Source organism: Deinococcus sp. Leaf326 (genome assembly GCF_001424185.1).
Lineage (GTDB): Bacteria > Deinococcota > Deinococci > Deinococcales > Deinococcaceae > Deinococcus.
The window spans coordinates 113628-169887 of sequence record NZ_LMOM01000043.1; the positions used below are offsets into that span (position 1 = coordinate 113628).

At 69.1% G+C, this 56260-nt stretch carries 53 protein-coding genes and 1 pseudogene (2 of these 54 only partly in view); 26 read left to right on the forward strand and 28 right to left on the reverse strand.

What is annotated here, in order from left to right; translation table 11 throughout:
* Together bshB1 and ASF71_RS14095 are read left to right on the forward strand one after the other, a co-directional pair.
* A protein-coding gene (bshB1, locus tag ASF71_RS14090) for a bacillithiol biosynthesis deacetylase BshB1 (protein ID WP_056301363.1) crosses the window boundary here: on the forward strand, positions 1–313 show its end. The gene continues 410 nt to the left of window position 1, outside the view; the window shows 313 of its 723 coding nt (coding positions 411–723); the start codon falls outside the window, past its left edge; it ends in the stop codon at positions 311–313.
* A 75-nt stretch (positions 314–388) separates the two neighbouring features.
* Entirely contained in the window at positions 389–907 is a 519-nt protein-coding gene (locus ASF71_RS14095) for a DUF3105 domain-containing protein (protein ID WP_056301365.1), read from the forward strand.
* Positions 908–924: 17 nt separating this feature from the next.
* Here the strand turns inward: ASF71_RS14095 and ASF71_RS14100 are convergent, their stop codons facing one another.
* The 6 genes from ASF71_RS14100 to dnaA all read right to left on the reverse strand — a co-directional run bounded on the left by ASF71_RS14100 (position 925) and on the right by dnaA (position 9370).
* The gene (locus ASF71_RS14100; RefSeq protein ID WP_056301368.1) at positions 925–1884 is read right to left on the reverse strand and encodes an oxidoreductase; all 960 of its coding nucleotides are present in this window, start codon (positions 1882–1884) and stop codon (positions 925–927) included.
* Positions 1885–1944: 60 nt separating this feature from the next.
* The gene (locus tag ASF71_RS14105; RefSeq protein ID WP_056301370.1) at positions 1945–2880 is read right to left on the reverse strand and encodes a magnesium transporter CorA family protein; all 936 of its coding nucleotides are present in this window, start codon (positions 2878–2880) and stop codon (positions 1945–1947) included.
* A gap of 635 nt (positions 2881–3515) precedes the next feature.
* The gene (gene pyk / locus ASF71_RS14110) at positions 3516–4964 is read right to left on the reverse strand and encodes a pyruvate kinase (protein WP_056301373.1); all 1449 of its coding nucleotides are present in this window, start codon (positions 4962–4964) and stop codon (positions 3516–3518) included.
* 66 nt (positions 4965–5030) lie between these two features.
* On the reverse strand, positions 5031–6302 hold the full coding sequence (gene eno / locus ASF71_RS14115; RefSeq protein WP_056301375.1) for a phosphopyruvate hydratase: 1272 nt from the start codon (positions 6300–6302) through the stop codon (positions 5031–5033).
* Positions 6303–6483: 181 nt separating this feature from the next.
* A complete protein-coding gene (dnaN, locus tag ASF71_RS14120; protein ID WP_056301376.1) occupies positions 6484–7566 on the reverse strand; it encodes a DNA polymerase III subunit beta in 1083 nt (360 codons plus the stop codon).
* A gap of 421 nt (positions 7567–7987) precedes the next feature.
* Positions 7988–9370 (reverse strand): chromosomal replication initiator protein DnaA, encoded by a 1383-nt coding sequence (gene dnaA / locus ASF71_RS14125; RefSeq protein ID WP_056301690.1) that lies wholly within the window; start codon positions 9368–9370, stop codon positions 7988–7990.
* Between the two features lie 118 nt (positions 9371–9488).
* Between dnaA and ASF71_RS14130 the strand changes: the two genes are divergently transcribed.
* Together ASF71_RS14130 and ASF71_RS14135 are read left to right on the forward strand one after the other, a co-directional pair.
* Positions 9489–9776, forward strand: a complete 288-nt coding sequence (locus ASF71_RS14130; RefSeq protein ID WP_056301379.1) for a hypothetical protein — start codon at positions 9489–9491, stop codon at positions 9774–9776.
* 118 nt (positions 9777–9894) lie between these two features.
* Positions 9895–10167 carry a hypothetical protein gene (locus ASF71_RS14135; protein ID WP_056301381.1) on the forward strand — a complete coding sequence of 91 codons (273 nt, stop codon included), beginning with the start codon at positions 9895–9897 and terminating at the stop codon, positions 10165–10167.
* Between the two features lie 7 nt (positions 10168–10174).
* Here the strand turns inward: ASF71_RS14135 and dprA are convergent, their stop codons facing one another.
* From dprA to rny, 5 genes are all read right to left on the reverse strand, one after another.
* Positions 10175–11278 carry a DNA-processing protein DprA gene (gene dprA, locus ASF71_RS14140; RefSeq protein WP_056301384.1) on the reverse strand — a complete coding sequence of 368 codons (1104 nt, stop codon included), beginning with the start codon at positions 11276–11278 and terminating at the stop codon, positions 10175–10177.
* Positions 11275–12693 (reverse strand): HAMP domain-containing sensor histidine kinase, encoded by a 1419-nt coding sequence (locus ASF71_RS14145; protein ID WP_056301691.1) that lies wholly within the window; start codon positions 12691–12693, stop codon positions 11275–11277. The genes dprA and ASF71_RS14145 overlap by 4 nt, the downstream gene beginning before the upstream one ends.
* 70 nt (positions 12694–12763) lie before the next feature.
* The gene (locus ASF71_RS14150; RefSeq protein WP_056301390.1) at positions 12764–13423 is read right to left on the reverse strand and encodes a response regulator transcription factor; all 660 of its coding nucleotides are present in this window, start codon (positions 13421–13423) and stop codon (positions 12764–12766) included.
* Positions 13424–13510: 87 nt separating this feature from the next.
* Complete coding sequence (locus ASF71_RS14155; protein ID WP_056301693.1) at positions 13511–13963, reverse strand: hypothetical protein; 453 nt, start codon at positions 13961–13963, stop codon at positions 13511–13513.
* A gap of 185 nt (positions 13964–14148) precedes the next feature.
* Positions 14149–15867, reverse strand: coding sequence for a ribonuclease Y (gene rny, locus ASF71_RS14160; RefSeq protein WP_056301393.1), 1719 nt, complete (start codon positions 15865–15867; stop codon positions 14149–14151).
* Positions 15868–16166: 299 nt separating this feature from the next.
* Between rny and ASF71_RS14165 the strand changes: the two genes are divergently transcribed.
* A complete protein-coding gene (locus ASF71_RS14165; RefSeq protein WP_056301395.1) occupies positions 16167–17255 on the forward strand; it encodes a histidinol-phosphate transaminase in 1089 nt (362 codons plus the stop codon).
* Between the two features lie 76 nt (positions 17256–17331).
* The gene (locus ASF71_RS14170; protein ID WP_056301397.1) at positions 17332–17679 is read left to right on the forward strand and encodes a YkgJ family cysteine cluster protein; all 348 of its coding nucleotides are present in this window, start codon (positions 17332–17334) and stop codon (positions 17677–17679) included.
* Here ASF71_RS14170 and tyrS read toward each other — a convergent pair.
* On the reverse strand, positions 17676–18926 hold the full coding sequence (tyrS, locus tag ASF71_RS14175) for a tyrosine--tRNA ligase (protein ID WP_056301399.1): 1251 nt from the start codon (positions 18924–18926) through the stop codon (positions 17676–17678). The two genes, ASF71_RS14170 and tyrS, sit on opposite strands and share 4 nt — an antisense overlap.
* Positions 18927–19168: 242 nt before the next feature.
* On the opposite strand from tyrS, the gene ASF71_RS14180 reads away from it, so the two are divergent.
* From ASF71_RS14180 to ASF71_RS14190, 3 genes are read left to right on the forward strand one after another with little or no spacing between them, the layout of a single operon-like run.
* Positions 19169–19750, forward strand: coding sequence for an MOSC domain-containing protein (locus ASF71_RS14180; RefSeq protein ID WP_056301401.1), 582 nt, complete (start codon positions 19169–19171; stop codon positions 19748–19750).
* Positions 19747–20325, forward strand: a complete 579-nt coding sequence (locus ASF71_RS14185) for a YqhA family protein (protein ID WP_056301404.1) — start codon at positions 19747–19749, stop codon at positions 20323–20325. The genes ASF71_RS14180 and ASF71_RS14185 overlap by 4 nt, the downstream gene beginning before the upstream one ends.
* Positions 20322–21002: a tRNA (adenine(22)-N(1))-methyltransferase TrmK gene (locus tag ASF71_RS14190; protein ID WP_056301407.1), complete on the forward strand. Its 681-nt coding sequence runs from the start codon at positions 20322–20324 to the stop codon at positions 21000–21002. The genes ASF71_RS14185 and ASF71_RS14190 overlap by 4 nt, the downstream gene beginning before the upstream one ends.
* Before the next feature lie 37 nt (positions 21003–21039).
* Here the strand turns inward: ASF71_RS14190 and ASF71_RS14195 are convergent, their stop codons facing one another.
* Positions 21040–21243, reverse strand: coding sequence for a hypothetical protein (locus ASF71_RS14195; protein WP_056301410.1), 204 nt, complete (start codon positions 21241–21243; stop codon positions 21040–21042).
* Between the two features lie 16 nt (positions 21244–21259).
* Complete coding sequence (locus ASF71_RS14200; RefSeq protein ID WP_056301412.1) at positions 21260–22204, reverse strand: GNAT family N-acetyltransferase; 945 nt, start codon at positions 22202–22204, stop codon at positions 21260–21262.
* A 368-nt stretch (positions 22205–22572) separates the two neighbouring features.
* On the opposite strand from ASF71_RS14200, the gene tkt reads away from it, so the two are divergent.
* Both tkt and ASF71_RS14210 read left to right on the forward strand, forming a co-directional pair.
* Positions 22573–24549, forward strand: a complete 1977-nt coding sequence (gene tkt / locus ASF71_RS14205; RefSeq protein ID WP_056301414.1) for a transketolase — start codon at positions 22573–22575, stop codon at positions 24547–24549.
* Positions 24550–24668: 119 nt separating this feature from the next.
* Positions 24669–25313, forward strand: coding sequence for a hypothetical protein (locus tag ASF71_RS14210; RefSeq protein ID WP_056301418.1), 645 nt, complete (start codon positions 24669–24671; stop codon positions 25311–25313).
* A 71-nt stretch (positions 25314–25384) separates the two neighbouring features.
* On the opposite strand, the gene ASF71_RS14215 is transcribed toward ASF71_RS14210, so the two are convergent.
* Complete coding sequence (locus ASF71_RS14215) at positions 25385–26455, reverse strand: Lrp/AsnC family transcriptional regulator (RefSeq protein ID WP_056301420.1); 1071 nt, start codon at positions 26453–26455, stop codon at positions 25385–25387.
* Between the two features lie 100 nt (positions 26456–26555).
* On the opposite strand from ASF71_RS14215, the gene ASF71_RS14220 reads away from it, so the two are divergent.
* The 5 genes from ASF71_RS14220 (at position 26556) to ASF71_RS14240 (ending at position 30472) form a co-directional block, all read left to right on the forward strand.
* Positions 26556–26858: an Lrp/AsnC family transcriptional regulator gene (locus ASF71_RS14220; RefSeq protein ID WP_056301422.1), complete on the forward strand. Its 303-nt coding sequence runs from the start codon at positions 26556–26558 to the stop codon at positions 26856–26858.
* A gap of 283 nt (positions 26859–27141) precedes the next feature.
* Positions 27142–27573: a hypothetical protein gene (locus ASF71_RS14225; protein ID WP_056301424.1), complete on the forward strand. Its 432-nt coding sequence runs from the start codon at positions 27142–27144 to the stop codon at positions 27571–27573.
* Positions 27574–27706: 133 nt separating this feature from the next.
* Positions 27707–28435, forward strand: a complete 729-nt coding sequence (gmk, locus tag ASF71_RS14230; protein ID WP_056301695.1) for a guanylate kinase — start codon at positions 27707–27709, stop codon at positions 28433–28435.
* Between the two features lie 34 nt (positions 28436–28469).
* Positions 28470–28997, forward strand: a complete 528-nt coding sequence (locus ASF71_RS14235; RefSeq protein ID WP_056301426.1) for a macro domain-containing protein — start codon at positions 28470–28472, stop codon at positions 28995–28997.
* 308 nt (positions 28998–29305) lie between these two features.
* Entirely contained in the window at positions 29306–30472 is a 1167-nt protein-coding gene (locus ASF71_RS14240; protein ID WP_056301428.1) for a DUF418 domain-containing protein, read from the forward strand.
* A 45-nt stretch (positions 30473–30517) separates the two neighbouring features.
* Here the strand turns inward: ASF71_RS14240 and obgE are convergent, their stop codons facing one another.
* The 5 genes and pseudogenes from obgE to ASF71_RS14265 form a co-directional block, all read right to left on the reverse strand.
* A complete protein-coding gene (obgE, locus tag ASF71_RS14245) occupies positions 30518–31840 on the reverse strand; it encodes a GTPase ObgE (protein ID WP_056301430.1) in 1323 nt (440 codons plus the stop codon).
* A gap of 84 nt (positions 31841–31924) precedes the next feature.
* Positions 31925–32200 (reverse strand): 50S ribosomal protein L27, encoded by a 276-nt coding sequence (rpmA, locus tag ASF71_RS14250; RefSeq protein WP_056301432.1) that lies wholly within the window; start codon positions 32198–32200, stop codon positions 31925–31927.
* A gap of 17 nt (positions 32201–32217) precedes the next feature.
* The gene (gene rplU, locus ASF71_RS14255; RefSeq protein WP_056301434.1) at positions 32218–32520 is read right to left on the reverse strand and encodes a 50S ribosomal protein L21; all 303 of its coding nucleotides are present in this window, start codon (positions 32518–32520) and stop codon (positions 32218–32220) included.
* 362 nt (positions 32521–32882) lie between these two features.
* Complete coding sequence (locus ASF71_RS14260; protein WP_056301436.1) at positions 32883–33929, reverse strand: S9 family peptidase; 1047 nt, start codon at positions 33927–33929, stop codon at positions 32883–32885.
* A gap of 2 nt (positions 33930–33931) precedes the next feature.
* Positions 33932–34910: pseudogene (locus ASF71_RS14265) on the reverse strand (alpha/beta hydrolase family protein).
* Between the two features lie 246 nt (positions 34911–35156).
* Between ASF71_RS14265 and ASF71_RS14270 the strand changes: the two are divergent.
* The gene (locus ASF71_RS14270; RefSeq protein WP_056301439.1) at positions 35157–36467 is read left to right on the forward strand and encodes an Ig-like domain-containing protein; all 1311 of its coding nucleotides are present in this window, start codon (positions 35157–35159) and stop codon (positions 36465–36467) included.
* 19 nt (positions 36468–36486) lie between these two features.
* Complete coding sequence (locus tag ASF71_RS14275; RefSeq protein ID WP_056301441.1) at positions 36487–39195, forward strand: S8 family serine peptidase; 2709 nt, start codon at positions 36487–36489, stop codon at positions 39193–39195.
* A gap of 87 nt (positions 39196–39282) precedes the next feature.
* Here the strand turns inward: ASF71_RS14275 and ASF71_RS14280 are convergent, their stop codons facing one another.
* Positions 39283–40488 (reverse strand): metallophosphoesterase, encoded by a 1206-nt coding sequence (locus ASF71_RS14280; protein WP_056301443.1) that lies wholly within the window; start codon positions 40486–40488, stop codon positions 39283–39285.
* The gene (truA, locus tag ASF71_RS14285; protein ID WP_056301444.1) at positions 40481–41344 is read right to left on the reverse strand and encodes a tRNA pseudouridine(38-40) synthase TruA; all 864 of its coding nucleotides are present in this window, start codon (positions 41342–41344) and stop codon (positions 40481–40483) included. The genes ASF71_RS14280 and truA overlap by 8 nt, the downstream gene beginning before the upstream one ends.
* Before the next feature lie 100 nt (positions 41345–41444).
* On the opposite strand from truA, the gene ASF71_RS14290 reads away from it, so the two are divergent.
* Positions 41445–42323: a M23 family metallopeptidase gene (locus tag ASF71_RS14290; protein ID WP_082506039.1), complete on the forward strand. Its 879-nt coding sequence runs from the start codon at positions 41445–41447 to the stop codon at positions 42321–42323.
* Complete coding sequence (locus ASF71_RS14295) at positions 42310–42576, forward strand: hypothetical protein (protein ID WP_235514475.1); 267 nt, start codon at positions 42310–42312, stop codon at positions 42574–42576. Before ASF71_RS14290 ends, ASF71_RS14295 begins: the two co-directional genes overlap by 14 nt.
* A gap of 30 nt (positions 42577–42606) precedes the next feature.
* On the opposite strand, the gene surE is transcribed toward ASF71_RS14295, so the two are convergent.
* On the reverse strand, positions 42607–43380 hold the full coding sequence (surE, locus tag ASF71_RS14300; protein WP_056301701.1) for a 5'/3'-nucleotidase SurE: 774 nt from the start codon (positions 43378–43380) through the stop codon (positions 42607–42609).
* 261 nt (positions 43381–43641) lie between these two features.
* On the opposite strand from surE, the gene ASF71_RS14305 reads away from it, so the two are divergent.
* Positions 43642–45144 (forward strand): SulP family inorganic anion transporter, encoded by a 1503-nt coding sequence (locus ASF71_RS14305; RefSeq protein ID WP_056301447.1) that lies wholly within the window; start codon positions 43642–43644, stop codon positions 45142–45144.
* A 165-nt stretch (positions 45145–45309) separates the two neighbouring features.
* Here the strand turns inward: ASF71_RS14305 and ASF71_RS14310 are convergent, their stop codons facing one another.
* Positions 45310–47133, reverse strand: coding sequence for an alpha/beta hydrolase (locus ASF71_RS14310; RefSeq protein ID WP_235514476.1), 1824 nt, complete (start codon positions 47131–47133; stop codon positions 45310–45312).
* Between the two features lie 166 nt (positions 47134–47299).
* Entirely contained in the window at positions 47300–48499 is a 1200-nt protein-coding gene (locus ASF71_RS14315) for an MFS transporter (RefSeq protein WP_056301449.1), read from the reverse strand.
* Positions 48500–48588: 89 nt separating this feature from the next.
* Here ASF71_RS14315 and ASF71_RS14320 point away from each other — a divergent pair, with 89 nt between their 5' ends.
* Both ASF71_RS14320 and galE read left to right on the forward strand, forming a co-directional pair.
* The gene (locus ASF71_RS14320) at positions 48589–49662 is read left to right on the forward strand and encodes a substrate-binding domain-containing protein (protein WP_056301451.1); all 1074 of its coding nucleotides are present in this window, start codon (positions 48589–48591) and stop codon (positions 49660–49662) included.
* Positions 49663–49702: 40 nt separating this feature from the next.
* Entirely contained in the window at positions 49703–50695 is a 993-nt protein-coding gene (gene galE / locus ASF71_RS14325; RefSeq protein WP_056301453.1) for a UDP-glucose 4-epimerase GalE, read from the forward strand.
* A gap of 43 nt (positions 50696–50738) precedes the next feature.
* Here the strand turns inward: galE and ASF71_RS14330 are convergent, their stop codons facing one another.
* Both ASF71_RS14330 and ASF71_RS14335 read right to left on the reverse strand, forming a co-directional pair.
* Positions 50739–51356, reverse strand: a complete 618-nt coding sequence (locus tag ASF71_RS14330; protein WP_082506040.1) for a GNAT family N-acetyltransferase — start codon at positions 51354–51356, stop codon at positions 50739–50741.
* A 5-nt stretch (positions 51357–51361) separates the two neighbouring features.
* Positions 51362–51769 (reverse strand): ketosteroid isomerase-related protein, encoded by a 408-nt coding sequence (locus ASF71_RS14335; RefSeq protein ID WP_235514478.1) that lies wholly within the window; start codon positions 51767–51769, stop codon positions 51362–51364.
* Between the two features lie 342 nt (positions 51770–52111).
* Between ASF71_RS14335 and ASF71_RS14340 the strand changes: the two genes are divergently transcribed.
* From ASF71_RS14340 to ASF71_RS14350, 3 genes are all read left to right on the forward strand, one after another.
* Entirely contained in the window at positions 52112–53407 is a 1296-nt protein-coding gene (locus ASF71_RS14340) for a hypothetical protein (RefSeq protein WP_056301457.1), read from the forward strand.
* Positions 53408–53465: 58 nt separating this feature from the next.
* Complete coding sequence (gene mutY / locus ASF71_RS14345; protein WP_056301459.1) at positions 53466–54524, forward strand: A/G-specific adenine glycosylase; 1059 nt, start codon at positions 53466–53468, stop codon at positions 54522–54524.
* Between the two features lie 83 nt (positions 54525–54607).
* A complete protein-coding gene (locus tag ASF71_RS14350) occupies positions 54608–55438 on the forward strand; it encodes an isoprenyl transferase (protein ID WP_056301461.1) in 831 nt (276 codons plus the stop codon).
* Between the two features lie 39 nt (positions 55439–55477).
* Here the strand turns inward: ASF71_RS14350 and ASF71_RS14355 are convergent, their stop codons facing one another.
* Positions 55478–56260 carry the 3' portion of a hypothetical protein gene (locus ASF71_RS14355; protein WP_056301463.1) on the reverse strand. 189 nt of this gene lie beyond the right edge of the window, so only the last 783 of its 972 coding nucleotides appear in the window; its start codon lies beyond the right edge, outside the window; the stop codon is at positions 55478–55480.

The following is a 56260-nucleotide window of genomic DNA, read 5'->3' on the forward strand; positions in this document are numbered from 1 at the left end:
CCTCTCGGCGCTCGCCAAGGCCGAGGTTGCGGGCGAGCCGTGGCGGGTGGGGCGGGTGCTGCTGTATCAGGGCAACGCCGACATCCGCGCGAACGTGCTGGTGGACGTGGGCGCCGTGATGGAGCCGTGGGAGGCGGCCATCCGCGCCCACACCAGCCAGTTCTCGGGCGGTTACGTCTCGGAGACGGTCACGCCCGAGATCATCGAGCGCCGCCGGGGCCGCCTGACCTACTGGGGCACCCTGCTGCGCGTGCAGTATGCCGAGCCCTTCGAGGCGGAAGACCCGCTGCTTCTCGATCCGCTGGGGCTGTGAGACCGCCGCGCCGGGCCTGACCCCCTCCACAGAAGCTGGACGCCTCCCATAGCCCGATGCTCTAGGCTGGCCGCGATGAAGGGTCGTCCGCTGTTACCGCTGCTGTTCTTGCTGAGTGCCCTCACGGCCTGCGCCGAGCCGCCGCTGGAGGGCCTCCAGACCTTCAGCTACGCCGGCGGTGACGTGCGCAGCGGGTCGGTCACCTATTCCCAGAGCCCCCCGGCCGGCGGGCCCTACAACGCGCTGTGGCAGACCTGCGGGGTCTATACCGCGCCGGTATACGACGAGTACGCTGTCCACACGCTGGCGCGCGGCGCCGTGTGGCTGACCTACCGGCCCGGCCTGGACGCTGCCGAGGTTGCGGAACTGCGCGCCCTGCTCGCGGCCCCGGCGGGAGGCCAGGCGCCGCCCGCGCTCCTGAGCCCCCGCGAGAACCTGGGCGCGGCGATCGTGGCGACGGCCTGGAACGCCCAGATCAGCGCGCAGACGGCCAACGACCCGCGACTGAAGCGCTTCGTGCGCGACTACGCCGGCCGCGAGACGGCGCCCGAACACGGCGCGAGCTGCGCGCGGGGCTACGGCGGCACGCGCTGAGGCGGGCCGCGCCTCCCTCAGTCGAATCTCTCGCCCACCAGGTCTTCCGACAGTGCCCACAGCCTCTGCGCCCGCTCGGAGTCCAGCGCGTAGGGACGGTAGCCCTCCTGGGGCCGGGCCGCGTCGTAGGGCAGCCCCTCGCGCGCATCTTCGAGGTACAGGCCGCCTACACCGCGCAGTTCGTCGCCCACCGCCGCCCAGACGCTCGTGGCCGCGCCCTGCTCGGGGGTCTTGAACACGGGGTTGAGGTTCCCGGCCTCGTCCATCCAGCCCATACGGACCTGTTCCTCACGGGGCAGGAACTTCTGGAGACCGGTCATGATGCCGCCCGGGTGCACCGCGTTGGCGTATAGACCCTGCGCTCCGAAGCGCTCCGTGAACCCCACCGCGAACAGCGCGTTGGCCGTCTTGGACTGCCCGTAGGCCAGCCACTTGTCGTAGGGCCGCCGCGCGAACTGCGGGTCGGTGAGGTCCACGTCCGACAACCGGTGCCCGGCCGACGAGAGCGCCACCACGCGGGCGGCGGGCGCGGCGCGCAGGGCCCCGAGCAGGCGGCCTGTCAGCACGAAGTGGCCCAGGTGGTTCGTCCCGAACTGCGTCTCGAAGCCGTCTTCGGTGTGCCCGAACGGGGTCGCCATGACGCCCGCGTTGTTCACGAGAAGGTCCAGGCGGCTGTGCCGGGCCAGAAAGGTCTCGGCAGCGGCGCGCACCGACCCGAGCGACGACAGGTCCAGCGCCAGCACCTCGGGGGCTGCCTGGCCGGTGCTGGCCGCCAGTTCGCGGGCCAGCGCCTCACCCCTGGTCACGTCGCGCACGCCCAGCACCACCGAGGCCCCGGCCGAAAGCAGAGCGCGGGCCGTCTCTACGCCCAGCCCCGAGGTCGCGCCCGTGACAAGGGCGACCTGGCCGCTCAGGTCATGGCCGCGCACGACCTCCAGCGCGGTCGAACGGGCACCGAAAGGGGACGTGATGGGCATGGGAAACCTCCTGTGGAGAAAAGGGGCGAGGGGCCGGGCGCGCGGGAATGGCCCACCGGGTCAGAACACGCGCCAGCGGTAGAACAGGAACGCCAGGACGGCGGCCAGCGCCGAGGCGATGCCCAGCACCAGCCAGAAGCCCTCGGGGTTGCCCTCGAAGGGAAGCGGGACGTTCATGCCGAAAATGCTGGTGACCAGCGTCGGAATCGCCACGAGGATGGTCGTGATGGTAAGCACCTTCACGACCTGGTTGACGTTGTTGGAAATCACGCTGGCGAAGGCGCCCGCCATGCTGGTCAGGATGTTGCTGGCGATGGACGCCATTTCGATGGCCTGGAGGTTCTCGATGAGCACGTCGTCAAGCAGGTCGCTGTCTTCCTCGTACATCTCGAAGATGCGGTCGCGCTTGACCCGTTCCATCATGGCCTCGTTGGCCTTGAGGCCGGTCATGAAATACACCAGACTCTTTTCGAGTTTCAGGAGGTCGAGAAGCTCGCGGTTCTGCTGCGAGTTCTCCAGCTTGTCCTCGATGACGTCCACCCGCTTGTTGATCTGACGCACGTCAATCAGGAAGCGCTGAGCATTGCGCAGGAACAGCTGCAGCGTCAGGCGGTTTTTCTTGACGGTGCTCACGCGGCGGACCAGCCCGCTGAGCACGTCCTTGACCACTGGATTTTCTTCGAGCATGCACACGGTCACGAGGCAGTGGTCGGTGTGCAGGATGCCCAGCGGAACCGTGTCGTAGGGAATGTCGTTCTCGGGAGGAAGCCGGTAGCTCGTCTGCATGATGATGAGGAGCTGCCCGTCTTCGCGCTCGAAACGCGAGCGTTCGTCGGGATCGAGCGGGTACGACAGGTAGTCGAAATCCAGGCCGGTCTCGCGGCTCACGCGGCCGAGTTCCTCAGGGGTGGGAGCGGCGGCGTTGATCCAGCAGCCGTCGATATAGCCGTCGATGACCGTCAGCTTGCCGCCGATGCTGCGGTAGTACGTCAGCATGGGCCAGCTCCCGCGTTCAGAGGCCGTTCAGGCGCTGCTGACGCCTTCCGGGTAACGACCCGGCGAAGCGAGGGAAACAGGCAGCGGCTTGGCGAAGATGCAAGAACAGGCCGGGGGTGGGTCCGGCCTATTCCAGAAACGGAATGGAGCCGTCTCAGGGCTGTGGTTGGGCGCATGGCGTTCTCCGGGGCAGGGGATAAGGCGTGAGGGGCAAACTGGGCGGTTCTCCCTGGTCCAGTTGTTCGGAATTCACGTCTGATCACCTCCCCGGCAGGCGCGGCCCAAACCGGCGCGGCAAACGCCATGCTACCGGGCAGATTGCCCGTCCCGCAAGTCTGAATCTTCCCACCGGGCGCAAAGTTATGCACAGCCTCGCTGTGGACAACCCGCGCCGGCTGTGGACAAGGTGCTGGCCGCGCTCCGACCCCCAGTCTCCAGAGTTATCCACAGACAGAATGTGGATAAACCCCGTCCCTGTGGATAAAAACCTGACCCCACCCTGACACGTGGCGGGTCAGGGTGAGGCAGGCGAAGGGCGCCGGAACGGATTTTCTCTGGGGCACGGCCGTCTCCGGCATGCGCCCCTGCGGCTGGGCCTGTGGGCCTCACTGGCCGGCCGCAAGGGGGACAGACCCTCAGCGCAGGGCGCCGAAGTCGTCTTCGCGGAGTCTCTCGACGCGCAGCATGTTGGTCGTGCCGCGCACGCCGAAGGGCACGCCCGCCGTGATGACGTAGCGGTCGGTGACGTCGGCCAGGCCGCTCTTCTTCAGCTCATCATTGGCGATACGCACCATGTCGTCGGTGTCGCTGGGGTCCTCGCTGAGCATGGGCACCACGCCCCAGCTCAGGGTCAGCTGATTGCGGGTCTGCTCGTTGGGGGTCAGCGCCAGGATCGCCAGGGGCGGACGGTACTTGGCGATGCGGGCCGCCGCGCCACCCGTACTCGTGAAGGTCACGATGGCCGGGGCGTCGAGCTTCTCGCCGATGGAACATGCCGCGAAGGCAATCGAGTCCTGCGCCAGTTCGGTGTCGATGACCTGCTGCTGCTGGAGCATCTGGTAATGCTCACTGCCCTCGGCCTCACGGGCGATGCGGTCCATCATGGCGACCGACTCGACGGGGTACAGGCCCGCGGCCGACTCGGCCGAGAGCATCACGGCGTCGGTACCGTCGTAGATGGCGTTCGCCACGTCCGAGGCCTCGGCGCGGGTGGGGCGCGGCAGACCGATCATGCTCTCGAGCATCTGGGTGGCCGTGATGACCGGCTTGCCCTGCTCGCGGCACATGCGGATGATGCGCTTCTGGATGGTCGGCACCTGCTCGGCACGCATCTCGACGCCCAGGTCGCCGCGCGCCACCATGATGCCGTCCACCTCACGCAGGATGTCCTCGAAGCGGTCCACGGCCTGCGGCTTCTCGATCTTGGCCATGAGCTTGGCGCGCGAGCCGAAGCGCGCGAGGTAGTGCCGGGCCAGCAGCAGGTCGTCGCGCGAACGCACGAAGCTCAGCGCCACCCAGTCCACGCCCAGCGACGCGCCGAACTCCATGTCCGACACGTCCTTGTCCGACAGCGCGGGCACCGAGAGGTCGGCCTCGGGCACGTTGATGCCCTTGTTGTTCTTCAGGACGCCGCCCACCATCACGGTGGTCAACACGTCGTTGCCGCGCACGCCCTCGACCTTCAGGGCCATGTTGCCGTCGTCGAGCAGCAGCGTCATGCCGGGGTGCACGTCCAGGGCCAGGCCCTTGTAGGTGCTGCCCACGCGCGTGTGGTCGCCTTCCACGTCGTCCATCGTGATCGTGAAGCGGTCGCCCTGCGCCAGCGTGACCTTGCCCTCGGCGAAGCGGGCCACCCGGATCTTGGGCCCCTGGAGGTCCTGCAGGATGCCGATGGGCAGGTTCTTCTGGGCGGCGAGTTCGCGCACCATCTGGAAGGTCTGGCGGTGGTCTTCCTGGTCGCCGTGGCTGAAGTTCATGCGCACGACGTTCAGACCCATGTCCATCATGCGGCTCAGGACTTCGGGGCTGCGGCTCGCGGGGCCGATGGTGGCGACGATCTTGGTCGCGCGTTCAAAGTGCTTCATCTGGAATCCTTTCCAAGCATGCAAGAAAGCGGGCGGCCGGAGAACTTCCTGGCCGCCCAGGGGCGTTTAGCGCAGGGCCTTGCGGCCGGGATACACGGCGCGGTCGCCGAGGCTGTCCTCGATCCGCAGCAGCTGGTTGTATTTGGCGATGCGGTCGCTGCGGCTGGCCGAGCCGGTCTTGATCTGGCCGGCGTTCGTCGCCACGGCGAGGTCGGCGATGAAGGCGTCCTCGGATTCGCCCGAGCGGTGGCTGATGACCGTGCCGTAGTGGTGACGCTTGGCGAGCTCGATGGCGTCCATGCTCTCGGTCAGGCTGCCGATCTGGTTGACCTTCACCAGGATCGCGTTGCCCACCCCGGTGTCGATGCCGCGCTGAAGGCGCTCGGGGTTGGTCACGAACAGGTCGTCGCCCACGAGCTGCACCTTGTCACCGATCTTGGCCGTGAGCTGCGCCCAGCCGTCCCAGTCGTCTTCGGCCAGGCCGTCTTCGATGCTCACGATGGGATATCGGCTGGCCCAGTCGGCCCAGAAGTCCACCATCTCGGCGGTCGAGAGCACGCGGCCCTCGCTCTCCAGGTGGTAGCTGCCGTCCTTGTAGAGCTCGGTCACGGCGGGGTCCAGCGCGATCATGATGTCCTTGCCCGGCTCGTAGCCCGCCTTCTGGATGGCCTCGAGCAGCACGTCCAGCGCTTCCTCGTTGCTCTTCAGGTCCGGCGCGAAACCGCCCTCGTCGCCCACGTTGGTGTTGTAGCCCTTGCTGCTGAGCACCTTTTTCAGCGTGTGGAAGGTCTCGGCGCCGTAGCGCAGCGCTTCGCGGAAGCTGGGCGCGCCGACTGGCATGATCATGAACTCCTGGAAGTCCACCGAGTTGTCGGCGTGCGCGCCGCCGTTGATGACGTTCATCATCGGCACGGGCAGCGTCTTGGCGTTGCTGCCGCCCAGGTAGCGGTAGAGCGGGATGTCGAGTTCGCTGGCGGCGGCGCGGGCAGTCGCCAAGCTCACGGCCAGGATGGCGTTGCCGCCCAGCTTGCCCTTATTGGGCGTGCCGTCGGTGGCGAGCAGAGTGACGTCGATCAGGTTCTGGTCGGAGGCGTCAAGCCCCACCACGGCCGGCCCCAGGGCCTCGTTGACGTTCTGGACGGCCTTGAGCACGCCCTTGCCCAGATAGCGCCCGGCGTCGCCATCACGCAGTTCCAGCGTCTCGTGGGCGCCGGTGCTTGCGCCGCTGGGCACGATGGCGCGGCCATGGAAGCCGCTGTCGAGGTGCACTTCGGCTTCGACGGTGGGATTCCCACGCGAGTCGAGCACTTCACGGGCGATGACTTTTTCGATCTTCATAGCTTGCCTCCCGGAACGTCCCCCGGCCGCAGACCGGCCGGTAGGTGTATCTCCGACACTATAAGCGCGCGTTGACCGCCACGGATGCACCGCGTCTAAGTGGGCGGCCACTGACCCACACCTGACCAATCTGGTCCAGGGCCGGTACCGGACATGCCCCGTGCCGGCCCTGCAAGGCCCCTCAGACGCGCAGCGTGACCATGACGGCCATATAACCCCCGCCCCCGCTCGCGCGGAAGATGGCGGGGCTGGTAGAGCCGGAGAACAGCAGCTCAGCTTCTCCGTCAATGGGACCCAGGGCGTCGAGGACATGGCGGGCGTTGAAGGCGAGGCTCATGGCCGGTTCCGATCCCCCCTGCACCACATCAAGCGTGTCCTGCGCGCGGCCGTAGTCGCCTTCGGCCGCGAGGCGCAGCTTGCCCTCGGAGACCAGGAACTCAACGCGGTTGTTCGCATTCTTGTCGGCCAGCACGGCTACGCGGCTTACGGCCTCTTTCAGGGCGGTGGCAGGCAGCGTCACCTGAAGCTTGATGTCCTTGGGAATGACCCGTTCGTAGTCGGGAAAATCACCGTCGAGCAGCTTGAGATTCATGCGCACACGGTCGGTGGTCACGCTGAGCTGTCCGTCACCGTAGGTAAAGCGGGCCTCGCCGTCGCGCAGAACACGGATGAGTTCGTCGGCGCTGCGGGCCGGCACGATCAGGTTCCGGCCTTCCCCGCTGGCCGGAAAGTCGCGGATGGCGACCCGGTAACCGTCGGACGCAACCACACGGGCCGACTCGGCACGGTGTTCGAGTTTGATGCCCCGGAAAACTGCCTGGAACGCCTCGTTGCTCGCGGCATAGCGCACGCTGGAAAAAGCCCGGGCAAGTTCGCCGCCGTCGAGGCTCACATCGGCGTGGGTGGGGAAGGTCAGGGGTGGGTACGCCGCGAGATCACCCGTCTGGAGTTTGAAATCCGAGCCGCCTGCCCGCACCGCGAGCTCAGCGCCCGAGAGTTCGAGTTCCACGAGCTCGCCGCCCAGATTGCGCACGATCTGAGAAAAGAGATGGGCCGGAACCACAAAGTCCTGCGGCGACTGCACCTCGGCCGGAACGAAACATGACAGGTCGATCTCGAGGTTGGTTCCACTCAGCGTCAGTCCTGTTTCCGAGGCCTCCACCTTCAGGGCGGTCAGGAGGGGATTGCTGCTGCGGTTAGGAATTACCCGTTCAAGAAGGCCAAGACCTTCACTCAGGGTTTTTTTGGTGACGTTCGCTCTCATTTTCCGTTCCTTCCTTTTGGATCTTTTGTCCTGAGCTGGGTTGCCCAGCATGGAACCCTATCTTTTACCTGCTCTGTAACATCTAAAGAATTAGTAGTAGTAGTAGTAGGTCCTGTGGATACTGTGGAAAACTAGCTTTGACTTGCGCCTGGAGGGCAAAAGTTTTCCACAGGCTTACTGTGGAAAACCTTGTTTGCCTGTGGAAAACCTGTGGATAAGTGGGGTAGTTATCCACAGGGGATTTTGCCTGTGGACAAGTGGGGTAGTTATCCACAAATCTATCCACAGAAAACGGCTACTTATCCACAGGTTTTTGAGGTTATCCACAACTTTATCCACAGATTGTGAAACTCGGCACACGTTTTTGGAACGGGATTTGGAACTTATTTCGGCCCAAGCAAAGTCATGGGGTGTCATTATGTCAGTTTTCGGGATCCGGTTCGAGCTGAACCGCTCGCCGCAGAGTGGCCACCGTATCTCGCAGGACCGAGTCCTTGACGATCTGGTCCCCGACTTTGCTGATGGCGTGCATGACGGTCGAGTGGTCGCGCCCGAAGAATTGTCCGATCTCCGGCAGCGAGTGGTCGGTGAGGTCGCGGATGAGATACTGCGCGACCTGCCTGGGCAAGACCACCTCCCGTGCCCGTCCGGAGCCGCGCACCACGTCAGGAGTCAGGCCGTAATGCGATGCGACGAGCCGCAGTACGTCGATCATCTCGACTTTGACTTCCTGCGGCGCGAAAACGTTGGACAGGGCCTTGGCCGCCACCATGCGCGAAAAGGGCACGTTGTTGAGGCTGGAAAAGGCTACCACCCGCATTAGGGCGCCCTCGAGCTCGCGGATGTTGCTCGTGACCTGCCGGGCGATCAGTTCCAGGATGTCCTGGGGAATGTTGATGCCGCCCTGCTCGGCGTTCATCTTCAGGATCGCCACGCGCGTCTCAAATTCCGGCGACTGGATATCGGTGATCAAACCCCACTCGAAGCGGCTACGCAGGCGGCCCTCGAGCGTCTGGATGTCCTTGGGGGGCCGGTCGCTGCTCAGGATGATCTGTTTGTGGCTCTCGTAGAGCGCGTTGAAGGTGTGGAAGAACTCCTCCTGCGTGCGTTCCTTGCCGGCCAGAAACTGGATATCGTCCACGAGCAGCAGGTCAACCGAGCGGTAGCGGTTGCGAAACTGCGTGGTCTTGTCCTCGCGGATCGCGTTGATGAGCTCGTTGGTAAAGGTCTCGGTCGAGACGTATTCGATGCGTTTGTCGGGAAACCGCTCGGCGATGTAGTGGCCCACCGCGTGCATGAGGTGGGTCTTGCCCAGCCCTACGTCTCCGTAGATGAACAGCGGGTTGTAGGCCCGGCCCGGCGACTCGGCTACGGCGAGCGCCGCCGCGTGCGCGAGGTTGTTGTTGGGCCCCACCACGAAATTCTCGAAGGTGTACTTGGGATTCAGGCTCTTGCGGTTGTCACCTAGCGTGGGGACCAGGGCACTCGCCGCTGCGCGACTTCCACCCGGTACGGGCGGCGGCGGCGGCGGGTCGCTGTGCAGCAGCAGAGCGTCTTGCGACGCCGGCAGCACCTGAAAGCTCACCTGGGGATTTTGCGCGCCCAGCGAGCGCAGGGCGTCTTCGAGCAGTTCCTGGTAATGCTTGCGGAACCATTCCTGCGCGAAGGAGTTGCGGACGCCCAGCACGAGCGACCCCTCCTGCACACCCAGATTCTTGACCGGCTCCAGCCAGGTCTTGTATTCGACCTCGGAGATGTTTTTGCGGACGTAGGCCAGCACGTCCGTCCAGATTTCCTGCGAGATAAAGGGCACCTCCCGGTCTGCAATTCTGCGTGCCCAGCATACCACCCGCCCCCAGCCGCTCCGGAGAGAAGAGAGAAGAAGGCCGCGCTGGGCCGCTCTTTGCCCCTATGCTGCCTGCATGAAAGTCCGCCTGACGAGCCGGGGCCTGCGCGCGCGCCTCGATGACCTGGAACTCGCCGCCCTGAACCGGGGCGAAGTGCTGGAGGTGGCGGCTGCGTGGCCTGGCGGCGGCTGGCAACTGCTGCTCGACCCTCGGACCACAGGACTTTCGGGCTCCGGCGGAGAACTGCGCGTGGGTGTGCACGACCTGCTGGCCGCCCTGAACGATCCGGCCCTGGAAGGGGTGCGGGTGGACGGTCCCCCCCATGTGGACATCGAGAAGGACTTCGGGCCGCAGCACGGCTGAGCAGGACGGACCCTGGCCGGGCCTCTTCAGGCCGGGCGGTCTAGAAGCCGGGGCGAGCCTCAACAGCCCTTCATGCCGTGCCGGTCCTTTCCGGTCCCTGGCCGCACATTCTGGGGTCATGACCAGTGACGGAACGACGGCGACGGGCGGCCTGACCGGTATCACCGCGGACACCCCCGGGCAGGAGGCCAAGGCCGGGCGCGAGGGGATCGACTCGATTCTGACTACCAAAGACGAGGTGCTGGACGCCGACGGCACCCCGGTCGAGAAAACGGCCCGTCTGAGCGAGGTTAAGCACGCCAGCGGAGCCGAGGCGGTCAAGGAGGCCGACACGGCGGGCGAGCAGGGCCTCGTGACCCGCGCGGGCGTGACCGGCACGGGCGACGAGTGACGCCTGCCTAGCGCCGCGCCCAGCGCCCGCCCGTTTCCTCGGCCAAGCCCAGGAGCTGGAGCATGACCAGGGCCGTTTGCAGCTCGGGAAGGGGCAGGCGGGTCTGAGCTTGAAGGTCGTCGAGGGTGGTGGGCGTCCCCAGAGCTGTCAGTACCCGCAGTTGCTCAGGGGGCAGGTCGGGTAGAGACGCGGCCTCCACGGTCCCCCATCCCAGCTCGTCGAGGATGTCCTGGGCTGACTCGGTCAGGACCGCGCCCTCGCGCAGCAGGCGGTGGGGTCCGGCGGCGCGGGGGTCTCCGGCCCGGCCCGGTACGGCGAACACGGTTCGCCCACACTCCAGCGCGTGCGTCGCGGTGATCATGGACCCCGACTTCAGCTCGCCTTCCACGATCAGTGAGCCGGCGCTCAGGGCCGCGATGAGGCGGTTGCGGGTCGGAAAGTGGTGCTGAGCGGGAGGCGTCCCCAGGGGGTACTCGCTGACCAGCGTGAGCTGCCGCGACAGAGGCACATTCTCGCTGGGGTAGATGTGGTTGACCGCGCTGCCCAGGACCGCCACGCTGAGGCCGCCCGCCTCCATCGCCGCCGAGTGCGCCTCGGTATCCACGCCGCGCGCCAGCCCGCTGACGACGACCACTCCCGCCCGCGCGAGGTCGGCTGCGATCTGGCGGGTGAGCGACCGGGCATGAGGGCTGACCGCCCGGGTGCCCACGACGCCCACGGCGCGGGGCACCGCCGGAAACTCGGGCCACTCGCCGCGGACCCAAAGCACGGCCGGCGGGTCGCCGAGGGCCTCCAGAGCCTCCGGGTAGTCCGCCAGACCCCGGCCGAGCAGTCTCACGCCGGCTCCGGCGACCTTCTCCAGTTCGGCCTGGGCCAGTTCGGCCGCCCCACTGCTCCCGATGGCCGCAAGGCTGCGGGAGTCTAGCCCCGGTACGGTTCGCAGTTGGGCCAGGGGAGCGTACAGGGCGGCGTGCGCCGTGCCGAAGTGCCGGCGCAGGCTCTCTATGCGCCGGGGACCGAGATGCGGCGTGAAGCGCAGGGTGAGCAGCGCGAGCAGTTCGGCCCCGTCCGGGTCCACTCCGGACGGGGAAAGGGCGGCGGGGCGGGTCATCCCCTGAGGGTAGGGGGAAGCGCCTCACGGGTTTCTTCCGGTGCGCCCTCAGCCACCAGCTCGTCGCCTGCTTCGCCGTCGTCCTCGTCGCCCAGGGCCGCGCCGGGCACGGTCAGCACGAACTGCGCGCCCCCGCCGGGGGGATTGCTCCCCGACAGCGACCCGCCGTGCATCACCGCGATCTGGCGCGAGACGCTCAGGCCCAGGCCCGAACTGCCCGCCCCGCTCACGAAGGGGTCGAAGATGCGCTCGCCCAGTTCGGTCGGCAGGCCCGGGCCGGTGTCGCGCACGGTGAAGCGAACCTCTTCGGGCGTCTCAGCCAGTGTCAACGTCACGGTGCCCTGAGGCCCAGCAGCCCGCCGCGCGTTGGCGAGCAGGTTGCGCAGTGCCTGGGTCAATCGGTCGGGGTCGCACAGGATTCCGGCATGCCAGTCGCCCACAAAGGTCGTGCCGGGCACCAGCCGGTCGAGGCGGCCCTGGAGGGTCCGGGCGGGGATGTAGTGCCATGCCAACCGCATCTCCAGCTGCCCACGGGCCATCTGCATGAGGTCCTGGGTCGTGAAGGTCAGTTCGTCGGCCACCAGTGCGGCGCGCAGCACCTCGGGGTCGCCGGTGCGGTCGCCGGCCCGCGACAGCGAGGCCCGCAGCACGGTCAGGGGCGCGCCGAGCTCATGGACAATCTGGCCCAGGAGCTGCTTTTCGCGCGCCTGCCCGGCCTCGATCCGTACGAGTAGGCGGTTGATGGCCGCGAGCAGGCGGTGGACCTCGTCCTCGCGCCGGGGCAGCGGCAGGGTGGCGAGGCTGCGCGTCGGGTCGATGCGGTCGGCGAGGTCGGCCGCCTGCCCCAGCCCGGCCAGCGCCCGGCGACCCCCCCACCAGCCCAGCAGCAGCATGAGCAGCGGGGTCACGGCCAGTGCCAGCAGCAGGGCGCTCACGGCGCTTGTGCGGGCCGCGCGCACATCTTCCTCGGGCAGGGCGACCCAGACGGTTCCGAAGTCGCCTGCCCGCCGGGTCGCGGCACGCATGGGAATTCCCTGGATCTCCAGGGGCCGCTGGTTCAGATACGGAAAGGGCTGGCCGCGCTTGAGCTGCTGTCCGGTCGCCACCTGAAGCGCCTGACTGATGGCCTGGATGTTGCCGCTCTGGTCCAGAATCGCCGTGTAGCCGCTCGTGGGCTGCGCCGGTTTGCCCAGGTTGGTCTGCGGGTTCTCGAACCGCTCGGCGATGACCTCGGCGCGCTCGTTGAGCCGCTGCTGAAACTGCCGGTCCATCTGACCCAGCAGGTACAGCACCATGCCTACCCCAATCACCGTGACAATCATCAGGGTGGCCAGGGTATAAACGAGGGCCAGCCGGAAACGCAGGCTGTGGCGCCACGCCACCCGCGCCGAGTACAACCCGGCGCCGGGCGTCATCACCCGCGTGCGCGCCCGGGCGGGCCTCCCCGATTCTTCCGGTTCAGGTCCGGGCGTCGTCACGTCCCCCTCAGACCTGGAGGACGTAGCCGACGTTGCGGATGGTCCGGATTCTCAGGTCCGACCCGGCGCTTTCGAGCTTCTTGCGAAGCTGCGAGATCCGGACCTCGACCGAGTTGCTGTTGGGGGTCTCCCAGCCGTACAGGTGCGACTCGATGTCGGCGCGCGAGAAGACCCGCTCGGGCGTGCGCATCATGAGTTCCAGGATGCGTGCCTCGTGCTCGGTGAGGTTCACATTCTTGTCGTTCACGGTCAGCAGCAGGCTGCTCGTGGACAGACTGGTGTTGCCCAGATTCACGCCGGTCCCGGCGGCGGTGCGCCGCAGCAGCGCGGTGATGCGCGCGTCGAGTTCGGGCATGGCGAAGGGCTTGGTGAGGTAGTCGTCGGCCCCGGCGTTCAGGCCCGCGACCCGTTCCTGCACCCCGCTGCGCGCCGAGAGCACGAGCACCGGCGTCGAGCTGTACTGCCGCAGCGCCTGTACAAGGTCGAGGCCGTCACCGTCGGGCAGGTTCAGGTCGAGCAGGATGAGCTGGGCGCTGTGTGTCCCGAGCCAGGCCTGGGCGTCTTTAAGGGTGACGGAGTGGTGCACCTGATAGTCGGCCGAGAGGTATTCCTTGAGCAGCGGTCCGAGGTGCGGGTCGTCCTCGACGACGAGAATCTGCGCGAGCATATCGGTCTCCTTTGGTCGGGGTCGTGCGGGATGGGCGCGGCAGAGGGCGGCCCCAGCGTGAAGTCGGGCCGGGAAGGGAGCCCGGGTTCAGCGCGTGGCGCGCAGCAGCAGCTCCATGGGGCTGCCGCTCTGGCCGGTGGTCTGAAGCGACACCGTCAATTTGAAGGGTTGCAGGAAGCGTCCCAGTGAAGTGCCGGTTGCCGGAACGCTCATACTCCGGACGTTGGCGGAGGCGGTGCCCACCTTGGCACTCGGGGCCGCATCGGAATTCAGGAACAGCTGGCCGCCGCGCATCGCGCCGTCGTAGCTGCTCTTGAGACCGGGAAACAGGCCGCGCGACTTCTCGTCGTCGCTCTGTGAGAACAGCACCACGACGGGGCCTTCGTAGTCGGCCACGAGTTTCACGTTGAACTTGCCGCCGCTGCTCTCGCCGTACCCGAGCGAGGTCTGCAGCTCCGGGTCCCGGACCGTCAGCTTCAGCCCCAGTGCCGGGGGGCACAGGGCGAGCAGCGCGCTCAGAAGCAGGAGGGGGCGTTTCATCATCGTCGAGTCTATCCAATCCTTGAGAGAGTCTTCTGGGCCGGGGCCGACATTGCCGGCCGCCGAGATTCACGCACCATAGCCCCCTAAGCTGACGCCCCCTTGATGAGAACCTTTGTCTTCTTTAGAAACGGCGGCGGCCCGCCTGGAAGGGACGGGCCGCCGGAAAGAGAGGGGATGAGGGCTCAGCGCGCGATATCCACCGCGCGGCTCTCGCGCACGACCGTCACCTGCACCTGACCGGGGTATTCCATGTCCTGCTCGACCCGCGCGGCGATCTCGCGGGCGAGGAGTGTGGCCTGGGCGTCGGTGACCTTCTCGGGCTGCACGACCACGCGGACCTCGCGCCCGGCCTGGATGGCGTAGGCCTGCTGCACGCCGGGAAACGACACCGCGATCTGTTCGAGCTGTTCGAGGCGGCGCACGTAGGACTCGAGTTCCTCGCGCCGCGCGCCGGGCCGCGCCGCGCTGATGGCGTCAGCGGCGGCGACGAGCACCGAGTACAGCGTCTCGCCGTTCTCGGGGTCGTGGTGGTGGGCAATGGCGTCGATGACGGCCGGACCCTCGCCGAAGCGCTTGGCGAGGTTGATGCCGATCTCGACGTGGGTGCCGTCAATCTCGCGGTCGATGCTCTTGCCCACGTCGTGCAGCAGCCCAGCGCGGCGCGCCAGCGCCTCGTCCAGCCCCAGTTCGGCCGCCATGATGCCGGTGAGGTGCGCGACCTGCACACTGTGTTTCAGGACGTTCTGCTGGTAGGAGCTGCGGAAATACATGCGCCCCAGCAGCTGCACCAGCCCCGGCTTGAGGCCCACCACGCCCGACTCGATGGCCGCTTCCTCGCCCTGGCCGTGGATGAAGGTCTTCATCTCCTCCTGGGCCTTGTGGACCATCTCCTCGATGCGGGTGGGGTGGATGCGGCCGTCGGCGACCAGCGCGTCGAGAACGTGCTTGGCGACCTCACGCCGCACCGGGTTGAAGCTCGAGAGGATCACGGCTTCGGGCGTGTCGTCGATGATGAGGTCCACGCCGGTCAGGGCCTCGAAGGCGCGAATGTTGCGGCCCTCGCGTCCGATCAGGCGGCCCTTCATGGCGTCGCTGGGAATGGGCACCACCGACACGCTCATCTGCGCGCTCGTCTCCGAGGCGCTGCGCTGGATGGCCTGGGCGATGATGCTGCGCGCGCTGCGGCGGGCCTCCTGCGCGGCGCGGTCGGTCATCGCCTTGACGCGGATGGCCTTTTCCTCCTCGAGTTCGGCGTCGAGCCGTGTGAGGATCTGCTCGCGGGCGGCCTCCGTACTCAGGGCGGCAATCTCGTAGAGGCGGTGGTCGGCCTGCTTCAGGCGGCCCTGCACCTCGGCCTCCTGGGCCTGCACGCCGCGCAGCCCGGCTTCCAGGCGCTCTTCGAGGGTGTCGAGCTTGTCGCTGCGGGCGTCGAGCTGCTCGGCGCGGCGGCCCAGGCGCTCGATCTCGCGGCCCAGGTCCTCGCGTTCGCGGCGGGTCTGCTGGCGGTCGGCGGCGAGCGACTCGCGCGCGGCGGCGGCGTCCTGCTTGGCCTGGGCGCGGTCCTGCTCGACCTGGGTGCGCAGCGCGGCGATCTGGTCGCGGGCGGCGGCGAACTGCGCGGTCTGCTCGCTCAATCCGCTTTCGCGGTCGGCGGCGTCCTGCAGGCGTTTCTCGGCCTCCTGCAGGCGCCGGGCGGCGTCTTGCCGGGTCTGCTCGGCCTCGGCGTGTAGCGTGCGGGCGTGGTCTTCGGCCTGCGCGCGGATCCGCTGCGCCTCGGCCTGGGCCTCCCGCTCCAGACGGTCGTCGCGTTCGGCCTGCTGCTTGAGGCCGGTGGACCGCCAGGCGAAATAACCCAGGGCTAGCCCCAGCGCCAGTGCCAGAATCACGTACAGCATGGTCATGGCTCAGCTCCTTGAGGGAAAAAGGGAAAGGAAAACGGAACAGCGCGGGCTGCGCGTGGCCGGAGGGCGGGGAAGCCGTCGGCCTGGACCGGCGGAGCTTCCCGGCGCCCTCCTGCCACACGTCGGAAGAGAAGGGTGCTGAACGCCGCCTGAAAGGGCGTGAAACCTGGGGGGACGTTCACCCGGCAGTCTAGCGGCAACGCGGCCTGGGCGGCGTGTTCCTGCGGACCTCCCCGGCGCGTTTGGGCAGGTCGGACGGCGGCGGGCGGGCCTGCGCGGGCGGGTGATACAACTCGGTCATGACCTCCTCGCCTCCTGTTTCCGGAACGGTGGGCCGCGCCGTGCGCGCCGCCGTGCGGGACGTGCCCGCCTATCCCTTTACGCCCCTGGACGTGCCCATCAAGCTCGACCAGAACGAAAATCCCTACGATTTCCCGGAGGAGCTGAAGGCCGAGGCCCTGCGCCGCATGGCCGCGCGCCCCTGGAACCGTTACCCCGACCTGCACGCCGACACCCTGCGGGACGCCGTGGCGCGCTACGAGGACTGGGACCCGGCGGGCGTGGTCGTGACCCCCGGCAGCAACGTGCTCATCAAGCTCCTGACCGAGCTGGCGGGCATCGGTCAGACCGTCCTCACCGTGAACCCCACCTTCAGCGTCTATACCCTGGAAGCCGAGCTGCTGGGCGCGCGGCTGGTCCAGATGTCCCTGAACCCCGACTTCTCGTTGCCGGTTGCGGAGCTGCGCGCGGCACTAACGCGCGAGGAGCCGGGCGTGCTGTACCTCACGCAGCCGCACGCGCCGACTGGCCACGTGGACGCTGAGGCCGACGTGCGCGTCCTGACCGAAGCTGCCGAGGCGGCGGGCTGGGTCGTGGTGCTCGACGAGGCGTACCACCAGTACAGCCGCACCGACTACCGCGACCTCGTGCGCGGGGGGCCGGCCCGCCTGAGCCTGCGGACCTTCAGCAAGGCCTGGGGGCTGGCGGGCGTGCGGGTGGGCTACCTGCTCGCCTCGCCCGAACTGGCCGCGAACCTGCAAAAACTGGTGTCGGCCTTCAACGTGAATCTGCTGGCCCAGGCCGCCCTGGAAGTGGCGCTGGAGCAGCCCGGCTACGTTCATGACCGGGTGGCCGAGGGTATCCGCGAGCGAGACCGGGTCTTCGGGGCTCTGGCGGATCACCCGACCTGCGAGGCGTTGCCCAGTCAGGCCAACTTCTTTTTGCTGCGGACCCCGGACGCCGACGCGGCCTACCGCCACCTGTTGTCGCGCGGCATCGTGGTGCGCCGGCAGGACAGGCTGCATCTGCTCGCGGGCTGCCTCCGCGTCGCCGTCGGCACGCCGGCAGAGAACGACGCATTGATCGCCGCCGTGAACGAACTGCGCTGAGCTGGGGGAGCACGGCTGGAGAAGCGGGGCGGGTCACGGTGCGCCCCGGCCCGGCTGCGCTAGCCTCGCATCCGCCGTGTCCGACCCCTTCATCGCCCCGCCCGACTTCGCGCCCCGCAGCCCGCTGGTGCGCGACTGTACGGCGTGCGGGGCCTGCTGCTCGGCCCCCGACATCCACGCGCTGGGCAAACCGCTGGGCGTGCCCTGTGTCCACCTGAACGCGGCGCCGAACGGCCCCTGCCTGTGCACCGTATACGCGGCGCGCCCCGGCGTGTGCCGCAGCTACGCGCCCGACTGGGTGTGCGGCGAGGTCGCGCCCCTGCCCACCCTGGAGGCGCGTGTCCTGCGCTTCCTGGAGATCTACGCCCTGGAAGGTGAAGTGGGCCGCCGCGCCTGGGTGGGGGCGGCCCCCTCCGGCCGCTAGCCGCTCAGCACCACCCGCGCGAACTTGTCCTTGCCCTTCTGGATGACGGCCCCGGCGGCAATCTGCGCGCGGCTGAGGCTGCCGTGCGGGTCGGTGAAGGTCTCGCCGTTGAGTTTCAGGCCCCGGTTCTGGATGAGCTTGCGGGCCGCGCCGTTGCTGGGTTCCAGGCCCGCGAGGACCACCAGCCTGACCAGGCTCACGCGGTCGGGATCGGCGCTGTCGCCCAGGTCGGCCGCGGTGAGCGTCACCACCGGAATGTTCTCGGGGATGCCGCCCTTGGCCACCGCCCGGAAGCGCTCCTCGGCGGCGCCGAGATCGGCGTCCGGATGGAAGGCGCGCACCACCTCGCGCGCGAGTTCGCGGTGCGCGGCGACCGGGTGCTCGGCCAGCAGCTCCGCGATCGTTGCGCGCGGCAGGTCGGTCAGCAGCGTGAAGTAGTTGTCCAGCAGGGTGTCGGGCACCTTCATCAGTTTGGCGAACATGACGTGCGCCTCGTCGGTCAGGCCGACGTAGTTGTCCAGGCTCTTGGACATCTTCTCGGTGCCGTCCAGACCGACGAGCAGCGGCAGGGTCATGACGACCTGCGGCTCTTGGTCGTAGTCGCGTTGCAGCGCGCGCCCCACGAGGTTGTTGAACAGCTGGTCGGTGCCGCCCAGTTCCACGTCGGCGTGCAGGGCCACCGAGTCGTAGCCCTGCGTGACCGGGTAGAGCAGCTCGTGCAGCGAGATGGGCGTACCCGCGTTCAGGCGCTTGGTGAAGTCGTCGCGCTCCAGAATACGGGCCACGGTGTAGCGGCTCGCCAGCCGGATCACGTCGGCGTAGCCCATCGGTTCGAGCCACTCGCCGTTGTAGCGGATTTCCAGCACCTCCGGCTCGCCGCGCAGCACGAGTCGGCTCTGTTCGAGGTAGCTCTTGGCGTTGGCGCGCGTCTCCTCCAGCGTCAGGGGGGGGCGGGTCTTGGACTTGCCGCTGGGGTCGCCGATCATGGCCGTGAAGTCGCCGATGAGCAGGATCACCTGGTGGCCCAGGTCCTGAAACTGACGCATCTTGCGTAGGATCACCGCGTGGCCCAGGTGCAGGTCGGGGCGGGTGGGGTCGGCCCCGAGCTTGATCCGCAGCGGCTTGCCGGTCTCCAGACTGCGCGCGAGTTTACGCCGCAGGTCATCCTCGGACACGAGGTCGGCCACGCCGCGCCTTAAAATCTCGATCTGTTCGTCCACCGGGACATTCCTGCGAATCTCGTTCATGGGCACTCCAGAGAAGAACGCGGCGCACTCGTCAGGAGTCGCGCCGCGTTCGGGGGGTTGGATTTCAGGCTGTCACTTACCGCGTGTCCAGGGCCTCCCGCCAGCGGCGGGACGGATAGGCAGGTCGGGTCAGGCGCCTCATGCCCGGCAGCATAGCAAGTCCGGCCCGGGGCGTGGTCTTCCGGGCCACGGCCTCTGCGCGGCCTGCGGCAGCCGGCCCTCGACCCGCTAGCATGGCTCCTATGAAGACCATGCAGGAACTTCGCACGACCCTGCCACGGGCGGGCCGGGTCGAGTGGATCGGCCTGCGCACGGCGCGGCGCGCGGCGGTCGAGAGTGTCCCCGAGGTGCAGGCGCACCCCCTGGTCGGCCTGATCGGCGACCACGCCAAACAGGCCCCCCCCCGCCTGACCGCCCTGAGCGGCGAGGCGGGCGAGACCCCGGCTCCCGCCCCGCCCGCCCAGGCTGTACCCGGCGGCCCCGGCAAGCGGCAGGTCACGCTGATCCAGGCCGAGCACCTGCCGGTGATCGCGGCGCTCGCGGGGCTGGACGAGGCCGCGCCCGAGCTGCTGCGGCGCAACATCGTGGTGTCGGGGCTGCCGCTGCTGGCCCTCAAGGACCGGCGCTTCCAGCTCGGCGAGGTGATTCTGGAAGGCACCGGCGAATGCCACCCCTGCTCGCGCATGGAGGAGAATCTGGGCGCGGGCGGCTACAACGCGGTGCGCGGGCACGGCGGCCTGACCGCCCGCGTGATCCGCGGCGGGCTGATCCGTGTGGGCGACGCCCTCACACCGCTGGACACGCTCGCCGGAGAGGCGGGGTGACGCGCCCGCGCCCACCTGCCACCGGCACCCCCACCTCCCGGCAGCTCTCCCACGCCTTCGGGTTCACGCGCCTGATCGTCGAACTCGGGGTACTCAGCTCTCTGGTGTTCAGTCTCGCGCTGTTCGTGGCGGCCATCTGGCAGGCGGTGCGCACCATCCGGGACGCCTTCACGCATCTGGGCGAGGAAGGCACGACCAAGCACCTCATGGTGGCGGCGGTCGAGCAGGCTGACACGTTGCTCGTCGGGATGGCCCTGCTCATCATTAGTCTGGGGATGCAGGCGCTATTCGTCGGGCGGGTGGCGAACGTGCCCGCGTGGCTGCACATCCGCACCTTCGACGACCTCAAGCAGAAGCTCCTGGGCATCGTGGTGGTCGCGCTGGCGGTCAATTTCTTCAGCGTGGCGCTGGAATGGAAGGGTGGCACCGAGATCCTGGCCTACGGCGCGGCGCTCGCGGCCGTGATCCTGGCGGTGGGGGCCTACAGCGTGATCCTGACCCGCCAGGGGGCAGTCCACCCCGAGCCGCCGGTCTCCGCGCCGCCTGCTCCTCCCAGGGACGCGCCGCCTGTATGACCCTGGACACCCTGGACGCCCGGCTCGGGGCGGTGCTCTCATTTATCCGCGCCGAGGTCCACGCCGATATCGGGGCCGACCACGCGCGACTGCCCGTCGCCCTCATCCGCAGCGGGCGAGCGCGGCGCTGCGTTGCCGTGGAACTCAATCCCGGCCCGCTGGCCCAGGCGCGGCGCAACGTGGCCGGCGCGGGTCTCGGCGCCCAGATCGAGGTCCGGGAAGGCGACGGCTTCGCGCCTCTGCGCCCAGGCGAGGTGGACAGTGCCAGCCTGTGCGGCATGGGCGCGGCGACCATCCGCGGCGTGCTGGAGCGGGCGGGCGCGGCCCTGCCCCCCCGGCTGGTGCTGCAGCCCAACGACAGTCCCGAGCCGCTGCGGCGCTGGGCGCAGGCGCGGGGCTACCACCTGCGGGCCGAGACGCTCGCGGCGGGCCACTGGCTTTACCCGGTGCTGGCCCTGGAGCGCGCCGAAGGGACTGATCCTGCCTACGCAGCCCTGCCCCGGGCCGCCGCGCTGCGCTATGGTCCGCTGCTGCTACGCGCGGGAGACGCGGAATTGCGCGAACAGGTGAAGGCCGACCTGCGCCGCCTGACCCCGCACGCCGCGCCTGGCCGCCCCGCCGAGCGCGAACTGGCGACCGCGCAGGAGGCCTGGACCCGGCTGGAGGGCGGGGCATGAAAAAACCGCCCCGCAGGGCGGCCCGCACCGGCACCGCTCAGGCGACGAGTTCGGCCTCGATGATGCGGGCGGGGCGTCCCTGCGCGAGCTGCGCGGCGATGTCCGAGCGCAGGGCGTTGGCCCGTTCCAGGCCGAGCTCGTCGATCAACCGTACGAAATCGCGGTCGGTATAGGGCTTGGCGTCTCCGGCTTGGGCGAGCACGAAGTACGACATCAGTTCCTCGAGGCGGAGTTGGGGCATGTATCTACACTAAACCTTAATTCTTACGAGCGTGTGACAACTTCGTGGCCCAGGTGAGCCACATCGGCTCGGGCCGGTAACCCAGGCGGGTGTTGACCCGCAGCATCGGCAGGTTCAGGACCGTGCCGCCTGTGCTGGCCTCCGTGAACCCCTCATCTTTCGCCCAGGCCAGCGCCCGCGCCTTGAGCACCGTGGCGAGGCCGCGCGAGCGGTGGACCGGGTGGGTGACGGTGTGCTCGCTGTCCACCGTGGGGCCGCGCTGGGTCAGGCGGGTCAGGGCCACGATCTCACCCCGGCGCCGCACCACGAAGCAGGTCTCCTCCCGCCGGATCGTGGCGCGCAGCTCGTCCCGGTTCAGGGGGGCGGGAGTGGTCACGGGGTTGCGCGGCGTGTCGGCCACGCCCCGCACCGTCAGGGCGTGCAGGGCGTCCCAGTCGGCATCGGGGGCGTCCGGCGACAGGTGTTCGACCTCGTAGCCCTCCACGAAGAGCTTCTCTTCCTGCGCCGCGTAGGGTCCTAACTCGAAGCCGCGCAGGTCGAGGTGCGCGCCCCACGACTGCCAGGCGTTACGGAAGCCCGCCGTCCCGAAAAAAGTCACCTGCTCGCTGAAATCCTCACGGGTCACGCCCAGCACCCGCGTGAATCCGGTGGGAGCCTTGGCCAGCAGCGAGAGATACAGCGGCGAGAAGGCCGCGCCCTCGCCCGCCAAGTCCAGACGCAGGGCGTCTGGAGTACCCGCCCCGAAGGGCGTGAGCGAGGCGGTGGCGATCACCCCGCCCGAGCGCACCGCGACGAGGCGGCGCCGCAGCGGGTCGGCGCTCTCGCGGAACTGGTCGGCGGTATAGGTCCAGTGTCCGCGCACGCTGTCGGTCACGAGGCGGGCGACGGCCGGAGCGTCGGCCTTCCGGAAGGAGCGGAGTTCGGTGGGTGCCGCCCCGGGTCGTGGGTGAATCTCGGTCATGCGGTCATCTTGCGGGCCTCCGGGCAACGGCCGCGAATCTGGGGCCTAGGCCAGATGGCGGAGGCCGGAGGTATACAGCGACCCTTCTCCGGCCACGTGGTTGCCAGACAGAATCCCTCCACTGGAGCCGCATAGAGCGACTAGCGATCATTCACAGAAGTCTTGACAAAGTTATGTCTGTGGCGTATTATGTTCAGACCGGACTGGAAGCGCCGAAGGTGTGCTTGCCTGCCTGAACGGAGGGACCGCCCAAGGCCCCAAGACTGGATTTCACCGTGCCCCCTGCCTGTTCCCGGCGGGGGGCGCGTGCTGCGTGACCATGAAGACACAGGGCTGTCCGGCCCGGCGGGGGCGGGTACACTGCCCCCATGACCGAGCACAAGGACGTGGCCCTCCTCAGCGTCAACACGATTCGCACCCTGAGCATCGACGGGGTCCAGGCTGCCAACAGCGGCCACCCCGGCGCGCCGCTGGGCATGGCCCCGATGGCCTATGTGGTGTGGCAGAAATTCCTGCGTTTCAATCCCAAGAATCCCGAGTGGGCCGGGCGCGACCGCTTCGTGCTCTCGGCCGGGCACGCCAGCATGCTCATCTACTCGCTGCTGCACCTCACGGGCTACGACCTGCCGCTGGAGGAACTCAAGAACTTCCGGCAGTGGAACAGCAAGACGCCCGGGCACCCCGAGTTCTTCCACACCAAGGGTCTGGACGCCACCACCGGGCCGCTGGGCCAGGGCGCGGCCATGACGGTCGGCATGGCGATGGCCGAGCATCACCTCGCCGCGCAGTACAACCGCGAGGGCTTTGCCATCTTCGACAACTACACCTACAGCTTCCTGGGGGACGGCGACCTGCAAGAAGGCGTCAACCACGAGTCGGCCGCTCTCGCCGGGCACCTCAAGCTCGGTAAGCTCATCTGGCTGCATGACGACAACTCGGTGCAGCTCGATACCGCGACCTTCAAGGCCGAGTCCGAGGACACCGCCGAGCGCTTCCGCGCCTACGGCTGGGAAGTGCTGCGTGTGCAGGACGGCAACGACCTCGCCGCCATCGAAAGCGCCGTGAAGCAGGCGCAGGCCAATCTCGACCAGCCCACGCTGATTCAGGTCAAGACCGTGATCGGCTTCGGCAGCCCCCGCGCGGGCACGAGCAAGGCGCACGGCGAACCCCTGGGCGCCGACGGCGTGGCTCAGACGAAGGCGGCCCTGGGCTGGGATTACCCGGCCTTCACCGTACCCGCAGAGGTCGCGGCGCACATGGACGCCACCGGGCGCGGCGCCGCCCACGAGGCCGAGTGGCAGAAGCTCATGGACGGGTACCGCGCCCAGTACCCCGAACTGGCCGCCGAAGTCCAGGCCCTGCTGGAGCGCAAGCTGCCCGAGGACCTCGAGGCGGCGCTGCCGGTCTACGAGGTCGGGGGCAAGGCCGCCGCGACCCGCAACGCGGGCGGCGAGGTCATCAACGCGCTGGCCAAGGTGGTGCCGGGCCTGATGGGCGGCAGCGCCGATCTCTCGGGCAGCACCAAGACGACCATCAAGGACGGCGGCGAGTTCGCGCCGGGCAGCTACGAGGGCCGCAACGTGTACTTCGGGGTGCGCGAGTTCGGCATGTCGGCGGCGGCCAACGGTCTGGCGCTCTACGGGGGGCCGCGCCCGCTCGTGGGCACCTTCCTGGTGTTCGCGGACTATCTCAAGCCCGCCTTCCGCCTCTCGGCGCTCCAGATGCAGCCGGTGACCTACGTGCTCACCCACGACTCCATCGGGCTGGGCGAGGACGGCCCCACCCACCAGCCCATCGAGCAGCTCGCCATGCTGCGCTCGGTGCCGGGCGCGCACGTCATCCGTCCCGCCGACGCCAACGAGACGGCCGCCGCGTGGCTCATGGCCCTGGAATACGGCAAGGGGCCGACCGCGCTGGCCCTCACGCGTCAGGACCTGCCGATCCTCCCCCGCAACATCGAGGGAGTCAAGAAGGGCGGCTACGTGCTGCGTGACGCCGAGAACCCTGCCGTCATCCTGATCGCCAGCGGTTCGGAAGTGAGCCTCGCGCTGGAGAGTGCTGACGCCCTGGCTGCCGAGGGCGTCGCCGCGCGCGTGGTGTCCATGCCCTGCATCGAGGTGTTCCGCGAGCAGAGCGCCGAGTACAAGGCCAGCGTTCTGACGCCCGGCATCAAGCGTGTGGCCATCGAGGCCGCCGCCAAGCAGCCCTGGTACGAGTGGGTGGGACTGGACGGAGCCGTCATCGGCATGGACACCTTCGGGGCGTCGGCTCCGGCCAAGGTGCTGTTCGAGAAGTTCGGATTCAGCGTCGAGAACGTCGTCAAGACTGTCAAGAGCCTGAGCTGAGGCCCTGCGGGGGGGGTGGGCCTTCTCCCACCCTGCCCCAAGGTCTGGTGGCTTTAAACGTAAGGGACGTTGGGTTTGGGCTCACATGACTGGGCAGGTGGGTCGGGCAGACTCGGGGCATGAAACATCTGATCTTCCCGACGGTGGCCCAGGCCGACGCTTTCGTTGCTGACCTGCGTGCTCAGGGCGCTATCCAGCCCGAAACCCGCGACACCACCTGGACGCGCCGTTCGGGAACGACGGGTGACCTGAGCGCCTCCGGTACGAGCACCGGCGCTTCGAGCATGACCAACCCCCGCGGTTCCACGACCATGAACGACACCGCCTACGACACCACGACGGGCGCGAGCCCCGCGGCCGAAGATGCCGGCGCGGGCGCCGTGGCCGGGACGGGCGTGGGCGCCGTAGTCGGCGCGATCGCCGGCACGGTGGCGACGGTAGCGACCGGCGGTCTCGCCGCCCCCATGATCCTGGGCATGGCAGCGCTGGGCTCGGGCGTGGGCGCAGGCGTGGGTGCAGTCGGCGGCGCGGCGGGCGTGGACGAGAACAACGACGGCCGCACGGCGGACAACGACGCCTACGCCACCCGCACGGGCAGCGACATGGGCATGGGCCGGGACTACGACTACAGCGTGTCCGACGAAGCCTACGACCGCATGGACCAGGCCAACACCTCGGGCGGCCGCTCCATCGCCGTCGACGACAATGTGGATCAGGCTGTTCTGGACGCAGCGGTCCAGCGTCACGGTGGCCAATACGTCTGAGCTGACGGGCTAAAATCCAGAAGAAGGGCGGCGGAGATGCACTCTCCGCCGCCCTTTTCTGTGGCCTCTGCTCAGGCTTCGGTTCCCAGGTTCTCACGTGCCCAGCTGTAGAACTCGGGTTTGTAGAACTCCAGACGAATCTTCTTGTACTCCTTGGTCGAGTACAGGATGTCGTAGTCCACGCCGCTGGCTACTTCCTGCTCGATGGCCTCAATCTTGCCGAAGGCTTCTTCCTTACTGCGGCCGTGAACCATCGTGAAGATGGTGTAGGGCCACTCGGGATAGGTGGGGCGCAGGTAGCAGTGCGATACGGCCTTGAACTCGGCCATGCGCCGGCCCGTCTCAGCGACCTCCTCCTGCGGCACGGCCCATACGCCCATGGCGTTGAAGGTGAAGCCTGCCTTCTGGTGGCGGAACACGGCCGACACACGGCGCAGCGCTCCCGCCTCCTTCATCTTCTGGGCGTGGGCCGATACTTCCTCAATGCTCAGGCCCAGCGCGGCGCAGGCGTCCGCGTAGGGTTCCTCGGTCACGGGCAGGTCCTTCTGGAACTCGGTCACGAAGGCGCGGTCGAGATCGGTCACGGCGTACCCAATATTGCGCTGCTCGCTCGTGTACTGCGGCTTGGCCTTGGCGTTCCAGTCCTCCTGGCCGCTCATGTCGAACTCCACCCCGATCTTGAACAGGTGCAGCGTCGGCATCAGGCGCGTGAGCTGGGCGCCGCTCGTCTCATGCAGTTTCTGGACGTGCGCTTCGAGGTTGCTCTCGGGCGGCACGGCGATCGTGTACCACAGGTTGAAGTTGTGGTTGCGCCGGTAGTTGTGGCTCACGCCGGGGTGCCCGTTGACCACTTCGGCCCCCGCGTCGAGCTGGTCCTCGGCGTAGACGGCCGCAACCAGGCTGGACTGGTAGCCCAGGGTGCGCGTGTCGAAAATGGCGCTTACCTGCCGCAGCACGCCCTCCGCCTTGACCTCCCGCAGGATCTCGAGCGCCTCGGCCTCGCTGAGCCCCACTTCCTCGGCGATCACGCGGTAGGGCCGCCCCACGATAGGAATGTCCTTCTGGATGCGGTTGAGCAATTTTTCGCGCGGCGTGAGGCGCGGCTTGGGGGTGGCCCCAGCAGGCGGCGAGGTGACGGTCATGTCCGTACCATACGCCTGGGCCCGGCGGTAGAACGTCCCCGAACGAACGGTCAGGGGGCCGCCCGCCGGGGGAGGGGGACGGGGCGCGTACCATACGGGCATGGTCACCGCAATCGTGATGCTTCAGGCCGAGCGCCAGCGTATTCAGGAAACTGCCGAGGCCCTGGCCGGGGTGCCGGGCGTCCGGGAGGTCTACAGCGTGACCGGCGACTGGGACATCGTCGCCATTCTCAAACTCGCCCAGTACGAAGACCTTGACGACGTGGTGACGGGACACCTGCGCAAGGTCGAAGGCATCGTCAAGACCCAGACCATGCTCGCCTTCCGCACCTACAGCGAGGACCTGCTCGACCAGGGGTTCGGCGTCGGTCTCGACGAGGGCCGTGAGGGAAACGGAAGATAGTCCATTCGCCGTAACCCTCGAGGATGTCTGCCGGAAGCCTTCCCAGACATCCTTTGTGTTTTATTGCAGGCCAAACTTTCGCAGCCGTGATGATGACCTTTGGAAGGTCTTTGGACTTGACGCCAACACAATGAACCGAAGTTTAGGTGGACGCGCAGTTGAGCCCTTGGGGCATAAAGAAGGCCCAGGACAGGACAAGAGCCGGCAGAATCCATATCAACAGGGGGGGACTGCCTTTACAGAGCTGGGGGGCCAGTTGATAATCGAATTGGAGGAACGTCCCATGCCCTACAAAAAACTGAGTGAGCAGGTCCATGAATTGAGCAACATCCAGCGCAGCGACGCCTTTGTCAAACGCTTCCGCGACGCCGTGCGCGAGGGCGAGATCGACGCTATGAACCTCCCCGAACGCTTTACCCTGCCCAAGCAGTACAGCCGCCGGGGTGCCGAAGGTACGTACCAGCGGGAAACCAAGGACATGCTGTTCGACGATACGGCGGCGTTCAGGAAATGGTTTGCCGGCGTCAATGAAGAACTCGTGGCGACCCGCCGCGCCGCCGCGCCCAAGGTGAGCCTCGAAGCGGTCGAGTCGGGCGACGTGGATTTCAAGGCGTTGGTCGAAGAAACCCGCCGCAAGATGGAAGCGAGCTACAAGAAGGGACAGGACCTAGGCAAATCGCGCGCCAAGGGCCGTAAACCCACCAAGAGCAAGTAAGGAAACCAGACTCCGTTAATAAGACCCCGGCGTGTTCCGACGAGCGCGCCGGGGTTTGCCTGTGTGGCCCCTGCCCAGGGATGCGTGCCCCGGCGCCGGACAGGTATGCTGCACGGCAATGACGGGTTCGGAGATGGACAGGGCACAGCAGGGAGCCGGCGCAGCCGGTACGGAGGGGCGCCGGCCGGCCGGCCGCGGCCTGCTCATCGTGATGACGGGCGCCTCGGGCGTGGGTAAGGGCACGCTGCGCGAGCAGTGGCTCGCGGGGCAGGACGTGTTCTACTCGACCTCCTGGACCACCCGGGAGGCGCGTCCCGGCGAGGTGCAGGGCCGCGACTACGTGTTCGTGACCCCGGCGGAGTTTCTGGACAAGGCCCGCCAGAACGGCTTTCTGGAGCACGCTCAATTCGTCGGCAACCACTACGGCACACCGGTTGAACCCATCGAGGCGGCGCTCGCACGCGGGCAGGACGTGGTCCTGGAAATCGAGGTCGAGGGAGCCATGCAGGTCAAGGACCGCGTGGGGGACGGGGCCATCTTGGTGTTCATCATGCCGCCCAGCCTTACCGAACTGCGCCGCCGCCTGACCGGCCGCGCCACCGAGACGCCCGAGCGTATCGAGAAACGGCTGTTGCGCGCCCGTGACGAGATCATGCAGGCGCACGCCTTCCGCTACGTGATCGTTAACGACGACCTGGACCGTGCCGTGCACGAACTTCTGGCTGTGCAGCAGGCTGAGCGCGCCGCGCAGCGCCCCGAGGCCGACTGGACAGAGGGCGAACGCGAGGCGCACGCCCTGGCGGCGACTGTCCGCAGCGGCGCCCTGAGTACCGAAGCCCTGCGTCAGGTGGCCGATTCCTGAAGGTGGAGGGAGAGCGCCCGGCCTATGCTGGGGTATGACCCCTAGGCTGGAACTCGTGCAGGGCGACATCGCCGCGCAGCACACGGACGCGGTCGTGACGGCTGCCAACAAACAGCTCATGGGGGGCGGCGGCGTGGACGGTGTGATCCACCGCGCCGCCGGCCCCGAGCTCCTGAGCGCCATCCGGGCCATCGGGGGCACGCCGACGGGGACGGCCGTCATCACGCCCGCCTTCGGCCTGGAGCGCCGGGGCGTGCGGTTCGTCATTCACGCTGTAGGGCCCGTGTGGCGCGGTGGGGACCAGGGTGAGGCCGAGAAGCTCGCGGGCGCGTACTGCGAAAGTCTGCGCCTCGCCGCCGAGCACGGCTGCCGCACGGTGGCCTTTCCGGCGATCAGTACCGGGGTCTACGGCTACCCCGTCCAGAAAGCTGCGGAGGTTGCCCTGCGTGGCCTGCAAGAAGGCTTACGCCAGTGGCTGGACCTCACGGCGCGGGTAGTGCTCTACGACACACGGACCCTGCACGTCTTCGAGCGGGCATTAAAGACCCTGACCCCTGAATAGACCCACCCGAACGGCCGAAGAGGGAACGTGCTGGACGGGCTCCCCGAAGCAGGACGCATAAAGTTGACGGGCCCTGCATCCCGCGCTATGGTCTTCCTATCACCGTCCGAGAAGGGCGGATTTTTCGTTTTGGTTCTGTCGGGAAGGAGGATCGGGATAGGTCTGTACGGGCTGCTTGGTCCGGAGCATAGACTGGACATTCCCTGCATACCGGGCTATAGTTATTGACATCACCGCCCGAGAGGCGGATTTTTCGTTTTATCTTTTCCGCTTCGGCTTCCTAAGCTTCTGGGCGCTAGCCTTCAGGCATGACGGCTCCTGCCCCTCTCCCCCCCGACGCCGAGAAGGCCGAAACTCCGGCGGCGTCCCCCCGGCCCAGGCCGCAGCAGGAACGCTCGGTGCTGCCGGATGTGCTGCGCGGTGTGGCGCTGCTGGGCATCCTGGTCGTGAACATGCAGGACTTCGCGGGCTTCCGCGAGTGGCAGCAGACCGGGGGCGACCGAGCGGCGCAGGTGCTGACCGACGTGCTGTTCAACGGGCGTTTCATCTCCATCTTCGCCATGCTGTTCGGCTGGGGGGCGGCGGGGTTGCTGGCGCGGCAGGGCGCGGGCCTGTTCGTGCGCCGGCACCTCACGCTGCTGGCGGTCGGGTCGCTGCATTTTCTGCTCGTGTGGCACGGCGACATCATCTCCACCTACGCGGTGGTGGGACTGGTGCTGCTGGCCGCCCTGCGCCTTCGGACGCGCGCCCTGCTGGTTCTGAGTGGCGTGCTGGGGGCGTGGTGGCTTCTGGACGGCGTACTGACGGCGCTGGCGTTCGCCGCCCGGCCACAGGCTTATCCCCGCTTTTCGGGCCTGCCCTCGTTCGCGGAGGGCGGCGCCTATGCGGTGGTCGTTGCCGGGCGCGCGGCCGAATACTTGGGCGACCTGCTGGGGGGCGCGCTGTACAACGGCCCCTGGCTGGTCGCGTTGTTCTGTCTGGGCGCGGCGGCGGGGCGGTCGGGCCTGCTGCTGCGCCCCCAGGAGCATCTGCCGCTGCTGCGGCGCTTCGCGGCGGTCGGGGTCCCCCTGGGCCTCGTGCTGGGGGGTGTCCTGGCCTGGCTGAACACGCGCGGCGACTATGTCTCGGGATTGATCGCCATTCCGGTTCGCATGAGCGGCGGACTGGTCGGCGCCCTGGGCTATGTGGGCCTGATCGGGCTGCTTGCCGCGCGGGGGCGCCTGGGGCCACTGCGCCATTTCGCGGCCAGTGGCCGCACGGCCATGAGCAACTACCTGGCCCAGAGCCTCGTGATGACGACCGTGTTCTATCCCTATGCGGGGGCACAGTTCGGGCAGTGGGGCGCGGCGGCGGCGCTGGCCCTGGCACTCGGGTTCGGGCTGCTCCAGCTGCCGCTCAGTGCCCTGATGCTGCGCCGCTTCGGTACGGGCCCGGCCGAGTGGCTCGTGCGGCGCGTGGTGTACGGCGGCAGATAGCAGAAAAAGCCGGGCCACACAGGCTCCGGCTTCTTCTCTCAGAACTCAGCGGTTTTCTTCGTCGTCGAAATACTCGAAACGGAAGGTGCCGATCTCGACCGTGTCGCCCTCGCGTGCTCCGGCCCGTTTCAGGGCGTTGTAGAGGCCCTGGCGCTTGAAGACCACGCCCAGGTACTCGGAAGCGTCCTCCAGGTAACGCGAGAAGCGCACGATGCGCTCGGAAAAGCCGCCACCGTGGATCTCCCACACGCGCTCGGGCGCGCCTTCACCCTTGGGCTGGGCATCCTCGCGGAAGACGACCCGCAGGGCAGCGTCCACGACCTCGTCGGGTTCGATCTCCAGGGCGCTCTGCTGCGCCCACAGCTCGCGGTCAGGCAGCAGCTGAAAGACGGTCTCGCGCAGTTCGGGCAATCCCGTGCCCTCGCGCGCACTGACGCGCAGCACCGGCAGACCGTACTCGGCCAGCTCGTCCTCGACCATGGCGCTCAGGTCGCCGTCGACGAGCTCGACCTTGTTCAGGGCCACGAGGGCGACGTTGCCCAGCAGGCTGGGATCGTAGGCCTGCAACTCGGCCTGAAGCTGGCGCAGCTCCTCGACCGGGTCACGGGTCACGTCCAGCACGTACACCAGCAGGCGGGTCCGGCTGATGTGACGTAGGAATTCCAGGCCCAGGCCCTTGCCCTCGCTGGCCCCCTCGATGATGCCGGGGATGTCGGCCAGCGTGAAGCGCTCATTACGCGACACACCGTCCGCGTCGTGCCGCTCGACCACGCCCAGGATGGGCGAGAGGGTGGTGAAGGGGTAGTCGGCGATGGCGGGGTTGGCCCGCGAAAGTGCGGCGAGCAGGCTGCTCTTGCCCGCGTTGGGGTAGCCGACCAGGCCCACGTCGGCAATCAGGCGCAGTTCCAGGCGCACGCGGCGCTTCTGGCCGGGCACTCCGAGTTCCGCGAAGCGTGGGGCCTGGCGCGTGCTGCTGGCGAAAGTCGAGTTGCCGCGTCCGCCGGGGCCGCCGCGCGCGATGACCTTCTCCTGCCCGACCCGTACGAGGTCGGCGATGACCTTGCCGCTGTCCTCGTCGAAGGCGGTCGTGCCCACGGGCACCTCGATGACCACGTCCTCGCCGTCGCCGCCCTGGCGCAGCCGGCCCTCGCCGTAGTTGCCGTTGGGGGCCTTGAACTTGCGCCGGCCGACCAGACGCTCCAGCGACTCCACGCCCTCAATGGCGCGCAGCACGATGTCGCCGCCCTTGCCGCCGTGGCCGCCGTCGGGGCCGCCCTTTTCCATGTATTTGGCGCGGTGGAAGCTCATGGAGCCGTCGCCGCCGTTGCCGGCCGCCACCTCGATATTCAGTACGTCACGAAAAGCCATTGCCTTTCTCCTTTAGCTGCGCCTGCACGAAAAAGGCCGGGTGCCCGCAGGCCCCGGCCTCTTCCCGAACCCCCGCTGGGGGGTTCAGTCTGCAGCGATGTCGGTCTGGGGCGCTTCGATGCTGATGAAGCGGCCAGTGCGGCCACGGTTGGTGAACACGACCTTGCCCGCTTCCAGCGCGAACAGGGTGTGGTCACGGCCCATGCCCACGCCGGCGCCGGCCTTGAACTTGGTGCCGCGCTGGCGGACCAGGATGTTGCCGGCAAGCACGACTTCGCCGCCGAACTTCTTCACGCCCAGGTACTTGGGGTTGCTGTCACGTCCGTTCTTGGACGAACCTACGCCTTTCTTGTGTGCCATGTGGGTTCAATCCTCCCTTAGCCCTGGATGCCCAGGATCTTGATCGCGGTGAAGTCCTGGCGGTGGCCGGTGCGGCGGCGGTACTGGATGCCGCTCTTGTACTTGCGGATGTAGATCTTGGTACCGCGGCCGTGCTCGACGACTTCGGCCTGCACGGTGAACTTGCCGGCGTCTTCGCCGAAGACGGTCTGCTCGCCGCCGACGAACAGGGCCTGGAGGTCGAGCTTGTCGCCCGCTTCACCCTTGAGGCTCTCGACGCGGATGACGTCGCCTTCCTGCACGCGGTACTGCTTCCCGCCGGTCTGAATGATTGCAAACATCGTACTTCCTCCTGCTTGGCCGCCGCGCCTCTGGAACGCTGCCGGGCGGGGGCCGCTCGTACACCCGCGCCGGAGAAGGGGCGGGTCACCAACATCAGACTGTACCACATCTCCGGGGCACGCCAAAACCCCCGAACCGGACGCTGGTCTCCAACAACCTGGCCGGAACGGGGCGGGCAGCAAACGTGCGCGGGCTCCCCGGAGAGGGAAGAGGGCGGCCGTGTTGCGTGCATGTTCCCGTTCTGGCGACGTGTCCTCGCGGTACACGTGGACTCGCGTGGGCGAGCCGTTCCTGGAGACCTCCGGCGTGGCCCGGAGACCACGAATGACGGGAAGTATAGCAACTGCGGCCGGGGGCCGGCCTACAGCGTGTCGCGGAAGAACTGCACCGAGCGGCGCAGGGCCAGGCCCAGATTGCCGCTGAGGTTGTGGTCGTCGCCCTCGTAGCGGTAGGCGGTGAAGGGTTGCGCGGCGGCGCGCAGGTCCGCGGCGAGGGCCTGTTGAAAGGCGTAGGGCACGTCCTTGTCGGCGGTGCCGTGGTGCAGTTGCAGCGGCCGGCCGCGCAGGTCGCCCAGGTGGGCGTTTGGACTGAGCAGGCGTAGATACCGGCGGTTCAAGGGGTCCAGGGTGGGGCGCGGCGTGCCAGCCGGGCGGTTCCAGTCGGTCGCCAGCACGTCGTAACCCGCGACCACGCCCGCCCACAGCGAGGCGGCCTTGAGGCTGGGGTCCACCAGCATGGCCCGCAGCGACAGTTGCCCACCCATGCTGTGGCCCCACAGGCCCAGCCGCAGCGGATTCACACGCCGGTCTTTTTTGAGGCTGGCGGCGGCGTTGAGTACGTCCACGGTGTAGCCGGGGTCGTCGTAGCCACCCAGGGCCTCGCCCTGCGAGTCGCCGTGGCCGCGGTAGTCGCTCTTGAGGGTCACGAACCCGGCCCGCGCGAAGGCGTCCTGATAGGCCACGTAGCGCTCGGTGGTGCGGTACACGTCCGGCGGAATGTACCCGTGGTTGAACACGATGGCCGGCCAGCCCCCCTTGGGCGGCGTGCCGTTCGGAACCGTGAGCAGGGCATTGATCCACAGCCCTTCGGACTGGTAGCTCACGACCTGCCGGGAATAGTTCCCACCTGCCCTCAACGTCTGGCGCACGGTCAGGGCGCTGCCGGGATACTCGCGCGCCCGCAGCGCCTGAAGACTGGTGGGCTGGCGCGCGACGAAGGTGGTCAGGGCGGCGTCTGGGAGCTGTTCGGCCGGCCGGGGTCCGGGGGTGGCCTCGCCGGAGGGGGCCGGGTTACCCGGCGGGGCGGTGAGCCCGGGCAGCGCGAAGGGCAGACGCCCGGGCTGCGTGAGCGCCACGTACCCCGTCCCCAGCACGAGCAGGGTGAGCAGCCAGCCCAGCACGCGACCCACGGTTACAGGTTCGCCTTGAAGAAGGCCACCGAGCGCGCCAGCGCCGTATTCAGGTTGCGGCTGAGGTTGTGATTGTCGCCGGGGTACACGTAGCTCTGCACCGGCTTCCCGGCGGCTTTCAGGCGCGCAGCGAGCGAGGTATGGAAGGCGACCGGTACGTCCTCGTCGGCGGTGCCGATGTGCAACTGCACCGGACCGCCGAGGTCGCGCAGGTAGCTCGTCGCGCTGAGCTTGTTCCAGAACTCGGGGTTGGCCGTGGGGGTGCCGTATTTCGCGACGGCCGTCTTGCGCAGGTTCAGGACGCTGCGGGGAATGCTGGCCGGAGTGGGACTGCGCCACTCGTTCATGAGCTGGTCGTAGTCGCCGACCACGCCGGCCCAGATGACTCCGGCTTTGACGCTTCGGTCGAGCACCATCGCACGCAGGCTCAGGAAGCCTCCCATGCTGTGGCCCCACATGCCGATGCGCGCGGCGTTCACGCGGGGGTCTTTCTCCAGGCTGGTCAGTGCGTTCATCACGTCGTCGGTGTAGCCGGGCGCGTAGTAGCCGCCGAGGGCCTCACCCTGCGAGCTGCCGTGGCCCCGGTAGTCGCTCTTGAGGGTCACGAATCCCGCGCGGGCGAAGGCGTCCTGGTAGGCCACGTATCGCTCGGTGGTGCGGTACACGTTCGGCGGCACATACCCGTGGTTGAACACGACGGCCGGCCAGCCCCCCTTGGGCGGCGTGCCGTTTGGCACGGTGAGCAGGGCATTGATCCGCAGCCCTTCGGACTGGTACGACCCGCCGGGAGTAATTGCCACCTGCCCTCAACGTCTGGCGCACGGTCAGGGCGCTGCCGGCGGGGTAGGTCTTCTCGCGGGCGGCAGGGATGCTCATCTGTGCGGCGTCCACGCGGGCCAGGGCGGCGGCCGACTGCGCGGCGGCGGGGGTCAGGGCGCCCAGGCCAAGAAGGCCCAGGAGCGGCAGGAAGACAGGGCGCATGGGGCAGTCTAAGGGGGCTGCGCGGAGTGGTTAGTGGGCAAATTCGCCATCCTGGACGCAATTGGCGCCATGTGAGTGCACTAAGTCGGTGATGAAGCCCGCCTTGCATAAAGCGGACCAAGTGGCTATTCTGCCGTTCCAGCCCACAACGTCCGCTGAAGCGTGCCTCACGCTTCACACGGCAAGGCTTTTTTTACGGCGTCGATGTCCTCCGGCTTTGGCCGGCGTTCCGTTCAAGGAGTCCATATGAGAAGAGTCCAGACCCTCTCCGTCCTTGCCCTCACTGGTGCGCTCCTCAGTGCCTGCAGCACGACCGGCACCGTCTCCGGCGACACCACCAAGCCGGCCGTGAGCCTCAGCGCCACACCCACCACGCTCAGCGGCGCGGGTACGGTGTCGCTCGTCGCGACGGCCACCGACAACGTCGGCGTGAAGTCCGTGACCTTCTACCGCGGCGACACCAGGCTCGCCGAGGACACCACGTCGCCCTACGAGTACAGCGACAGCGTGAGCGCCACGAGCGGCACCCTGACCTACCGCGCCGTGGCGGTGGACGCCGCCGGCAATGCCAGCGACGCGGCGACGGCGACCGTGACCGTCACGGCTCCCTCGACCGGCACGCCTCCGACCGTGAGCGCCACCGTGACCCAGGCCACGCCGGGCCAGGTCGTGGTGACGGCCGATGCCAAGGACGATCAGGGCGTGACCAAGGTCGAGTTCTACGAGGGCGACAAGCTCCTCTCGACCTCCACCGCTTCGCCCTATACGGCGGCCGTGAGCTATACGGCGGCCCAGAACGGCAGCCACACGGTCACGGTCAAGGCCTACGACGCCCAGAACAACGTGGCGACGACCACCGTGACCTTCACCGTCGCGGTCCCGGTGCCGGCGAACGACGCCCCGCCCAGCGTGGCGCTCGCGAGCTCGAACACGCCCCTGAACCGCCCCGGCACCCTGACCTTCACGGCCGATGCCAAGGACGACCTCGGGATCGCGCGCGTCGAGTTCTATCTCGACGGCGCCCTGATCAACACGGCGGCGACGGCCCCCTACACCGCCAGCATTCAGCTCGCGCCGCTGGAAAACAGCACGCACACGGTCACGGTGCGCGCCTACGACACGAGCGGCCAGATGGCGACCGCCGCCCAGACCTTCACGGTCGGGGTGTTCGACGCGGCCAACGACAGCGTCGCCTCGGCCTTCGCGCTGAGCCTGGGCACTCCGCAGAACGGCACCATCGCCGGGCAGTCGCGCGACATGGACTACTTCAAGTACACGGCGACCGCCGGCGAGATGCTCAAGCTGACCGTCAAGAGCGTGAGCGTGAACCCCAGCAGCACCCTCGACCCCTACGTCATGATCCTGATGCCCGACGGCAAGACCGTGCTGGAAAAGGACGACGACGGCGGCGCGGGACTCGAGTCGGAAATCCGCTTCAACGCGCCGGTGTCCGGAACCTACACGGTGGTCGTGACGAGCTTCATCATTCATGACGACCCCAATGCCACCGACGACAAACCCACCAACACCTACCAGATCGCCCTGACGCGCCGCTGAGCTTTAAGGAGAACACAGCATGAAGAACACCCTGAAAACTGTCTCGCTGCTCAGTCTGGCCCTGGTTCTGGGGGCCTGCGGAAGCAGCCTGCCCAGCACCGGCACGACCAGCGGCGTGGTTGCGGGCGGCGTCAAGGCCACTGGCCTGAAGGCCAGCGCCGTCCCCGGCAAGTGGTTTGTGGAACTTGAGGGCGACCCCACCGAACTGAGTGCCCAGAGCGTCGGCAGCCAGCAGGCGAGCTTCCGCTCCCTGGCGGCGCAGCGCGGCATCACCTACCAGGAAGTCATGAGCTACCGCACGCTGTTCAACGGCTTCTCGGTCGAGGCCGACCAGGCCGAGATCGGCCGCATCTCGGAACTGCCGGGGGTCAAGGGGATCTACCCCGTACACCAGATTCCGGCGCCCGTCACCGAGACGGTGCCCATGTCGCAGCTCGACCAGATGCCCGACATGTACTACGCCAAGAGCATGACCGGCGCCGACGTCGCCCAGAACGAACTGGGGCTGACCGGCAAGGGCGTGAAGGTCGGCGTGATCGACACCGGGATCGACGTGGACCACCCGGCCTTCGCCGGGCGCATCACGTCGCAGTACGACTTCGTGGGTAACGCCTACACCGGCGCCAACACCCCCGTGCCTGGTCCCACCCAGGACGACTGCGCCGGTCACGGCACCCACGTCGCCGGGATCGTGGGCGGCAACGTGGCCGAGAGTGCCACGGCCAGGGGCTTCAAGGGCGTGGCGCCCGACGTGAGCTTCGGGGCCTACCGCGTGTTCGGCTGCTCCGGGTACACCCAGGAAGACATTATGGTCGCGGCGCTGGAGCGGGCCTACAGCGACGGCATGCAGGTCGTGAACCTCAGCATCGGGTCGGCCTTCGAGAACTGGGCCGAGACGCCTTCGGCCATCGTGGGCAGCCGCATGGTCAAGAAGGGCATGATCGTGGTCGCCTCGGCCGGCAACAGCGGCAGAAACGGCGTGTACAGCATGGGCGGCGTGACGATGGGCGACAACGTGATCTCGGTCGCCTCGGTGGACAACACCAAGATCGAGCTCCAGAGCTTCACGCTCTCCAACGGCAACAAGGTGGCCTACTACGAGGGCAGTGGGGTGCCGGTGGCCAAAGTCGGCACCACCCTCGCCATCACCAAGAAGCCCAGCAGCACGACCACGACCACCAACGACGGCTGCACCGTCTCGGGCGGGTTCGAGGCCAACAGCCTGACGGGCAAGGCCGTCTTGATCCGCCGCGGAACCTGCTCCTTCTACGAGAAGGCCAGCAACGCCCAGAAGGCCGGCGCCGCCGCCGTCATCCTGTACAACAACGCGGCCGGCTACATCAGCCCCTCGCTCGCCGGCACGCCCGCCGTGACCATTCCGGTCGTCTCGGTGTCGGACGTTGACGGAGCCAAGATCAGCGGTCTGATCGCCGGCGGCATCTCGATGACCTTCGACGGCGGCAAGGTTGGTATCGACAACCCCACCGGCAACACCCTCAGTGACTTCTCCTCCTACGGCGCCTCTGCCGAACTCGAGCAGAAGCCCGACATCGCCGCGCCGGGCGGCAGCATCATCAGCACCTATCCGCTGAGCGTCGGCGACCGCACCGGTTACGCGGTCCTGAGCGGCACCAGCATGGCTTCGCCGCATGTGGCGGGCGCGGCGGCCCTCATGCTCCAGGCCTTCCCCACGACCCAGGCCAAGGACATGCGCGGCCTGCTGATGAACAGCGCGACGCTGCGCTACTACCGCAACGCCGCCGGCACACTCTTCCCCGGTATTCCCGACTACGTGCAGCGCCAGGGCGCAGGCATGGTGGATATCGTGGGTGCGTACAACAACAAGGTCAAGGTGACGCCCAACAAACTGAGTCTGGGCGAGAGCGCCACCTTCGCCACGCGCAGCAAGGTGCTGGTGCTCAAGAACACCGGCTCGGCCGCGCAGAGCTACACCGTTTACAACTCGCCGGCCCTGACCATCGGTGGCACGACGCTCGCCCCTACCCCCAGCACGCAGACGGCCACCATGACCGTCAACGGCCAGAGCGCCGACACTGCTGCGGGCGTGAAGGTCACTGTGCCCGCGGGTGCCGAGGTCGAGCTCAACGTCCTGGTCACCCCCCCGGCGGGCGCGACCGACAAGTCGCAGTACGGCGGCACGGTATACATCGAGAACGCGGGATCGGGTCCTGATCTCGTGGTGCCCTACAGCGGCTTCAAGGGGGACTACCAGAGCATTCAGGTCCTGGGCAACGAGATCATCGGTGGCCAGACCTACAACTTCCCGGCGCTGTACGACGAGCGTGAGGACACCTTCTACCCGGAAGGCGCCGCCGTCACCACGCCCCCCGACTACACCTTCGCCCGCTACGCGGCCGACCCTGCCCAGCCGGCGGTGTTGTCCACCGATCAGCCGAGCCTGCTCGTCCAGCTTTCCCACCAGGCGCGCCGCCTCGATGTGGACCTGCTCGACGGCAACGGCAACCTGATCGAGACCATCCGCACCCAGGAATACCTGGGCCGTAACTGCAGCAACGACCTGAGCCTCCAGTCGGATACCTGCGACGTGTTCGGCCAATACGCCTGGGACGGCAAGCTCGCCAACGGCACCAACGCGGCCGACGGTTCCTACAAGCTGCGTGTGCGCGTGCTCAAGGCGCTGGGCGACGCGGCCAACCCCGCCGACACCGAGACCTACACCAGCCAGACCTTCACCGTCAAGCGCTGAGGCGTTCCCTGGTCTTCTGGCCCCCTGCCCCAGTGGCGTGGGGGCTTTTGCCATAGGGCGGCGGCCGGGGTGCCGCGGCGCGGCTTCTCAGGGCTCCGGCAGGGGCCGCGCCGGTTCGGCGTATACAGCCCGCGCCGGCACACCCAGGATCTCCAGTTCGGGATACCGCAGGGCGCTCAGCCTTCCGCCGAACGCGCAACCGGTATCCAGATTCAGCGTGCGGCCCAGCCAGCGGGGCGCGGCATGGGGCGTGTGGCCGTAGACCACCAGTGCCGCGCCGCCGTAACCGGCTGCCCAGTCGCGGCGTACCGGCAGCCCACACTCGTCGGTCGCGCCGTTCACGTCACCGTACAGTGAAAACCGCCGCGAGCGCGTGGAATCGCGCCCGTGATACTGCTCGGGCAGTCCGGCGTGCGCCGCGACGACGCGGCCCCCGTCGAGGACGAGGTGCGGGGGCAACGCCTCCAGAAAGTCGCGCACCTCGGCACGGAAGTCGGGACCCGCCTCCTCCAGTTCGGCCAGGGTGCTGCCCAGGCCGTGGGCCGGGCTGACCTTGCGGCCCTCCAGCGCGCGGGCGAGTTTCTCGTCGTGGTTGCCGCGGATACATAGAGTAGCCCCCGCACGTACCATCGCCAGGATCAGTCGCAGCGTGCCGGCGCTGTCGGGCCCCCGGTCGGTGAGGTCGCCCAGAAAGATAGCGGTGCGTCCCGGCGGCGGGGTCCAGAGCCCCGCACCGTCTTCCCGGTAGCCGAGCTGTCCGAGCAGGTCGCGCAGCTCGGGCAGACAGCCGTGCACATCCCCGATGAAGTCGAAAGGGCCGCGCAGGTCGCGGCGGTCGGGCGGCAGAGGCACACGCCGTAGGGTCGCTGCCGCCACCTCCTTGGGCGAGCGCAGAACATGAACCGGGCCGAAGCGTTCGGCGGCCAGGCGCGCCAGGGTACGGCGCAGCTCGGCCACCTGCGCGACGGCTGTGGTGGGGTCGGCCCCCCGCGCCTCCAGCAGGGGGCGCGGCAGGTCGAGAACCACGGCGGCGGTCCCGAGGTCATAGTCGCGCGCCAGGGCGACGAGGGGCGCGCGCAGGGCCGGCCGCGTGGCGTCAGTGTCGGCCACCACGAGCAGGCCACGGGCCAACCGGCCGCGCAGGGCTGTCACGAAGTCCGCCTCGTCGCCGAAGGCTGCGCGCGAGACGACCTCCTCCGGCGAGAAGTGCCGCGCCGCAAAGGTGCTCTGGCCCGCACGCGCCGCGCCGATCAGGACGACGAGCGAGGGATCGGGGACCGTCAGCTCAGGCATCCGGGTCCAGCGCGTGTCCCGGCAGTTCCAGCAGAGCCGCCGGGTAGCTGGCTCCGGCGAAGTACAGACCGTGGGGAGAGGCATTCGCCCCCGCCGCCGCCCGCACGCGGCCGTCCAGGATGGCGCTCACCGCCTCTCCGGGCAGTTTGCCCTGGCCCACCAGTAGCAGGGTGCCCACCAGCCCGCGCACCATGTGGCGTAGGAAGCTCTCGCCCTCCACACGCACCTCCCAGACCCCGGCCGGGCCGGGGAGGACCGCCAGGGCGCGCAGTTCACGGACCGTCTGGCGGTCCTCCCGTGTGGCGAAGGCGGCGAAGTCGTGCCGGCCCAGCAGCGCGGCGGCGGCGCGGTTCATGGCTCCGGCGTCCAGCGGTCCCGGCACGTGCAGCGCGCGGCCATGCCACAGGGCGCTGCGCTGCGCGCCGATCCATAGCCTGTAGACGTAGCGTCTCCCCGTACAGGCAAAGCGTGCGTGAAAGCCGGGTGCGGCCGGGCACGCCTCCTGCACCGAGATGCTGGCGGGCAGCTGGGCGTTCAGGGCGCGGGCGAGGCGACCGGGGGGAAGGCGCCAGTCCTGCGGCACGTCCCAGTGCAGCGGCATCGCCTCGGCGTGGACGCCGGCGTCGGTACGCCCGGCAGCGACGGGCCGCGCGGCTCCCTCACCGCCCAGGGCCAAGAGCGCCGTATGCAGCGTCTCCTGCACGCTGGGGGCGTTGTGCTGGGCCTGCCAGCCGGCGTAGTCGCGGCCGTCCCACTCGGCGCTCAGGCGCAGGCGCGTGAAGCCTTCCGGCGGCGCGTACAGGCGCGGCCCTGTGCCGGTCCCGGCCGGATCAGAAAAGGGGGCGGCGTCGGGCACCGGCCCAGGCTAGAGCATTTGCCGCGGGGCGGCGAGGACGGCTCCGGCGGGGTTCGTCTTCACATCCTCTGAAGACAACGTGAGCGTATGCTCAATGTCCATGTCATCACGGTTTCTGTCTGTGCTGCTTCTGCTGGCGCTGAGCGTCCCCGCGCAGGCGGCCACCTCCTACCGGGTCCGTTCCGGCGACACGCTGACTGGCATCGCCACGCGCGCGGGGGTGGGACTGGCGCAGCTGCGCGCCGCCAACCCGCAGGTGCGCCGCGACGTGGTGCAGGTCGGCCGCGTCGTCAAGATTCCCAACCGCCGGCTGGCGGCTACGCGCTACCGCGTGCAGGCCGGAGAAAACCTGACCGTGGTGGCCCGCAAACACGGCCTGAGCCTGAGCCAGCTGCTGCGCGCCAACCCGCGCCTGCGCGCCGGGCGCCCGGTGCAGGTCGGTGCGGCCGTGACCATTCCGGGCCGGGTGGTCGCCGCGCGGCTGGGCACGGCGGGCGCCCCGGCCGTGGCCGCGCGCCGCGCCCCGACCCCGCGCGCCACCCTGCGCACCGCCTCGACGGGCCGCCAGATCGTGAACGAGGGCCGCTGGGTGTGGCCGCTGGAGAGCCACCGGCGCGTGACGAGCGGCTACGGCGAGCGCACGCTCGAGGGCGATCAGGAGATGCACTACGGCGTGGACATCGCCGCGCCCATCGGCACACCGGTGCTGGCCGCGCGCTCGGGCCGGGTGCTCGAATCGCGCAACGACGCCGCGCGCGGCTGGGGCTGGACGGTCGTGCTGGAGCACCCGGACGGCTGGATCACCCGCTACGCGCACCTGAGCGTGAATCTGGTCCGGGCCGGGCAACTTGTCCAGGCGGGCCAGCTCGTCGGGCGGGTCGGCAACAGTGGGCGCAGTACGGGCGCGCACCTGCACTACGGCACCTACCTCCGCTGGAATCCCAGCGACCCGCTGGCCCTCTACCGTGGCCGGGACTGAGGGCGCGGCCCGCGCCCAGCCGGCCTCGCAGGTGTGGTACGTCGAGGCCCGGGACGCGGGGGCACGGGACCGGCTTGGCCTCTTTCTGGACACCCTGCCGGCACAGCCGGGGTTTCTGGGCGCCGAACTGCTCCTGAGCCCCGCGCAGCCGGACCTCGCCCTGGTGGCGAGCCGCTGGGCTGCCGGGCCGCCCCTCCTGGCCCTGCCGGAAGGCGCGCGGGCCTGGGTTTTCGAGGTCCTGGCGGCGCGGTAGGCCGCCGGGCGCGGCCCATCCCCGGCGCGTTCAGATGTCCGGCACGTAGCTGGCCACCTCGCCCAGCAGGTCGCGGGCGGTGAGGTCAAGCCGCACCGGGGTCACGCTGATCCACCCCGCGTGGACGGCGCCGTAGTCGGTGCCCAGGTCGGCCGCGTCGGGCGCGGTGCTGACCCCGGCGACCCAGTGGTAGTCGCGGCCCTCGGGGTCCTGGCGGGTCAGGAGACTGTCTTTCCAGTGGTGTTCGCCCAGGCGGGTCACGCGCACGCCGGCCGCCTCGCCGTGCGGAAAGTTGACGTTCAGCAGCACGCGCGGCGGCAGGCCCTCCTGCAGCACCCGCCGGGCGAGCCGCGCCGCGTAGGCCGCCGACGCCCCGAAGGTGTACTCGCCGCCGGGGCTGCCCTGCTGGCTCAGGGCCAGGGCGGGCACACCCATCGCCAGTCCCTCGATGGCGGCGGCGACCGTGCCCGAGTGCGTCAGGTCGTCGCCCAGGTTCAGGCCCAGGTTGATGCCGCTGACCACGAGGTCAGGCTGCCCCAGCAGGTGCACGCCCAGCACCACGCAGTCGGCCGGGGTGCCGTCCACCCGGTAGGCGGGCAGGTCGCCGAAACCCGCGGCCGCCGTGTGCTTGAAGCGCAGGGGCCGCCGAATGGTGATGCCGTGGCCTACCGCCGACTGCTCGACGTCGGGGGCCACGACCACCACGTCGGCCACCTCGGCGAGCGCGAGGGCCAGGGCACGGATGCCGGGCGAGAAGATGCCGTCGTCGTTGACGACGAGGATGGCGGGGCGCTTGGCGGTCATGGACAGAGGGTAGCGGGGCAGGCGCGGCAGGGAAGCGGGACCAGGGGCCGGGCCAACCGTGCCGGCCGTCTCTTGCCCTGCCCCCCGCCGCCGCGCCATACTCGCGGGGCCGCAGGTGCGGCGTCCCCAGCCTCCGGGCTGCCGAGAGACGCCCCTGACGATAACCGGAAGAGCAGAGAGGGGAGGGACGGGCCGCCGCTGCGGGGGCCGGTCTGCCCCCGCCCCGGTTGTCACGGCACTTCTCACGACGAGGTGCACGACATGTCCAGCCCATCCCTTTCCCCGCCCCGCTCAGCATTCCAGGCCTATGTGGCCGAGTGGCTGCGCAACCCGCGCGGCGACGTGCTGTCGGGCATCCTGGTCGCGCTGGCCCTGATCCCGGAGGCCATCGCCTTTTCCATCATCGCGGGGGTGGACCCGCAGGTCGGCCTCTACGCCTCGTTCATCATCGCCATGGTGATCGCCTTCGTCGGCGGCCGCCCGGCCATGATCAGCGCGGCCACGGGCGCGATGGCCCTCGTCATGACCGGGCTGGTGCGCGACCACGGCCTCCAGTACCTCTTCGCGGCGACCATCCTCACGGGCGTGCTGCAACTCGCGTTCGGCTGGGCGGGGCTGGCGCGCTACCTCAAGTTCGTGCCGCGCCCGGTCATGACGGGCTTTGTCAACGCGCTCGCCATCCTGATCTTCCTGGCGCAGCTGCCGCAGTTTGCGGGCGAGGGCTGGCAGATGTACGCGCTGCTCGCTCTCGCCCTGGCGATCATCTACCTGCTGCCGCGCGTGTTCCGGGCGGTGCCCAGTCCGCTGGTCGCCATCGTGGTCGTGTCGCTGGTGGCCGTGTTCGCGCACGCCGACGTGCGCACGGTGGGCGACATGGGCCGCCTGCCCAGCACCCTGCCGCTCCTCAGCCTCCCGCAGGTGCCCCTGACGCTGGAGACGCTCGGCACCATCTTTCCGGTCGCGTTGACCCTCTCGCTCGTCGGACTCCTCGAGAGCCTGCTGACGGCGCAACTCGTCGACGAGCGCACCGACACCACGAGCGACAAGAACACCGAGTCGCGGGGGCAGGGTATCGCCAACGTCGTCACGGGCTTTTTTGGTGGAATGGCGGGCTGCGCCATGATCGGCCAGAGCATGATCAATGTGAGCAGCGGCGGGCGTGGGCGGCTCTCGACCTTCGTGGCCGGGGTCTTTCTGCTGCTGCTCATCCTGGTCATGCAGCCCCTCCTGGTTCAGATTCCGATGGCCGCGCTCGTCGCCGTGATGATCATGGTCAGCGTGGGCACCTTCGACTGGAACAGCCTGCGCACCCTGACCCGCGTGCCGCGCGGCGAGACGCTGGTCATGCTCGCCACCGTGGCCGTCACGGTCGTTACCCACGATCTCTCCAAGGGCGTGCTCGTGGGTGTGGTCCTCAGCGCCCTGCTGTTCGCGCGGCAGGTCTCGCAGCTCTCCAGCGTGTCGTACGGCGACGCCCCGGACGGCACCCGCACCTATCACGTCAATGGGCAGCTCTTTTTCGTCAGCACGCACGACTTCGTGCGGAGCTTCGACCTGACTGATCCGGCCGCTCCGGCCGTGCAGCGGGTCGTGATCGACATGACCGGCGCCCACCTGTGGGACGGCTCGGCGGTCGCGGCCCTGGACAAGGTGCGGGCACGCTTCGCGGCGCGCGGCCTGCCGCCGGAGGTGGTCGGCCTGAACGCGGCCTCCGAGACGCTGATCGACCGGCTCACGGCAGGCGGCCCGGCGGGCGGTCACTAGGGCCGTCCGTCAAACGGCCCAGAACCGCATAACGAGACTGGCCCCGATCACACGATCGGGGCCAGGCCTGGAGTTGCTGCAAGGGTGCTTCGTCAGGCCCGCCCCCACGGAGATGGACCCTTCGTCCTAGGCGACCCGTGACATGTGGTCGCCCGGAGCCGTTTCTCAGCGCAGCGAGGTGGCCTTCAGGCCGTTGCGCCTAATGATGTCCTTGAGGAGCTGGAGTTCCGCCTTCGTCTCGGGCGTTGCGCCCAGAGCCGCCGGGTGCAGTCCCTGTGCGCCCAGGGTGTCCGTCCCCGCGTAGGTCTTGCCGATGGGGTAGACCTGCTCTTCACCGGGGAGCGGCAGCGCTCCGCAGACGTTGAACTTCTGGGCCGGCATGGTCCCGTCCAGGAAGTACCGGGCGACCTGAAGGTCCACGCAGTCCGTGCCGTAGGGGAAGGCGGTGTGCTGGGCCTCGTCGTCCACGAACAGCATCTTGGCCGAGGGGAAGGCCTTCAGGGCCGCCAGGGCGCCCTCGGCCGGGGTGGCGGGGTCGTACTCGTTTTGCAGCAGCAGGATGGGCGGCAGGTTCGCCGGCACCTCGGGGCGGCTGGCCGTGGGCGCCGGCCAGTAGATCGCGCTCGTCTCCGTGTAGCTTCCGCCGATGAGCGGGTGGGCCTTGGCTTCCTGGTTGCCGAACTCGATCCACTTCTGGGGGTCTTTCTCCCAGGCGGTGTCGTTGTTCAGGATGGCGTTGAACACGGCGCTGCCGTAGCTCAGCTCGACCTGGGCGGGCAACTCGTTGACGATGGCCAGGTAGGTGTCCACCATCGTCAGGGCTTCTTGCTGCGCGGCGGCGTCCAGGTCGGGCAGGCCGGAGTAGGTCTGCTTGGCCACGAGGTCGGCCAGCGCGGCGTTGTCCTTGACCTCGGGGTTGGCCTTCACCACGGCCGCGAAGCCGCGCGCCGCCACGAGTTGCAGCGAGATATTGGGAATGCTCTGGTTGGAGTACAGGTTCTGGATGATGTTCGCGCCGCTGTACTGCTGGAGGGTGAATTTCAGGGCGCCGGGGAAGGCGTTGTAGACGGCGTATACGTCGGTGGCCGTCTTGCCCAGGCCGAAGACGTCGTCGTGGCGGGCGGCGTAGGCCAGGGCCACCTCACGGAAGGCGCGCTCGAAGCCCATCGGTTGAAGGTTGAACGAGTCCTGGAACGTGCCCGCAAAGGCCGTGTTGCCGTCGAGCAGCAGGCGGCCTGTGGATTCCGGGAAGCGCCGGGCGTACCACGACCCCAGCCAGGTGCCGTAGGAATACCCAACGTAGTTGAGTTTCGCGTCGCCCATGAGCTGGCGGGCGAGGTTCAGGTCGCGCGCGGTCTGGTCGGTGTTGATGTAGGGGGTGATGGGGTTTTTCAGGCAGCTCTGGGCGGCGAGGCGGGCGTTACGCAGCATCGCGCCGATGTTCTTCTCGCTGCGGTCCTCGGAGGGGTACTGCTCGGGCGAGGCCAGTTCGTTGGAGCCGCAGGTGTAGCGCGAGCTCTGGCCCGTGCCGCGCGGCGAGAAGCCCACGAGGTCGTAGCCGTCGGCCAGGGCCTTGAGGGCCTGGCCTGCCGGGGTCTTCGTGTCGGCCTGATTCCACAGGTAGCCGTAGATGGCCCCGAAGAGCAGGCCGTCGCCGCCGGGGCCGCCGGGGTTGAAGAAGATGGCGCCCTTACGCGCGGCGGTGTCGGCGGCCTTCACGCGCAGCATCGAAAAGCTCATGGTGCCCCGGTCGGGCCGGTTCCAGTCGAGGGGCACCTGCACGTCGGCGCACTGGATGCGCGAGCCGACTGCCCTAATCACCTGCTGGTAGGGCACGAGGGTGGGATCGCAGGTGGTCCAGTTGAGCTGCTGGCCGGTGAACGACGCCAGAGGGTCTTCCGGCGTGGGCTCGGGGGTGGGCATCGTCGAGCAGGCGCCGAGAAGCAGGAGGCCGCTCAGTAGGGGCAGGGTCGTGAGGGTACGCTTCATTGCAACCGGACCATAGCACCGCCCCTGACTTCGTGCGGGAAGAAATGAGGACGGGACAAGAAGCGGGCGCCGGCCACCCCGGACAGTCTTCATGTGCCGCCTTGACCTCGAATGGCAGCAGTCGGCCCTGGCCTCTCAGATGGAAAGGCCAGGGCAGATTTTCCTGCTACGCCGGGCGCAGACGCCGCAACAGCCCGAAGGTCGGTCCCCCCAGCGCGGCGACGAGGGCCGCGCCGATCAGGGCGAGGAGCAGCGCGGCGCGCAGGCCCCAGTGGTCGGCCGCGAACCCGATGATGGGCGGCCCCAGCAGGAAGCCCGCGTACCCGATGGTGGCGACCCGCGCGATCCCGCGCCCGGCCAGCGCGTGCCCGGCGACCCCGTACATCACCGGGACCACGTTGCTCAGGCCCAGGCCCGCCAGCGCGAAGCCTGCTCCGGCCAGCACCGGGTCGCGCGCGAGCAGCACGAGCGCCATGCCGGCGGCGGTGAGCAGCGAGCCGCCCCGCACGATGAGTTCCTCGCCCAGCCGCGCGCGCAGCCGGTCCCCGAACCAGCGCCCCAGCGTCATGGCCGTCACGAAGGCCGCGTAGCCCCAGCCGGTACTCGCCGCGCCCAGCACGTCGCGGAAGTACAGCGCGGCCCAGTCGTAGTTGGCCCCCTCGGCGAACATGCCCAGCGCGCACAGCCCGCCCAGCAGCAGTGTGGCCGTGCCCAGTGCGGACGGCGTGGCCGCCGGGTTGCCGGCCTGTTTCTCTGGGGCGTCGTCCGGGTGCGCGGCAGCGTCGGGCAGCATAAGCCGGCCGACGATCAGCGCGGTCAGGGTGGTCAGGGCCACCACCGTCAGCACGTGCGCCAGCATGGGTACGCGCCCCAGCAGCGCCGTACCCACCAGCGCCCCGACCACGCCGCCCAGACTGAAATAGGCGTGCAGCCGGCTGATGATCGGGCGGCCCAGCCGTTTCTCGACGGTGACCCCCTGCGCGTTCATGGCCACGTCCAGGCAGCCGTTCAGCGCGCCGAGCAGCGCCAGGGACAGCGCCAGCGTGATCAGCGACGGCATGAAGAAGGGCACGGCCAGCGACAGCATGGTCAGCACCGCTGCGACCGCCGTCACCCGGTCGCTGCCCCAGCGCGCCGTCCAGCCGCCGGTAAAGGGCATGGTGGTCAGGCTGCCCAGCCCGAAGGCCAGCAGCGCCGTACCGATCTGGCCCTGCGACAGTTCCAGCCCGTCGCGCACGCCCGGAATGTTCACTGCCCAGGTGGCGAACAGCGCCCCGTTGATCAGAAAGACGGTGCTCACGGCCAGCCGGGCACGCTCGGCCCCCGGCGCGGCGGAGGTGGGGGACAGGGTGACGGGCTGACTCATGGCGAGACCTCGGGGCAGGGGAGAGGGCGGCGGGACGAATGCCCGACTTAATCGTTTCAGATTACTGAGCGGTACGCTAACATGCGTCCATGTCTTCTGCCAAGTCGCCGGCCGGGCGCGTGACCCTGCGCGACCTCGCCCGCACCCTGGGCGTGTCGGTGGCGACCGTCAGCAACGCCTACAACCGCCCCGACCAGCTCTCGCCCGAACTGCGGGAGCGCGTGCTGCAGGTAGCGCGCGAGCTGGGTTACGCCGGCCCCGACCCCCTGGCGCGCAGCCTGCGCCGGGGCCGCAGCGGGGTGATCGGCGTGGTGTACGACGCGCCGCTGGACTACGCCTTCGCCGATCCGGCGGCCGCGATCTTTCTGGGGAGCCTCGCGCGGGTCATTCAGCAGGGCGGCCTGAACCTGCTGCTGCTCGCCTGCGCGCAGGACGCCGCCCCGGTGCGCGGCGCGGGCGTGGACGGGTTCGTGGTGTACTGCGCAGCCGAGGGCAGCGAGCTGCTGGGTGCCGTGCTGGAGCGCGGTCTGCCGACCGTGCTGGTCGACCAGCAGTCGCAGCCCCAGGCTGCGCGGGTGGGGATTGATGACGTGGGCGGAGCGCGGGCGGCGGCGGCCCACCTGGAGGCGCACGGGCACCGCCACATCGGGGTGTTGTGCCTGGAACTCGGTCCCGATCCCCGGGCGGGCGAGGTGAACGCCGACCGCGAGGCCCAGCTCGCGTACTACACGACGGCCGAGCGGCTGCGCGGTTACCGCCAGGGCGCGCCCGGCGCCGCGCTGTACCTCGCTGAGACCGAGCAGAACACCCGCGAGGGCGGCGAAGCCCAGGCGGCGGCGCTGCTGCGCGCCCACCCCGAGATCACGGCGCTGCTGTGTATGAGTGACGTGCTGGCCCAGGGCGCCCTGCGCGCCGCCGAGGGCCTGAAGCTGGCGGTACCCGGCGACCTGAGCGTGGTCGGTTACGACGACCTGCCCGGCAGCGCCGCGCTCGACCTCACGACCGTCTGGCAGCCCACCGCCGACAAGGGCGAGGGCGTGGGGCGCGCGCTGCTGGCCCTGCTGGCCGGCGAGGAAACGGCGGACGTGTCCCTCCCCACCCGCCTGAGCGTGCGCGGAAGTGTGGGACCGGCGCCTGTGCAGGCCGCTGCCCTGAGCGACTGAAACGGCCCCCTGCGTTCCTGCGCCGCGCTACCCTGGACCCATGAAACTGCTGGTGGTGGGCGGAGCGGGGTATATCGGGTCGCATACGGTGCGGCAACTGAGGGCGGCGGGACACGAGGCCGTGGTGCTGGACAACCTCAGCAGTGGGCACGCCGAGGCGCTGCCGGAAGACGTGACCCTGGTGCAGGCCGACCTGCTCGACCCGGAGGCCGTCAAGGCGGCCCTGAACGCGCACCAGCCCGACGCCGTGATCCACTTCGCGGCGCTGATCGAGGTGGGCGAAAGTATGCGCGCGCCGGGGCGCTACTACCGCAACAACGTGGTAGGTAGCCTGAATCTCCTCCAGGCCATCGTGGAGACGCGCAAGATCCCGCTTGTATTCTCCTCGACGGCGGCCGTGTACGGCACCACCGACGCCGTGCCGATTCCCGAAGACGCGGAGATGCAGCCTGAGAGCGTGTACGGCGACACCAAGCTCATGACCGAGCGCATGATCCACGCCTTTCACGTGGCGCACGGCCTGCCCTACACGGTGCTGCGCTACTTCAACGTGTGCGGGGCCTCGCCGTCCGGCGACATCGGCGAGGCGCACCCCAGCCAGACCCACCTCATCGAACTGGCGTGCATGACGGCGCTCGGGCAGCGCGAGAAGATGATGATCTTCGGCGACGACTACCCCACCCCCGACGGCACCTGCGTCCGCGACTACGTGCATGTGCAGGACCTCGCCGACGCGCACGTGTTGGCCGTGGAGGCGCTGCACAAGGGGCAGCACGCGGCCGCGACCTACAACGTGGGCCTGGGCCACGGCTTCTCGGTGCGCGAGGTGCTGGACGCCGTGGACCGCGTGGTCGGTACGCCCCTGACGCGCGAACTCGCGCCGCGCCGTGCGGGCGACCCGCCCCGCCTCGTCGCCGACGCCTCGCGCATCGTGGCCGACCTGGGGTTCGCGCCGCAGTTCACCGACCTCGACGAGATCGTGCAGACCGCCTGGGACTGGCACAAGGGCCACCCGCACGGCTTCAAGAGGTAAGTGGGGCTGTTTGCCGGCCCCAGGCCTCGCTCCAGAGTCTGTCCTACCCCCCCGTTCCCGGCGCTCGCCTGACCCAGAAGCGCATCGGCTTGGGGGTCTCCTCGCCGCCCGGCGTACCCACATCCGGCCAGCTCATCTCGGTCTGGAGGTCGGGGCACTCGGTGTAGCCGCGCGCGCGCCAGAAGGCGTCGAGCGGCCGGTAGTCGGCGGGCCGGGACGGGTGGTCCTGCGGACGCTGCACGGCGCAGAAGGCCGTGACCGGTAGACCCAGGGCGCGGGCGTGCGCCTCGCGCAGGTCGAAGAACCGGTGGCCCGCGCCCTGACCCCGGTACTCGGGCAGGAGGACGCTCTCGCCCAGATATAGCACCTCACTTGGCCGGAACTCGCCGCTCTCCTCGAAGGGCCGGCGGACCTCGGGGGTCTCGTGCACCAGCGGCAGGGCGGTGCTCGCACCCACCACCCGTCCGGCGTCGCGCGCCAGGGCCACGAAGGCGCCGGGCGCGGCAACGTAGGTGCGCAGGTAGCGTTCCTCGTAGGCGGGGTCGCCCCCGTACAGGTACGGAAAAGCGCGGAAGACCTCGCTGCGCAGCCGCGCGAGGTCGGGCAGGGCGGCGGCCAGCGTGTCCCCGGTCGCGGCCGTGATCTCCAGCGGCCCGGCCACCGGTCTCAGCCTCCGACCTGCCGGGTCCAGTCGGCCAAGTTGTAGTAGTTCGTCACCCGGGCGATCAGACCGCCGCGAATCTCGAAGAAGGCGCCGACCGGCAGCACGTAGCGCTGGCCCGCCGCCTCGGGCAGGCCGGCGTCGGTGCGCAGGTATTCGCCGTGAATGACGAATTCGGCCGCCGCACGCTCGCCGCTGGGCGCCGCCATCACCACGAGGTCACGTGCCTGTTCGCGGTAGTGGGCGTCCATCTTGTCCAGAAAGGCGGCGAAGGCGGCCCTGCCGGTCTGGGTCTCGCCCTCGTTGACGTCGTGGCGCACGTCGTCGGTGAGCAGGGCCAGCATCCCGGCGCTGTCACCAGCGTTGAAGGCGGCGTAGTACCGCGTGATCAGGTCCGGCGTTGAGGTCGTCACCGCGTCAGCATAGGGGCTACGCTCCGGGATTGAGGGAGCAGAGATTGGGGGCATTTCAGAACATTTTCCCCCCTGGATTTGCTCTGTCCAGAACTTGTTAGGAGATTCGTCGCTCAACAAAGCAAAGGACTGGAAAAAGGACGTTCTCACCCACCTGCATTTGCTCCTGAAACGTTTTCGCGGCAGACTGTGACTCAAGCAGAATTTCTATCTTCTGCACAGCTCAGACATGACTTTGCGGCGGCCCCCGGCGATGTCCGGCCGGACCGCCTTTCAACGAACTTTTTCAAAGAACTGGCCCCACCGAGAACTTGGCGACGAAGGAGTCCCGCTGTGAATCCCATGCGTTACATCATTACCCGGTCATGCCTGCAAGAAGGCAGCATGCGCCTGCTGAAGTACAACGAAGCCCTGTTTCCGGCCAGTGGTCCGGCGACCTTCGTGGATGACCGGGGCGAGGAATACGCCGTGCAGATCGACCGCGATCAGCTGCGCGTGCTGGGCCTGGGACGGCTGTTTCACCGCCACAACCTCGGCGTGAACGACGTGATGATCGTGACGGCGCTGGAAGCCGGCCGCTACGCCGTCGAGACGGTCGTCAAGCCCTATGCCCAGGCCCCCGCGCCCCAGCGTGAGGCGGCTGCCTCCGCGTCGCCCGAGACCCGCCGCGTGGTCGTGTCTAGCACCCCCCACGTCCGGGAGGTTCGTACCCAGCAGGTGCCGGGCGCCCAGGCGGCTCCGGCCGCGGCCGCCCCCCAGACCCAGCCGGCGCCCGCCGCTGCTCATACCCCCGCGGCGCAGCCGGTGTCTGCTCCGGCGGCCTCCGCTCAGGACCGGTCTGCTCCGGCGCCCGCGTCCGGCGCCCCGGCCGAGGCGGCGCGTCCCGAGAAGCGCGGCGCGCCCGTGGCCGTTCAGCCGCCGGCGCCGGATGCGGGCCGCGCGGTGGCCGCGCCCGTGGCCCTGGGCGACAGCGACGAGGACCACGTCTCGGAATTCGCGCGCCTGAGCGGCTACCGCCTGGAATTCCCAGCGCCGGGCCTGATGCGCCTGAAGGCCGATCTGGGGCCGCAGTACGGCTATTCCGTGCTGCTCGCCACGAGTGAGGCGGCGGCCCGGCAGACCGAGTGGACGGCCGGCAGCGACGACCACCACCTGCTGCTGTGCGCCGAGACGCAGCGCCCGGCCGGATACAGCCGCCTGACCCGCGAGGCCCTGGGCGCCCTGAGCGAGCACGCCCGCTTGGCTCCCCTGAGCCCGGTGGACCTGCGCGGCTACTGGCGCGCCGGCGACGTGGACCTGGACAGCGCCGCCAGCGTGGCCGAACTGGTCAGTGCGCACCTCGCGCAGCGCGGCACCTTCAGCTTCGTTCTTCTGACCCTGGCGCAGCAGCCCGCGCACAGCGTGGTCAGCGTGCCGCGCCTCGCCGAGCGCCTGGGCAGCGGCGTGAACACGGCCGAGCTGAACACGGTCCTCGACACCCTCACCCGCGCGCCCTTCCTGGCCCTGACCCCGCTGCCGGGCGGCCAGTACCTGCTGCGGACCGGCGTAGGCGACCTCCTCGGCGACCTCGCCGACTATGCCCAGGGCGTGCGCCGCCGCGTGCGGACCCCCGCAGGCGCCGGACAGGTGACGGTCTAACCCCCACAACCCCACGACGCTTCCACTCGCGCCGGGCGGCCTTCTCTAGACTGCCCTGGTGCCTACTGCTGTCCGTCCCACCCCGCCGCTCCCGGGCCTTACCGTGCGGCGCGCCGCGTTGCTCGGCTGGTTCGCGCGGGCGGGCCGGGCAACACTGCCATGGCGGCTGGGTGAAGCGGGAGCCCGCGATCCCTACCGGGTCTGGGTCGCCGAGATCCTGTTGCAGCAGACGCAGGTCGTACGTGGTCTGGAGTATTACGGCCGTTTTCTGAACGCCTTTCCGACTGTGGAGGCGCTGGCCGCCGCCCCCGAGGCCGACGTGCTCAAGGCCTGGGAGGGGTGCGGCTACTACGCCCGCGCCCGCAACCTGCGCCGCGCGGCCGGCGTGATAGTGCAGGAAGGTTTTCCGCAGGACTACGCCGGCTGGCTGGCGCTGCCCGGTGTGGGGCCGTATACGGCGGCGGCCGTGTCCAGCTTGGCCTACGGTGAGGCCCGCGCGGTTAACGACGGCAACGTGCGCCGAGTCCTGGCCCGCCTGTACGCCGAGGCAGTCCCCACCGACGCCTGGGTGCAGGCCCGCGCCGACGAACTGCTCGACTCCGCGCGCCCCGGCGACTGGAACGAGGCCGTCATGGACCTGGGAGCGACCGTGTGCACCCCGAAGGCGCCGCGCTGCTCCGAGTGCCCGTGGCGCGACTTCTGCGCCGCCTTCGCCTCGGGTACGCCGACCGCGTTTCCGGTTCCCAAAGTGCGCGCCGCCGTGCGCGAGGTGCGGGCGGTCGCCGTGATCGCCGGTGACCTGCGCGAAGCTGTGCTCGAGCGCCGCGAAGGTGCGCTGCTGGGCGGCCTGAGCGGCCTGCCGACCGAGGAACTGGCGGCCGCAGAGGCGCCGGCCGCCGGGCTGGCGCGCCTGTGCGCGCGGCTGGGCGCCGTGCCGGGCGCACACCTCGGCACCGTCGTCCACGCCATGACCCACCGCCGGGTCATTCTGGAGGTCTACGCCGCGCAGTCGGACGCCGCGCGCACGCCGGTCGCGCGGGCGGCCCTCTCGCGGCTGGACCACAAGGCGCTGGCGCTGCTCGCGCCGTGGCAGGCCGGCCTGTTCGGGCCGGAGTAGGGGCCTGGCCGCCGGCGGGACGGGGAGTTTTCCACCTTTAGGCGCACGTCCCGGCCTGCCGCGCGCGGTACACTCGGGCGCGTATGGTCAGGACGCCCCTCAAAACTGCGCTGCGGACCGCGCAGAAGACCCGCACGGCGGCGCGCGGCGCCCTGCTGTGGGGGTACGAGCAGCGGCTGGCGCGCGAGGTCCGCGCGCACGGTCGCCTGCCCCGGCACCTGGGACTGATTCTCGACGGCAACCGCCGTTTTGCCCGCGCCGCCGGGATGCAGCGCGAACTGGGACACACCATCGGGGCCGACAAGGCGCACGAGGTCTTGCAGTGGTGTCTGGAACTGGGCATTCCCGCCGCGACCATCTGGGTGCTCTCGACCGACAACGCCGGGCGCAACTCCGAGGAACTCGCGCACATCCTCTCGCTGCTGGAAAAAGAGGCGCGCAATCTCGCCACCGACCCGCGCATCCATGCCAACCGGGTGCGGGTGCGGGCCATCGGGCAGCACAGCGCTTTTCCGCCGAACGTGCTGGCCGCCCTGGAAGACCTGGAGCAGAAAACGGCCCACTACGACGGTATGCGCCTGAACATCGCCGTCGGCTACGGCGGCCGCGAGGAGATCGTGGACGCGGTCAAAGAGCACCTGCGCGAGCAGCAGTCGGCCGGGCTCACGCTCACGCAGGCGGCCGATACCCTGACCCCCGAGCACATCAGCGCGCATCTCTACGCCGCCGACATTCCCGATCCCGACTTCATCATCCGCACCAGCGGCGAGATCCGGCTCTCGGGCTTCATGCTGTGGCAGAGCGTCTATAGCGAATACTACTTCTGCGACGTGTACTGGCCCGGGTTCCGGCGCGTGGATTTCCTGCGGGCCCTGCGCGACTTCCAGGGCCGCGACCGCCGTTTCGGCAAGTAGCAAGTAGGACGCCGCCTGGACTGGCCGCCCCCGTAATCCTTAGCGCGGCTTGAGGCTCGCCGTCTGGTCGAGGTTCAGGATCAGCCGCACCTGCACGCCGCCCCGGCGCAGCGTCATGTTCAGCCGCGTCTGCTGGCGACTCTCCGCGGTGTCCGGCAGGCCGTCGCGGCGGTAGCTGGCCGAGCCGCTGGCGCTGAGGGAAATCAGCTCGGCGCTCACGGCCGGGCGCTGGGGGCCACCCGCTCCCCTCAGCGTCCAGGGTCCGGCGGCGGCACGTGTGCCGAACAGGAATTCGCCCCGCGGTCCGGTGCCCCGGTAGGTGGCCGTGGTGGTCACGGTCAGCAGCTCACTGACGGCCTGCTCCAGCGGGCCGCTGAGGGACGGTCCGAGCAGGTCGCTCAGCAGGGTCTGGAGGTCCGCCGCGGCGACCGTGGTAGAGCTCTGCCCCGGCACGAGCGGCGCGCCGTAGAGGAACGCGGCGCCGTAGTCGGCGGCCAGCGCCAGGATGTCTGGGTCATCCAGCGCCGACAGGGCGTGGTCGAGCTGTGGGTCGGCACTCGTGAGGGTCAGTCGGCTGCCCTGTCCCGCCGGGCTGAGGTCCTGGGAGAGGCGGAAGGTGAAGGCCGGGCGGCTCTGGATGAGGGTCGTCACGAGGCTCACGCTTCCGTCCGGCCGGCGGCCGACGACCCGGGAGAACACCTTGCCGGTCCGGGTCCGGCTGCCGGTCAGGCCCGTGAACGTGCGGCGGGCGGCGTTCAGGTCGGCCTCGGTGGCGCTGCCCGCTGCGGCGGCGCTCACCTGCACGTCCACGACCGAGAGGCG

Coding starts and splice junctions, on each gene's coding strand:
- ASF71_RS14095 (WP_056301365.1), top strand. CDS start 389: ATGAAGGGTCGTCCGCTGTTACCGCTGCTGTTCTTGCTGAGTGCCCTC.
- ASF71_RS14100 (WP_056301368.1), bottom strand. CDS start 1,884: ATGCCCATCACGTCCCCTTTCGGTGCCCGTTCGACCGCGCTGGAGGTC.
- ASF71_RS14105 (WP_056301370.1), bottom strand. CDS start 2,880: ATGCTGACGTACTACCGCAGCATCGGCGGCAAGCTGACGGTCATCGAC.
- pyk (WP_056301373.1), bottom strand. CDS start 4,964: ATGAAGCACTTTGAACGCGCGACCAAGATCGTCGCCACCATCGGCCCC.
- eno (WP_056301375.1), bottom strand. CDS start 6,302: ATGAAGATCGAAAAAGTCATCGCCCGTGAAGTGCTCGACTCGCGTGGG.
- dnaN (WP_056301376.1), bottom strand. CDS start 7,566: ATGAGAGCGAACGTCACCAAAAAAACCCTGAGTGAAGGTCTTGGCCTT.
- ASF71_RS14130 (WP_056301379.1), top strand. CDS start 9,489: ATGAAAGTCCGCCTGACGAGCCGGGGCCTGCGCGCGCGCCTCGATGAC.
- ASF71_RS14135 (WP_056301381.1), top strand. CDS start 9,895: ATGACCAGTGACGGAACGACGGCGACGGGCGGCCTGACCGGTATCACC.
- dprA (WP_056301384.1), bottom strand. CDS start 11,278: ATGACCCGCCCCGCCGCCCTTTCCCCGTCCGGAGTGGACCCGGACGGG.
- ASF71_RS14145 (WP_056301691.1), bottom strand. CDS start 12,693: ATGACGCCCGGCGCCGGGTTGTACTCGGCGCGGGTGGCGTGGCGCCAC.
- ASF71_RS14150 (WP_056301390.1), bottom strand. CDS start 13,423: ATGCTCGCGCAGATTCTCGTCGTCGAGGACGACCCGCACCTCGGACCG.
- ASF71_RS14155 (WP_056301693.1), bottom strand. CDS start 13,963: ATGAAACGCCCCCTCCTGCTTCTGAGCGCGCTGCTCGCCCTGTGCCCC.
- rny (WP_056301393.1), bottom strand. CDS start 15,867: ATGACCATGCTGTACGTGATTCTGGCACTGGCGCTGGGGCTAGCCCTG.
- ASF71_RS14165 (WP_056301395.1), top strand. CDS start 16,167: ATGACCTCCTCGCCTCCTGTTTCCGGAACGGTGGGCCGCGCCGTGCGC.
- tyrS (WP_056301399.1), bottom strand. CDS start 18,926: ATGAACGAGATTCGCAGGAATGTCCCGGTGGACGAACAGATCGAGATT.
- ASF71_RS14180 (WP_056301401.1), top strand. CDS start 19,169: ATGAAGACCATGCAGGAACTTCGCACGACCCTGCCACGGGCGGGCCGG.
- ASF71_RS14190 (WP_056301407.1), top strand. CDS start 20,322: ATGACCCTGGACACCCTGGACGCCCGGCTCGGGGCGGTGCTCTCATTT.
- ASF71_RS14195 (WP_056301410.1), bottom strand. CDS start 21,243: ATGCCCCAACTCCGCCTCGAGGAACTGATGTCGTACTTCGTGCTCGCC.
- ASF71_RS14200 (WP_056301412.1), bottom strand. CDS start 22,204: ATGACCGAGATTCACCCACGACCCGGGGCGGCACCCACCGAACTCCGC.
- tkt (WP_056301414.1), top strand. CDS start 22,573: ATGACCGAGCACAAGGACGTGGCCCTCCTCAGCGTCAACACGATTCGC.
- ASF71_RS14210 (WP_056301418.1), top strand. CDS start 24,669: ATGAAACATCTGATCTTCCCGACGGTGGCCCAGGCCGACGCTTTCGTT.
- ASF71_RS14215 (WP_056301420.1), bottom strand. CDS start 26,455: ATGACCGTCACCTCGCCGCCTGCTGGGGCCACCCCCAAGCCGCGCCTC.
- ASF71_RS14220 (WP_056301422.1), top strand. CDS start 26,556: ATGGTCACCGCAATCGTGATGCTTCAGGCCGAGCGCCAGCGTATTCAG.
- ASF71_RS14225 (WP_056301424.1), top strand. CDS start 27,142: ATGCCCTACAAAAAACTGAGTGAGCAGGTCCATGAATTGAGCAACATC.
- gmk (WP_056301695.1), top strand. CDS start 27,707: ATGGACAGGGCACAGCAGGGAGCCGGCGCAGCCGGTACGGAGGGGCGC.
- ASF71_RS14235 (WP_056301426.1), top strand. CDS start 28,470: ATGACCCCTAGGCTGGAACTCGTGCAGGGCGACATCGCCGCGCAGCAC.
- ASF71_RS14240 (WP_056301428.1), top strand. CDS start 29,306: ATGACGGCTCCTGCCCCTCTCCCCCCCGACGCCGAGAAGGCCGAAACT.
- obgE (WP_056301430.1), bottom strand. CDS start 31,840: ATGGCTTTTCGTGACGTACTGAATATCGAGGTGGCGGCCGGCAACGGC.
- rpmA (WP_056301432.1), bottom strand. CDS start 32,200: ATGGCACACAAGAAAGGCGTAGGTTCGTCCAAGAACGGACGTGACAGC.
- rplU (WP_056301434.1), bottom strand. CDS start 32,520: ATGTTTGCAATCATTCAGACCGGCGGGAAGCAGTACCGCGTGCAGGAA.
- ASF71_RS14270 (WP_056301439.1), top strand. CDS start 35,157: ATGAGAAGAGTCCAGACCCTCTCCGTCCTTGCCCTCACTGGTGCGCTC.
- ASF71_RS14275 (WP_056301441.1), top strand. CDS start 36,487: ATGAAGAACACCCTGAAAACTGTCTCGCTGCTCAGTCTGGCCCTGGTT.
- ASF71_RS14280 (WP_056301443.1), bottom strand. CDS start 40,488: ATGCCTGAGCTGACGGTCCCCGATCCCTCGCTCGTCGTCCTGATCGGC.
- ASF71_RS14290 (WP_082506039.1), top strand. CDS start 41,445: ATGTCATCACGGTTTCTGTCTGTGCTGCTTCTGCTGGCGCTGAGCGTC.
- surE (WP_056301701.1), bottom strand. CDS start 43,380: ATGACCGCCAAGCGCCCCGCCATCCTCGTCGTCAACGACGACGGCATC.
- ASF71_RS14305 (WP_056301447.1), top strand. CDS start 43,642: ATGTCCAGCCCATCCCTTTCCCCGCCCCGCTCAGCATTCCAGGCCTAT.
- ASF71_RS14310 (WP_235514476.1), bottom strand. CDS start 47,133: ATGAAGCGTACCCTCACGACCCTGCCCCTACTGAGCGGCCTCCTGCTT.
- ASF71_RS14315 (WP_056301449.1), bottom strand. CDS start 48,499: ATGAGTCAGCCCGTCACCCTGTCCCCCACCTCCGCCGCGCCGGGGGCC.
- ASF71_RS14320 (WP_056301451.1), top strand. CDS start 48,589: ATGTCTTCTGCCAAGTCGCCGGCCGGGCGCGTGACCCTGCGCGACCTC.
- galE (WP_056301453.1), top strand. CDS start 49,703: ATGAAACTGCTGGTGGTGGGCGGAGCGGGGTATATCGGGTCGCATACG.
- ASF71_RS14340 (WP_056301457.1), top strand. CDS start 52,112: ATGCGTTACATCATTACCCGGTCATGCCTGCAAGAAGGCAGCATGCGC.
- ASF71_RS14350 (WP_056301461.1), top strand. CDS start 54,608: ATGGTCAGGACGCCCCTCAAAACTGCGCTGCGGACCGCGCAGAAGACC.